The sequence below is a fragment of the Gordonia sp. (in: high G+C Gram-positive bacteria) genome, from assembly GCF_049647785.1.
Classification (GTDB): domain Bacteria; phylum Actinomycetota; class Actinomycetes; order Mycobacteriales; family Mycobacteriaceae; genus Gordonia.
The window spans coordinates 1-56,926 of sequence record NZ_JBARYI010000082.1; the positions used below are offsets into that span (position 1 = coordinate 1).

Annotated in this window: 52 protein-coding genes (1 of these 52 cut by a window edge); 32 read left to right on the plus strand and 20 right to left on the minus strand. The window is 63.9% G+C overall.

Annotated elements, in window-relative coordinates:
- Positions 1–69 precede the first annotated feature (69 nt).
- Positions 70–1,518 carry an NADP-dependent phosphogluconate dehydrogenase gene (gndA, locus tag WBA38_RS13995; RefSeq protein ID WP_424295899.1) on the minus strand — a complete coding sequence of 483 codons (1,449 nt, stop codon included), beginning with the start codon at positions 1,516–1,518 and terminating at the stop codon, positions 70–72.
- A 157-nt stretch (positions 1,519–1,675) separates the two neighbouring features.
- On the minus strand, positions 1,676–3,847 hold the full coding sequence (locus WBA38_RS14000; RefSeq protein WP_424295901.1) for an MMPL family transporter: 2,172 nt from the start codon (positions 3,845–3,847) through the stop codon (positions 1,676–1,678).
- A gap of 112 nt (positions 3,848–3,959) precedes the next feature.
- Here WBA38_RS14000 and WBA38_RS14005 point away from each other — a divergent pair, with 112 nt between their 5' ends.
- The gene (locus WBA38_RS14005) at positions 3,960–4,220 is read left to right on the plus strand and encodes a metal-sensitive transcriptional regulator (protein WP_424295903.1); all 261 of its coding nucleotides are present in this window, start codon (positions 3,960–3,962) and stop codon (positions 4,218–4,220) included.
- A gap of 78 nt (positions 4,221–4,298) precedes the next feature.
- Here the strand turns inward: WBA38_RS14005 and WBA38_RS14010 are convergent, their stop codons facing one another.
- Positions 4,299–5,600, minus strand: coding sequence for a TrpB-like pyridoxal phosphate-dependent enzyme (locus WBA38_RS14010; protein WP_424295905.1), 1,302 nt, complete (start codon positions 5,598–5,600; stop codon positions 4,299–4,301).
- A 78-nt stretch (positions 5,601–5,678) separates the two neighbouring features.
- On the opposite strand from WBA38_RS14010, the gene WBA38_RS14015 reads away from it, so the two are divergent.
- Complete coding sequence (locus WBA38_RS14015) at positions 5,679–6,632, plus strand: quinone oxidoreductase family protein (RefSeq protein ID WP_424295907.1); 954 nt, start codon at positions 5,679–5,681, stop codon at positions 6,630–6,632.
- 16 nt (positions 6,633–6,648) lie between these two features.
- Here WBA38_RS14015 and WBA38_RS14020 read toward each other — a convergent pair whose 3' ends face one another.
- Positions 6,649–7,557 carry a diacylglycerol/lipid kinase family protein gene (locus tag WBA38_RS14020; protein WP_424295909.1) on the minus strand — a complete coding sequence of 303 codons (909 nt, stop codon included), beginning with the start codon at positions 7,555–7,557 and terminating at the stop codon, positions 6,649–6,651.
- Entirely contained in the window at positions 7,554–9,152 is a 1,599-nt protein-coding gene (locus WBA38_RS14025; RefSeq protein ID WP_424295911.1) for an FAD-binding oxidoreductase, read from the minus strand. The genes WBA38_RS14020 and WBA38_RS14025 overlap by 4 nt, the downstream gene beginning before the upstream one ends.
- Before the next feature lie 40 nt (positions 9,153–9,192).
- Here WBA38_RS14025 and WBA38_RS14030 point away from each other — a divergent pair, with 40 nt between their 5' ends.
- Together WBA38_RS14030 and WBA38_RS14035 are read left to right on the plus strand one after the other, a co-directional pair.
- Positions 9,193–9,807: a TetR/AcrR family transcriptional regulator gene (locus WBA38_RS14030; protein ID WP_424322957.1), complete on the plus strand. Its 615-nt coding sequence runs from the start codon at positions 9,193–9,195 to the stop codon at positions 9,805–9,807.
- Positions 9,804–11,396, plus strand: coding sequence for a glycerol-3-phosphate dehydrogenase/oxidase (locus WBA38_RS14035; RefSeq protein ID WP_424322958.1), 1,593 nt, complete (start codon positions 9,804–9,806; stop codon positions 11,394–11,396). The genes WBA38_RS14030 and WBA38_RS14035 overlap by 4 nt, the downstream gene beginning before the upstream one ends.
- A 6-nt stretch (positions 11,397–11,402) precedes the next feature.
- Here WBA38_RS14035 and dinB read toward each other — a convergent pair whose 3' ends face one another.
- Positions 11,403–12,614, minus strand: coding sequence for a DNA polymerase IV (gene dinB, locus WBA38_RS14040; protein WP_424322959.1), 1,212 nt, complete (start codon positions 12,612–12,614; stop codon positions 11,403–11,405).
- 283 nt (positions 12,615–12,897) lie between these two features.
- On the opposite strand from dinB, the gene WBA38_RS14045 reads away from it, so the two are divergent.
- Genes WBA38_RS14045 through WBA38_RS14060 form a run of 4 tightly spaced genes read left to right on the plus strand, consistent with a single transcriptional unit; the run spans position 12,898 to position 16,380 of the window.
- Positions 12,898–13,836, plus strand: coding sequence for an ABC transporter ATP-binding protein (locus WBA38_RS14045; protein WP_424322960.1), 939 nt, complete (start codon positions 12,898–12,900; stop codon positions 13,834–13,836).
- On the plus strand, positions 13,833–14,636 hold the full coding sequence (locus WBA38_RS14050) for an ABC transporter permease (RefSeq protein WP_424322961.1): 804 nt from the start codon (positions 13,833–13,835) through the stop codon (positions 14,634–14,636). The genes WBA38_RS14045 and WBA38_RS14050 overlap by 4 nt, the downstream gene beginning before the upstream one ends.
- Positions 14,576–15,763 (plus strand): sensor histidine kinase, encoded by a 1,188-nt coding sequence (locus WBA38_RS14055; protein ID WP_424295921.1) that lies wholly within the window; start codon positions 14,576–14,578, stop codon positions 15,761–15,763. The genes WBA38_RS14050 and WBA38_RS14055 overlap by 61 nt, the downstream gene beginning before the upstream one ends.
- Positions 15,760–16,380 carry a response regulator gene (locus tag WBA38_RS14060; protein ID WP_424295923.1) on the plus strand — a complete coding sequence of 207 codons (621 nt, stop codon included), beginning with the start codon at positions 15,760–15,762 and terminating at the stop codon, positions 16,378–16,380. Before WBA38_RS14055 ends, WBA38_RS14060 begins: the two co-directional genes overlap by 4 nt.
- 24 nt (positions 16,381–16,404) lie before the next feature.
- Here WBA38_RS14060 and WBA38_RS14065 read toward each other — a convergent pair whose 3' ends face one another.
- Positions 16,405–17,031, minus strand: a complete 627-nt coding sequence (locus WBA38_RS14065; RefSeq protein WP_424295925.1) for a class I SAM-dependent methyltransferase — start codon at positions 17,029–17,031, stop codon at positions 16,405–16,407.
- Between the two features lie 77 nt (positions 17,032–17,108).
- Between WBA38_RS14065 and WBA38_RS14070 the strand changes: the two genes are divergently transcribed.
- Both WBA38_RS14070 and WBA38_RS14075 read left to right on the plus strand, forming a co-directional pair.
- Positions 17,109–17,903, plus strand: coding sequence for an LLM class F420-dependent oxidoreductase (locus tag WBA38_RS14070; RefSeq protein WP_424322962.1), 795 nt, complete (start codon positions 17,109–17,111; stop codon positions 17,901–17,903).
- A gap of 52 nt (positions 17,904–17,955) precedes the next feature.
- Complete coding sequence (locus WBA38_RS14075; protein WP_424322963.1) at positions 17,956–19,575, plus strand: hypothetical protein; 1,620 nt, start codon at positions 17,956–17,958, stop codon at positions 19,573–19,575.
- Here the strand turns inward: WBA38_RS14075 and WBA38_RS14080 are convergent.
- On the minus strand, positions 19,565–20,980 hold the full coding sequence (locus tag WBA38_RS14080) for a phytoene desaturase family protein (protein ID WP_424295931.1): 1,416 nt from the start codon (positions 20,978–20,980) through the stop codon (positions 19,565–19,567). The two genes, WBA38_RS14075 and WBA38_RS14080, sit on opposite strands and share 11 nt — an antisense overlap.
- A 53-nt stretch (positions 20,981–21,033) precedes the next feature.
- On the opposite strand from WBA38_RS14080, the gene WBA38_RS14085 reads away from it, so the two are divergent.
- From WBA38_RS14085 to WBA38_RS14105, 5 genes are all read left to right on the plus strand, one after another.
- On the plus strand, positions 21,034–23,121 hold the full coding sequence (locus tag WBA38_RS14085; RefSeq protein ID WP_424322964.1) for a TPM domain-containing protein: 2,088 nt from the start codon (positions 21,034–21,036) through the stop codon (positions 23,119–23,121).
- A 106-nt stretch (positions 23,122–23,227) separates the two neighbouring features.
- Positions 23,228–23,668, plus strand: a complete 441-nt coding sequence (locus WBA38_RS14090; protein ID WP_424295935.1) for a MarR family winged helix-turn-helix transcriptional regulator — start codon at positions 23,228–23,230, stop codon at positions 23,666–23,668.
- Positions 23,665–24,906, plus strand: coding sequence for an MFS transporter (locus WBA38_RS14095; RefSeq protein WP_424322965.1), 1,242 nt, complete (start codon positions 23,665–23,667; stop codon positions 24,904–24,906). The genes WBA38_RS14090 and WBA38_RS14095 overlap by 4 nt, the downstream gene beginning before the upstream one ends.
- A 118-nt stretch (positions 24,907–25,024) precedes the next feature.
- A complete protein-coding gene (locus tag WBA38_RS14100) occupies positions 25,025–26,170 on the plus strand; it encodes a serine hydrolase domain-containing protein (protein WP_424322966.1) in 1,146 nt (381 codons plus the stop codon).
- Between the two features lie 22 nt (positions 26,171–26,192).
- Positions 26,193–26,879, plus strand: a complete 687-nt coding sequence (locus tag WBA38_RS14105) for an SDR family oxidoreductase (protein ID WP_424297181.1) — start codon at positions 26,193–26,195, stop codon at positions 26,877–26,879.
- 19 nt (positions 26,880–26,898) lie between these two features.
- On the opposite strand, the gene WBA38_RS14110 is transcribed toward WBA38_RS14105, so the two are convergent.
- Positions 26,899–27,294 carry a nuclear transport factor 2 family protein gene (locus WBA38_RS14110; RefSeq protein WP_424297183.1) on the minus strand — a complete coding sequence of 132 codons (396 nt, stop codon included), beginning with the start codon at positions 27,292–27,294 and terminating at the stop codon, positions 26,899–26,901.
- Between the two features lie 102 nt (positions 27,295–27,396).
- Between WBA38_RS14110 and WBA38_RS14115 the strand changes: the two genes are divergently transcribed.
- A complete protein-coding gene (locus tag WBA38_RS14115; protein ID WP_424297187.1) occupies positions 27,397–27,738 on the plus strand; it encodes a YnfA family protein in 342 nt (113 codons plus the stop codon).
- Positions 27,739–27,760: 22 nt separating this feature from the next.
- On the opposite strand, the gene WBA38_RS14120 is transcribed toward WBA38_RS14115, so the two are convergent.
- Entirely contained in the window at positions 27,761–28,951 is a 1,191-nt protein-coding gene (locus tag WBA38_RS14120) for an acyl-CoA dehydrogenase family protein (RefSeq protein WP_424322967.1), read from the minus strand.
- 104 nt (positions 28,952–29,055) lie between these two features.
- Here WBA38_RS14120 and WBA38_RS14125 point away from each other — a divergent pair, with 104 nt between their 5' ends.
- Positions 29,056–30,135 (plus strand): DUF2804 family protein, encoded by a 1,080-nt coding sequence (locus WBA38_RS14125; protein ID WP_424297404.1) that lies wholly within the window; start codon positions 29,056–29,058, stop codon positions 30,133–30,135.
- A gap of 245 nt (positions 30,136–30,380) precedes the next feature.
- Here the strand turns inward: WBA38_RS14125 and WBA38_RS14130 are convergent, their stop codons facing one another.
- Positions 30,381–30,965 (minus strand): hypothetical protein, encoded by a 585-nt coding sequence (locus WBA38_RS14130; protein ID WP_424322968.1) that lies wholly within the window; start codon positions 30,963–30,965, stop codon positions 30,381–30,383.
- A 181-nt stretch (positions 30,966–31,146) separates the two neighbouring features.
- On the opposite strand from WBA38_RS14130, the gene WBA38_RS14135 reads away from it, so the two are divergent.
- Together WBA38_RS14135 and WBA38_RS14140 are read left to right on the plus strand one after the other, a co-directional pair.
- Positions 31,147–31,395 (plus strand): hypothetical protein, encoded by a 249-nt coding sequence (locus WBA38_RS14135; RefSeq protein WP_424322969.1) that lies wholly within the window; start codon positions 31,147–31,149, stop codon positions 31,393–31,395.
- Positions 31,396–31,545: 150 nt separating this feature from the next.
- Positions 31,546–32,169 carry a hypothetical protein gene (locus tag WBA38_RS14140; protein WP_424322970.1) on the plus strand — a complete coding sequence of 208 codons (624 nt, stop codon included), beginning with the start codon at positions 31,546–31,548 and terminating at the stop codon, positions 32,167–32,169.
- Positions 32,170–32,411: 242 nt separating this feature from the next.
- Here the strand turns inward: WBA38_RS14140 and leuS are convergent, their stop codons facing one another.
- Positions 32,412–35,309: a leucine--tRNA ligase gene (gene leuS / locus WBA38_RS14145; protein WP_424322971.1), complete on the minus strand. Its 2,898-nt coding sequence runs from the start codon at positions 35,307–35,309 to the stop codon at positions 32,412–32,414.
- Between the two features lie 96 nt (positions 35,310–35,405).
- On the opposite strand from leuS, the gene WBA38_RS14150 reads away from it, so the two are divergent.
- From WBA38_RS14150 to WBA38_RS14160, 3 genes are all read left to right on the plus strand, one after another.
- Positions 35,406–35,933 carry an SdpI family protein gene (locus WBA38_RS14150; protein ID WP_424322972.1) on the plus strand — a complete coding sequence of 176 codons (528 nt, stop codon included), beginning with the start codon at positions 35,406–35,408 and terminating at the stop codon, positions 35,931–35,933.
- An 8-nt stretch (positions 35,934–35,941) separates the two neighbouring features.
- Complete coding sequence (locus WBA38_RS14155; protein WP_424293814.1) at positions 35,942–36,928, plus strand: bile acid:sodium symporter family protein; 987 nt, start codon at positions 35,942–35,944, stop codon at positions 36,926–36,928.
- Between the two features lie 78 nt (positions 36,929–37,006).
- The gene (locus WBA38_RS14160) at positions 37,007–37,432 is read left to right on the plus strand and encodes a hypothetical protein (protein ID WP_424293815.1); all 426 of its coding nucleotides are present in this window, start codon (positions 37,007–37,009) and stop codon (positions 37,430–37,432) included.
- On the opposite strand, the gene WBA38_RS14165 is transcribed toward WBA38_RS14160, so the two are convergent.
- On the minus strand, positions 37,405–38,706 hold the full coding sequence (locus WBA38_RS14165) for an MFS transporter (RefSeq protein WP_424293816.1): 1,302 nt from the start codon (positions 38,704–38,706) through the stop codon (positions 37,405–37,407). The genes WBA38_RS14160 and WBA38_RS14165 overlap by 28 nt on opposite strands.
- A 69-nt stretch (positions 38,707–38,775) precedes the next feature.
- Between WBA38_RS14165 and WBA38_RS14170 the strand changes: the two genes are divergently transcribed.
- Positions 38,776–39,366, plus strand: coding sequence for a YqgE/AlgH family protein (locus WBA38_RS14170; RefSeq protein WP_424293817.1), 591 nt, complete (start codon positions 38,776–38,778; stop codon positions 39,364–39,366).
- Here WBA38_RS14170 and WBA38_RS14175 read toward each other — a convergent pair.
- The 3 genes from WBA38_RS14175 to WBA38_RS14185 are packed head-to-tail and all read right to left on the minus strand — an operon-like array spanning position 39,363 to position 42,614.
- Entirely contained in the window at positions 39,363–39,980 is a 618-nt protein-coding gene (locus WBA38_RS14175) for a DedA family protein (RefSeq protein ID WP_424293818.1), read from the minus strand. The genes WBA38_RS14170 and WBA38_RS14175 overlap by 4 nt on opposite strands.
- Positions 39,981–40,010: 30 nt before the next feature.
- Entirely contained in the window at positions 40,011–41,102 is a 1,092-nt protein-coding gene (locus WBA38_RS14180) for an aminotransferase class V-fold PLP-dependent enzyme (RefSeq protein WP_424322973.1), read from the minus strand.
- 9 nt (positions 41,103–41,111) lie between these two features.
- Positions 41,112–42,614 (minus strand): CCA tRNA nucleotidyltransferase, encoded by a 1,503-nt coding sequence (locus WBA38_RS14185; protein ID WP_424322974.1) that lies wholly within the window; start codon positions 42,612–42,614, stop codon positions 41,112–41,114.
- A 77-nt stretch (positions 42,615–42,691) separates the two neighbouring features.
- On the opposite strand from WBA38_RS14185, the gene WBA38_RS14190 reads away from it, so the two are divergent.
- The 3 genes from WBA38_RS14190 to murJ all read left to right on the plus strand — a co-directional run bounded on the left by WBA38_RS14190 (position 42,692) and on the right by murJ (position 50,041).
- Positions 42,692–43,939: an NUDIX hydrolase gene (locus tag WBA38_RS14190; RefSeq protein ID WP_424322975.1), complete on the plus strand. Its 1,248-nt coding sequence runs from the start codon at positions 42,692–42,694 to the stop codon at positions 43,937–43,939.
- Positions 43,830–46,493 (plus strand): hypothetical protein, encoded by a 2,664-nt coding sequence (locus WBA38_RS14195; protein WP_424322976.1) that lies wholly within the window; start codon positions 43,830–43,832, stop codon positions 46,491–46,493. The genes WBA38_RS14190 and WBA38_RS14195 overlap by 110 nt, the downstream gene beginning before the upstream one ends.
- A gap of 68 nt (positions 46,494–46,561) precedes the next feature.
- The gene (gene murJ / locus WBA38_RS14200; RefSeq protein WP_424294183.1) at positions 46,562–50,041 is read left to right on the plus strand and encodes a murein biosynthesis integral membrane protein MurJ; all 3,480 of its coding nucleotides are present in this window, start codon (positions 46,562–46,564) and stop codon (positions 50,039–50,041) included.
- Between the two features lie 3 nt (positions 50,042–50,044).
- Here murJ and WBA38_RS14205 read toward each other — a convergent pair whose 3' ends face one another.
- On the minus strand, positions 50,045–50,998 hold the full coding sequence (locus WBA38_RS14205; RefSeq protein ID WP_424294181.1) for a sterol desaturase family protein: 954 nt from the start codon (positions 50,996–50,998) through the stop codon (positions 50,045–50,047).
- A gap of 114 nt (positions 50,999–51,112) precedes the next feature.
- Here WBA38_RS14205 and WBA38_RS14210 point away from each other — a divergent pair, with 114 nt between their 5' ends.
- The gene (locus WBA38_RS14210; RefSeq protein WP_424294180.1) at positions 51,113–51,805 is read left to right on the plus strand and encodes a TetR/AcrR family transcriptional regulator; all 693 of its coding nucleotides are present in this window, start codon (positions 51,113–51,115) and stop codon (positions 51,803–51,805) included.
- 3 nt (positions 51,806–51,808) lie between these two features.
- Here the strand turns inward: WBA38_RS14210 and WBA38_RS14215 are convergent, their stop codons facing one another.
- Positions 51,809–52,129, minus strand: a complete 321-nt coding sequence (locus tag WBA38_RS14215) for a hypothetical protein (protein ID WP_424294179.1) — start codon at positions 52,127–52,129, stop codon at positions 51,809–51,811.
- Between the two features lie 218 nt (positions 52,130–52,347).
- Between WBA38_RS14215 and sigM the strand changes: the two genes are divergently transcribed.
- The 5 genes from sigM (at position 52,348) to WBA38_RS14240 (ending at position 56,060) form a co-directional block, all read left to right on the plus strand.
- Positions 52,348–52,908, plus strand: a complete 561-nt coding sequence (gene sigM / locus WBA38_RS14220; RefSeq protein WP_424294178.1) for an RNA polymerase sigma factor SigM — start codon at positions 52,348–52,350, stop codon at positions 52,906–52,908.
- Positions 52,909–52,995: 87 nt separating this feature from the next.
- The gene (locus tag WBA38_RS14225) at positions 52,996–53,280 is read left to right on the plus strand and encodes a hypothetical protein (RefSeq protein WP_424294177.1); all 285 of its coding nucleotides are present in this window, start codon (positions 52,996–52,998) and stop codon (positions 53,278–53,280) included.
- A gap of 103 nt (positions 53,281–53,383) precedes the next feature.
- The gene (gene trxB / locus WBA38_RS14230) at positions 53,384–54,322 is read left to right on the plus strand and encodes a thioredoxin-disulfide reductase (RefSeq protein WP_424294176.1); all 939 of its coding nucleotides are present in this window, start codon (positions 53,384–53,386) and stop codon (positions 54,320–54,322) included.
- A gap of 45 nt (positions 54,323–54,367) precedes the next feature.
- Positions 54,368–54,703 (plus strand): thioredoxin, encoded by a 336-nt coding sequence (gene trxA / locus WBA38_RS14235; protein ID WP_424294175.1) that lies wholly within the window; start codon positions 54,368–54,370, stop codon positions 54,701–54,703.
- 208 nt (positions 54,704–54,911) lie between these two features.
- Positions 54,912–56,060 carry a peptidoglycan-binding protein gene (locus WBA38_RS14240; protein WP_424294174.1) on the plus strand — a complete coding sequence of 383 codons (1,149 nt, stop codon included), beginning with the start codon at positions 54,912–54,914 and terminating at the stop codon, positions 56,058–56,060.
- A 19-nt stretch (positions 56,061–56,079) separates the two neighbouring features.
- Here the strand turns inward: WBA38_RS14240 and WBA38_RS14245 are convergent, their stop codons facing one another.
- Together WBA38_RS14245 and WBA38_RS14250 are read right to left on the minus strand one after the other, a co-directional pair.
- Complete coding sequence (locus WBA38_RS14245; RefSeq protein WP_424294173.1) at positions 56,080–56,814, minus strand: hypothetical protein; 735 nt, start codon at positions 56,812–56,814, stop codon at positions 56,080–56,082.
- A 111-nt stretch (positions 56,815–56,925) separates the two neighbouring features.
- A protein-coding gene (locus WBA38_RS14250) for a ParB/RepB/Spo0J family partition protein (RefSeq protein ID WP_424294172.1) crosses the window boundary here: on the minus strand, position 56,926 shows a 1-nt sliver of it. The gene runs 1,049 nt beyond the window's last position; only 1 of the gene's 1,050 nt is visible here; the start codon falls outside the window, past its right edge — the gene reads right to left on this strand; only part of the stop codon is in view: it crosses the right edge, with 1 base visible at position 56,926.

Here is a 56,926-nt window from a genome sequence, read left to right on the forward strand (position 1 = left end):
GTCGATTCCCGCACTATGTCAGACGTAGTGCGGGAATCGACGCATCATGCGGGAAGGGAAAACCGGGCGCTAGGCTTCGACCTCGCGGCGGTCGTCGCTCCAGAGGGTGTGGAAGGAGCCGGGCTTGTCGATGCGACGGTAGGTGTGGGCGCCGAAGTAGTCGCGCAAGCCCTGGGTCAGGGCTGCCGGGAGACGCTCGGCGCGCAGCGCGTCGTAGTACGACAGCGACGACGCGAACGCCGGGACGGGCACACCCATGCCGGTGGCGGTGATGATGACCCGACGCCAGCTCTCGACCGAATCCTCAACGGCGTCACGGAAATACGGCGCCAACAGCAGGGCAGGCAGTTCCGGGTTCTCGGCGTAAGCCTCGCGGATGCGGTCGAGGAACTTGGCGCGAATAATGCAGCCGCCGCGCCAAATGGTGGCGAGCTTGCCCGGATCCACATTCCAGCCGTACTCGGCGCTACCCGCGGCGATCTGGTCGAAGCCCTGCGAGTAGGCCACGACCTTCGACGCATAGAGCGCCTTGCGGATGTCTTCGACGAAGGCGGCCTTGTCGGCGGGCGCGGGCAGGTCCGCGGTTCCCGCGGCCAGTCCCTGCGCGTTCTTGCGCTGCTCGGTGGCGCTCGACAGGGCACGCGCGAACACGGCTTCGGCGATACCGGTGGTCGGGATACCAAGGTCGAGTGCCGACTTCACCGTCCACCGGCCGGTGCCCTTTTGGCCTGCGGCGTCGACGATGACGTCGACGAGCGGCTTGCCGGTTTCGGCGTCGACCTGCGACAGCACCTCGGCGGTAATTTCGACCAGGTAGCTGTCGAGGACGCCGGTGTTCCACTCGCGGAACACGTCGGCGATCTCGGCGACCTCCATGCCGAGCACGCCGCGCATGAGGTCGTAGGCCTCACCGATGAGCTGCATGTCGGCGTACTCGATGCCGTTGTGGACCATCTTGACGAAGTGACCGGAGCCGTCGGGACCAATGTGCGTGCAGCACGGGACGCCGTCGACCTGCGCGGAAATCGATTCCAGCAGCGGACCGAGCGACTCATACGACTCGGCGGGGCCGCCGGGCATGATCGACGGACCGTTGAGCGCGCCCTCTTCACCACCGGAGATGCCAGCGCCGACGAAGTTGAGCCCGCGAGCAGCCATGGCGGCCTCGCGGCGGATCGTGTCGGTGTACAGCGAGTTGCCGCCGTCGATGATGATGTCGCCAGGCTCCATCAGGTTGGCGAGGTCCTCGATGACGGAGTCGGTGGCGGCACCAGCCTGCACCATGATCAGGACGCGACGCGGCCGCTCCAGCGCCGCGACGAACTCCTCCATCGTCTCGGTGCGAATGAAATCGCCTTCGCTGCCGTGTTCGGCGATGAGTGCGTCCGTTTTCGCGATGCTGCGATTGTGCAGTGCGACGGTGTGCCCGTGATTGGCGAAGTTGCGGGCAATGTTTGAGCCCATCACCGCAAGTCCGGTGACGCCAATCTGCGCCAACCGCTGTCCTGTCTCGACCATCAAATTTCCTTCGCTGTCGTCAGGCCGCGCATTGGTCCGGCCCGCATACCCACAATCTTTAGTACTACCGTACGGGCTCGCACCCCGTTCGTTCTGCGCGCTGCCCAACAGTAGGGACTACGTAGAACGAACGGGGTGCGAGTACCCGAACTGCTGTTTAGTTGTGCGAGAAGCTGATCTTCGGCAGCACCTTCTGCAACCAAGCCGGCGTGTACCAGGCGGCCTTGCCCGTCAGGCGCAGCAAGACCGGCAGCAGGACCAAGCGCACCAGGAACGCGTCCAGCAGGACGGCAACACCCAAGATGATGCCCATTTCCTTCGGTGGCAGCGGCCCGGACAGCGCGAAGGTGAAGAACACCGCCACCATGACGCCGCCCGCGGCGAAGATGACGCGGCCCGTATGTGCCACGGCACCAACCATGGCCGCCTTCGGATCGCCTTCGGTTTCCCAGTGCTCCTTAGCTGAGGACAGCAGGAACACCGTGTAGTCCATCGCGATGGCGAAGATCATCGCGAAGAAGAACACCGGGGCCCAGGCATCGAGGAATCCCTGCGATTCGAAGCCGAACAGCGACGCGCCGATGCCTTCCTGGAAGATCAGTCGGGCCACACCGAATGCCGCCGCCGTCGACAGCAAACTGACCAGCGTGCCGAGCAACGAAATCAACGGCGCTTGCAAGGCAACCAGCAGCAGCAAGAAGCCCAGCAGCAAGATGACAGCCATGACGATCGGCGTCGAGGAGTCCAACTGCGCCTTCAGGTCCAGGTTCTCCACGGCTGCACCGCCGACGAGAGCATCGGAAGGCAAGTCGGCCCGCAACCGGTCGACGGTATCGCTCAGTGCCGGATCGGATGGGTCGACGGTCGGCAAGGCCTGGATCAGGCGCAGGTCAGCGCCATCGGCCGGAGTCATCGCGGGCATCGCAGCGACAATGCCCGGATCAGCGGTGAGCGCCTTTTCGGTCGCGGCGACGTCGTCGGTGGGGACGATGATCGACAGCATGCCGGGAGCGCCTTCGCCGAGTGCCTGCTGAACGTGGTCGTAGCCAACGCGGGCACTGGAGTCCGACGGCAGAACCTTGATCGACGGCATCGCGGTCTTCAAGCCGAACACCGGAACTGCCAGGGCCACCAGGATCAGCATCGCCGCTCCACCCCAACGCCACGGGTGACGCCAGAGTCGCTCGGCCCAGCTCTCGAACTTGGGCGAACGGTGTTCACCGCTCTTCGACCACGGCAGTGCGAGCTTGTTGATCCGACCGTCGAGTTTCGCCAAGACCAATGGCAGCAGTGTCAGGGTCGCGGCGAGAACGAACAGGACCGAGATCATGATTCCGCCGGCCATCGACCGGAAGGACGGGGACGGAACCAGCATGACGGCCGATAGGGAAATGATGACCGTCGCACCGGATAGCAGGACGGCTTTACCTGCGGTGTCCATGGTTTGCGCTATGGACGCTCGCATCGACAGTTTCTGCCCCATCCGGGCGGCGCGGAAGCGGACAACCAGGAACAGCGCGTAGTCGATACCGAGCGCCAGGGAGAACATCATCGCGAAGTTCATCGCCCAGATCGACACGGGGACAATCTCGTTGACGATCACCAGGACGCCAGCCGAGGCAATCAGCCCGGCCATGGTCAGCAGGAGCGGCAGTCCGGCGGCGACCAGCGCGCCGAATGCGAGCACCAGGATACCGAGGGTGACCGGCCAGGAGATCATCTCCGACTTCAGCATGGCGCTGAGGTTGGCTTTGTTGAAGTCCGACCACAGGACCGAGGCACCGGTGGGTGCCACGGCGACTTCAGCCGTCGACAGGTCCTTCAGTTTTGGTGTGAGATCGGTGGCCGCACGCACCATGTCATTGGTGTCGGCACCTGCCCCAGCGAGGACGATTGCCGTTTTACCGTCGGGCGAGAGGGTGGCACCCGGCATGGGTGCGACGACCTGATTGATCCGCGAATCGGCATTGAGTTCGTCGGTGACTTCCGCGATCACTCGCGGGCCGTCCCCTTCGGTGAGGGGCTGGTCGCCAACGATGACCACCTGAATGGCCGATGAGGCGTTGCCACCAAAATGCTCTACCGCAAGTTCGCGGACGGCGACGGAATCGGAACCGTCGGCCTGCCAGCCAGCTCCGGAGAGGTTCTTTTCGACGAAGGGCGCAAAGATGCCCAGGCCGATGACCAGCAGGATCCACACGGCGGTAACGATCTTGCCGTGCGCTGCCGCCCAGAGACCCAAACGGCCGAGTGGTCCCGGCCGATGACTTTCTGGTTCTTCAATAATCGCCGGCGACGCTGCGTCGTCGGTCTGAACGGACTCGCTCATTACACTCCTTCCATATCCCCCCAGGGGGTTATGAGAAGTGACGGTAGCATCCCCCCGGGGGGTTATGCAATAGTGGTGTTAGCCCGTTCCCGAACCACAGAAGGAAATCGCCATGCAGCTACCAGAGGAAGACCTCAAGCCCATACTCACTCGGCTGCGTCGCGCGAACGGGCACCTGGCCTCGGTTATTCGCATGCTCGAGGAGGGTTCCGAGTGCGAAGACGCGCTCACCCAACTCGCCGCCGTCAACAAGGCCATCGGACGTAGCGGCTACGCCCTCGTCTCCACCGGCCTCCGTCGCTGCATGATCGAAGAAGGCCCCGACAACGTCGATCAAGAACGCTTGGAAAAGCTGTTTCTCGCCTTGGCTTAACGGCCACGCGGTCCACAACAAAACGCACCCTTCCCGATGAACGGAAAGGGTGCGTTACTTTTGCCTGAATTGAACCGGCTAGAAGCCGCCGTCCAGGAACTCCGCGTAGGCGGGAAGGTCCAGCTGACCGTGACCGGACAGGCCGATCACGACGACCTCCTCCTTGTCGCTGTTGGCGACGTGCGCGGCACAAGCGGCAATCGCGTGCGTCGATTCCGGCGCGGGAACGATGCCCTGTGTGCGCGCGAACGTGATGCCAGCGGTGAAGGCATCGTGCTGGTCGATGGCGATGCCTTCGACGAGTCCGAGTTCAACGGTGTGGCTCAGCGCGGGCGCCATACCGTGGTAGCGCAGGCCACCGGCGTGAATCGGGTCCGGAACAAAGTCCATGCCAAGCGTATGCATCTTGAGCAGCGGCGTGAGGCCAGCGACGTCACCGTGGTCGTAGCGGTATTCGCCCTGGGTAATCGACGGGCAGGCTGTCGGCTCGGCGGCCACGATGCGCGGGTTGGAACGTCCGGCTAGCTTCTCGCGGATGAACGGGAACGACAGTCCGGCGAGGTTGGAACCGCCACCGGCGCAACCGAACACGACATCCGCGCCACCCGGTTCGACGGCGTAGAGCTGATCGACGGCTTCCTGGCCGATGACGCTCTGGTGCAGGACGACGTGGTTGAGCACGCTGCCGAGGGCGTAGCGGGTGTCGTCGTTCTTGGCGGCGACCTCGACGGCCTCCGAGACGGCCATGCCGAGGCTGCCGGTGGTATTCGGATCCTTGGCGAGCATCGCGCGACCGGACTCGGTGAGGTCGGAGGGGCTCGGATGCAGGGTGCCGCCGTAGGTGCGAATCAGGTAGCCGCGGTAGGGCTTGGAGTCGTACGACGCGCGGACCTGCCACACCTCGACGTCGATCCCGAACTGCGCGCCAGCGAACGACAGCGCACTGCCCCACTGACCGGCGCCGGTCTCGGTGGTGAGCTTCTTTACGCCGTCGATGCTGTTGTAATACGCCTGCGCGACAGCCGAATTGGTCTTGTGGCTACCGACGGGGCTCACGCCCTCGTACTTCACGTAGATGTGCGCCTTGGTGTTCAGCGCTTCCTCGAAACGGCGGGCGCGGAACAGCGGCGACGGCCGCCACATCTTGTAAATCTCGCGGACGGGTTCCGGGATCTCGATGTATGCCTCGGTGGAGACTTCCTGGGCAATCAGGCCAGCCGGGAACAGTGCGGCGAGGTCTTCCGGGCCAACCGGCTCCTTGGTGCCGGGGTGCAGGTGCGGCGGAATCGGCGTGTCGAGTTCGGCGGCGAGGTTGTACCAATGGGTCGGTACATCCACCGTCACCAGATCAGGGTTGGACGCATCAACAGTGCTTGTCATGCAGGTCACATTAGGGCATGTCCCGAAGCGCGCTGCACGAGGTCAGTACTGCGCGGTTGGAACGGTAGGCTCGCGGCCATGACTGGCATCAGGTGGGTCGCAGACGGATTCAATGGTTTGGCCGACTTCACGACCCTGCCGTGCGAGCCTAAAGCACCCGCGCACGGTGAAGTTACCGTCGCCATCCGCGCTGCGGGCGTGAACCCGGCTGACTTGAAACATGTTGCGCGCGAATCCGATCCGGCACTCCTGCCGATGCCGATCGGCTACGAGATAGCTGGCGTGGTGACCGCGGTGGGACCCGACACCGAGATCGCATCCGGACCGGTGGCGGTCGGCGACCGTGTCGCCGCGTTCCGCGTGCACGGTGGCTATGCGACTGCGATGACGATCCCCGCCGACAAGGCGTTGGCACTGGCCGATTCGGCGGACGACGCGCAGGCGGCCGGACTGCTACTCGCCGGATGCACCGCTGCCGAGATGCTCGACCGCTCCCAGGCCAAGTCGGGCGACGTCGTGCTGCTGCACGGCGCTTCCGGTGCCGTTGGTGCCACCTTCTTGCAATTGGCCCGCCGAGCGGGAATCACGGTGATCGGGACAGCGGGACTCGCGCAGTTCGATTCCGTTTCGCGGTTCGGCGGCATCCCCGTCGCCTACGGTCCCGGCCTTGTCCGCCGCATCCGAGAAGCAACAGAAGCTGCGACTGCTGGCGGTCCGATCGTGGCCGCGCTCGACGCTGCCGGCGGTGCATCGGCAACCAAGGCATCGCTGGAGTTGGTCGCAGATCGCAGCCGCATCATCACCGTCGTCGACCGCAAAGCGGCAGCTGAACACGGGTTTGCCGCCCTATCGGGTGGCGCTCCCGAGAGCGCCGCTTACCGCGACGGGGTCCGCGGACACCTGCTTGACCTGCTTGCCGCCGGCGAGCTGACGGTGCCGATTTCGCGGACCTTCCCCCTCGCGCAGGCGGTCGATGCACTGCGTCTCGTCACGTCGGGGCACGCGCACGGGAAAGTGATCCTCGCGGTTTAACCCCAGATTGCCCAGGTTACGGAACCAGAATCGGGAGCGCCTGCTGGCTCACCTCGACGGTCACCGGTGAGGTGCCGAGGAAATCGCCGTCGGAGTGCACCGGGAGAGGGCGGTCGATCGTGAGTTCCACTCGCTGACCAGTCAAGATCTCCACATCGTCACGATCGCCGTGCGCCCCGCTCTTCGCCTCGGCCATCAACTGGGCGAGCCGCAACTTGGAAGTCTTGCCATCGACGATGAAGACATCGAGATGTCCACTGTCGACCGCAGCGGTCGGCACCATCCGCAGTCCGTGCCCGTAGTCACCCGAGTTCGCGATCACCACGAAATGTGCTGATAGATCCCGTGATTGGCCGTCAACCGACAATGTCAGGCGCATCGGCTTCCACCGGATTGCCGTCAGCACCGGTGCCACCCGATATGCGAGCGGCCCCATCCAGCGGAGCTTGTTAATCAGTTCGGTGGCGACGGAGTCCAGCCCCACGTACACGTTGCCGACGGCGAGTGCGATGGAGCCATCCGCGCGCTTGACATTGAGAATGTCGATGCGCCGTTCTTGGCCGCCGACCAGCATGCGGGCGATGTCCACTGGATCTGAGGGCAGGCCCAGATGTCTGACGAGGTCGTTGCCGCGACCGGCTGCCGCGATACCCAGGCGAGCACCGTCGACGGTGAGGACCCCCTTGGCGACATCGCGCACATGGCCGTCACCGCCAACGGCGACGGTGATCGCGCCACTCGCAGCCGATTCCGCGGCCACCTGCGTTGCATGCTCGGACGACTGCGACTCGATGACGGTGACATTGTGGACGCCAAGGCGGTCCAGCTCGGCCGCGACAGCAGGCCACTGCTGGTGGGAGGCACCGCCACCGGAGATCGGGTTCACTACCGCCACAAACGACGGCGCGTCGGGAAGGTTTGTCACGGCAGCAAAATCCCTGGATTCAGCAGCCCCTTCGGGTCGAGGGCATCCTTGACCGCGCGCAGAGCGGCAGTTTGGACGTCGCCGATTTCCTCCAGGTACGTCCCTCGATGATCGGTGCCGACCGCGTGATGATGCGTGATGGACGCCCCTGCCGCGCGGATCGCAGCATTCGCGGCGCGCTTGGCCTGCATCCACTGTTCAAGGGGATTCTCCAGCGCCTTGGCAATCACCGTGAAGTACAGCGAAGCACCGGTCGGGTAGACGTGCGAGATGTGGCACATCACGACCGCCGGGGTGCCCTGATCGCCGAGTGCGCCGGTGACCGCGGCGGTGACATCGGCCTTGAGCTTGTCGAGATTCGACCAGAAGGTCACGGTCTCGAGGGTCTCCACGAGGGCGCCAGCGTCGAGCAACGGATCGCGCAGGTAGGGGCCGCGGAACCGGCCCTCACGCCAGTGCTCTCCGGGCTCGATGCCGAGTGCCGTGCCGCCAAGCTTCTCAAGCTGAGCGGTGACATAGGCGTCCCGGCAGGCGACATCGTCCTCGTCGCCTTCGAAGCCAACCACCATGAGGCAGCCGCCGGCCGGGCCGGCCGAAGCCTTGCCCGCGCTGGACGGATTGGCCAGGTTGAGGCCGGTTTCGGCTTCGTCCGACAGCCGCAAGACTGTCGGCTTCACATTGCTCTGCGCGAGCGTGCGCATGGCGGTGGCACCAGCAGCGAAATCGGGGAAGTGCCAGCCGTAGAACCGACGGACCGCCGGTACCGGGTGCACTCGAACGCGAACCGTGGTGACGACACCGAAAGCCCCTTCGCTGCCCAGCATCAGTTGGCGCAGATCAGGGCCCGCAGCCGACTTGGGCGCGGTGCCGATTTCAGCGAGGCCGATCGGGGTCGCGATCGTCAGTCCGACCACCATGTCGTCGAAGCGGCCGTAACCGATCGACGACTGACCGGCCGAGCGGGTGACGGCGCAACCACCGACGGTCGCACCTTCGTACGACTGCGGAAAGTGACCCAACTCGAAGCCACGCTCGCCCAGGAGACGTTCGGCGTCGGGGAGGCGCGTGCCTGCGGCGAAGGTCGCGATCTGGGAGATTTCGTCGAGTTCCACCAGGCCGGTGAGCTGACGGAGGTCGAGGCTGATGACCGGGCGTTCGCGGCCGGGCATCATGCCGCCGGTCACCGAGGTGCCGCCGGAGAATGGGTTGAGGCTGAGGTCGTGCTGGTCGGCGACGGCGAGAACCGCGGCCACTTGAGCCTGGCTGGTCGGTGCGACGACGGCATCGGGGGCGTCACTGCCGTCTCCAACACGGAACTTCAGCAGATCGGGAGTGGAGAAGCCACGCATCCGTGCGCGCCGGGTGGCAGCGTCGACGGCGACGTCGGCACCGGTCGTTTCGAGGGCGGCCAGCGCAGTCTCGGTGATTCGGCTGTCGCCAATCACGACGTCGACCGCTGCCGGTGCGGGCTCGTTAATTCCGAGCATGGTCAACGCACCAATCACCGAGTCGGACAGGTGCATCGGGTCGGCGGGATTGCCCCAGCGCCCGGGCTCGAAGTCGACGACGTCGACGGTGGTCTCGCTCTGAGTCATCTCTAGCCTTCCCATAGAACTTGCTGTTACAGTTTGACACATGGTGTCGCAGCAAATCAACGACGTGCCCGGACAGTCGCCCCGCCGCACAGCGGCGAATGCAATTCCGGAAGACGTCATCCTCGACGCTGCCACAGCCTTGATGACGAAAGTCGGAATCCGGCGCACCACCATGGCCGATATCGCTCGCGCGGCCGATGTCTCGCGCGCCACGCTCTATCGCCGGTTCCCCAACGTCGAGGCAATCGCCGCGCAGGTCACGACCCGGGAATTCGAGCGCGTGGTCGCGACCGCACCCCTTGCCGACGGCCCCACAGGGCGCGAATCACTCGTCGCCACCGTGGTGCACGTGGTCCGTGCGGCCCGCGCTCACCCACTCCTGCAGCGCATCATCGACCTCGACCCCGAATTCTTGATGCCCTATCTGCTGCATCGGTCCGGCCGAACCTCACGCGGACAGTTGGCCGTGATCGTCGGATTTCTTACCGCCGGGCAGGCCACCGGTGAGATCCGCGACGGCGACCCCGAACGCCTCGCAACCACCGTGCTCCAGATGGCGTGGTCGTTCGCTCTCACCGGACCGGTGTTTGTCGAGGCCCCCGAAACTCTCGATTCCGAACTCTCCGACCTGCTGGAAAGGTACTTGCGCCCATGACCTCAAATCCCCAAAACCCGAGCTACGCCGACATCATCGCCGCGCACCCCAGCGTTGCTGCCTCCTCGCTGCTGTCCGCAGCGCGTCGGGCCAATGATCTGCAGAACCTGGCCGCCTCCCCCTCCGTTGACCTGGTAGTCATCGGCGGCGGCGTCACCGGTGCCGGCGTGGCCCTCGATGCCACCTCCCGGGGCCTGCGGACGGTCTTGATCGAGCGCCGCGACCTCGGCTTCGGCACCAGCCGATGGTCGTCGAAGTTGGTGCACGGCGGCCTCCGCTACCTGGCATCCGGCGCGGTCGGCATCGCTTACGAGAGTGCCGTGGAGCGCGACGCCCTGATCTGCCGCATCGCACCCCACCTGGTACGACCGCTGCCGCAGGTGGTGCCGCTGCTCCCCGGCGTCAAGGCTGCCGACACCGCACTCACCCGCGTCGGCTTCCTTGCAGGCGACGCGCTGCGGATGGCCGCACGCACGCCGGCATCCACGCTGCATCGGTCGCGACGCATCGGTGCCGCCGAGGTCGCGGCCCTGGCACCAACAGTGGCGCGCGACGGCCTGCGCGGCGGTCTCCTCAACTGGGATGGCCAACTCAACGACGACGCGCGTCTCGTTGTCGACATTGCCCGCACCGCAGCGGGTCTCGGTGCCACCGTGCTGACTCACGCAAGTGCGACCAACGTGACGGGCACGTCGCTACGCGTCACCGACGAGCTCACCGGCGAAAGTTTTGACCTGTCAGCGAAGGCCGTCGTGAACGCCACCGGCGTGTGGGCCGCCGAGGTTGATTCCGACATCAGCCTGCGCCCCAGCCGCGGTACCCACCTGGTGATGAGTCAGGAAAGCTTCGGCGGATTGCGCGCCGGACTCACCGTCGCCGTTCCCGGGCACTTTGGCCGCTACGTTTTCGCGCTGCCGCAGCCCGACGGCCGGGTGTACGTGGGCCTCACCGACGAGGAAGCTTCGGGTGAGATCCCGGACGTCCCCCAGGCCGACGAGAGTGAGATCGACTTCCTCCTCGACACCATCAACCTGGCACTTGGCACGCCGCTGACGCGCGACGACGTCATCAGCACCTTCTCCGGTTTGCGCCCGCTGTTGAACTCCGGGGCAGGCGAAACCTCCGACGTCTCCCGCAAGCACGCGGTGCTGACGCGCGACGACGGTTTGGTGACCGTGGTTGGCGGCAAGCTGACCACGTACCGGCGGATGGCGGAGGATGCCGTCGACGCCGCGTTGGCCACCTCGGGCCAAACTGCCGGACCGTGCCAGACACGAACGTTGCCCCTGGTGGGAGCGCCGTCGGGTAAGAATCCGGCGGCTGCACTGACGCGGGTGGCCGCCCCCGATCGCCTTGTCGCGAAGTACGGTACCGAAGCTCCGGCCGTGGTGGCTCTGAGCGAAGCCGATCCGTCGTTGGCCGAGCCGATTGCCGAAGGAACCGAGATCACCGGTGCGGAATTGGTGTTCGGTGCGCTCGCCGAAGGTGCGGTCGACGTCGCCGATCTTCTTGAGCGTCGCACGCGATTGTCGTTGACGCCGCTGGTGGCCGAGGCAGCACGGCCGTTCGCCGATCGCGTCCTCGCGTAGCGCACGTCAGTCGGGAAGCATCGGAGTATCGGGCAGGGCGCGCCGCCCAACCAAGACTCCGCGCGTGACTGCGCCCTTTCCGTAGCGGTTGCGCAGCGAGTCGATCGCGACGTCGAGTTCGCCCGCGTGGTCGTCGCCGCCGAACGGAATGGCCAACTGCACGGCGCCGTGGTCGGACAGGTTGGTCAGCGACAGCCCGATCAGGGTGCAGCCACGATCCCGAATCAGCGGCATTGCTTCGTCGAGCAGGCCGCGCGCTACGGCGAGGATGGTTTCGGTCCCGTCGGTCGGTTCGAGCAGCGAGCGCGACCCCGTGACGCGCTCGAAGTCGTGAAAACGTAAGCGCAGCACCATGGTTCGCGTCAGGCGGTCGGCACCCCTCAGTCGTCGTCCCAAGGAGTCGACGATCCCGACGAGGGTGGCTTCAATGTCGGCTTCTGACTTGATCCGCCGCCCCAGGGCGCGTTGGGCACCGATGGAGGTGCGGCGGCGTCCGGTGCTGACTCGGCGTGGGTCGTGGGCCATGGCCAGCGAGTACAGGTGACGGCCCGTACCCGGTCCGAGCAGCGAGGCGAGGTGAGCTTCTCCCAGCGAGGCCATTTGGCCGACCGTTTCGATTCCGGCATCGTGTAGTCGCTGTTCGGTTTTGGCGCCGACGCCCCACAGGCGCCGGACGGGTAGTGGGTGGAGAAATTCGAGTTCAGCACCCGCGGGGATGTGCAGCAGGCCGTCGGGTTTACCCGCTGCGCTGGCGACTTTGGCAACGAATTTGCTCGTCGCGACGCCAACGGTGATCGGCAAACCGACGTCTTCGCGCACTCGGCGCCGCAGTTGTTCGGCGATCGCGACCGGCGTTCCGCTGATCTTGGCCAGCCCACCGACATCGAGGAAGGCTTCGTCGACCGAGATGCCCTCCACGAGCGGGGTGGTGCCGTTGAAGATCGCGAACACCGCGCGGCTGGCTTCGGTGTAGGCCTCAAAGCGGGGCCGCACCATCACCGCGCGCGGACACAGGGCTCGGGCCTCATGTCCGGGCATCGGGCAGCGCACGCCGAGAGCTTTGGCCTCGTAGCTCGCGGCAACCACTACCCCGCCCCCGACCAGCACCGGACGCCCGCGCAACGAAGGATCGTCGCGCTGCTCCACCGACGCGTAGAACGAGTCGAGATCGGCATGCAGGATAGACGCCTCGGCCCGGTTACCCGCCTCCACTCGCATGCCTGACCTCCACACCATTGCCATCGCTGGCCATCTCGAACTTACGTTCGATTCTAGTTCAGGGGTCTGACAATTTGCGAGGGTCAGCGGTGCCTTATTGACGAGTCGGAACAATCCGGCAATGACATCTGTCATGCGAGATCCGTGCAGAACCCACGTGAACTGATGATTGCGCGCACTACTGTGCGCCGCCCAACGCGACCAGAGTTGAGGGCATGAGAACCGCTGATCACTGCCCCGATACTCACTGGGTGGTCGGGACCCGCACCAAGTGGGCCACCCGATGAGCCCGGTCATCGCCGCCCGCGGACTGCATCGCTGGTACGGCCACGGCGACGACACGTACCACGCGGTGCGCGGGGTCGACCTCGAAGTCGAGCAGGGCGAGGTCTTCGCTCTCCTGGGCACCAACGGTGCGGGAAAGACCTCAACCCTCGACCTCCTAGAGGGCCTCGCCGCACCGGACGACGGTACCGTCCAGGTGTTCGGCATGGACCCGCTGCGCGACCGTCGGCAAGTGCGCCCGGAGGTCGGCATCATGCTGCAGTCGGGAGGTCTGCCCGCCGAGCTCACAGTCACCGAAACCCTCAAGATGTGGCAAGGCACGTGCACACATCCGACCACCGTCGATGAGGTCCTCGCCCAGGTACACCTGACGGATCGAGCCGATGTCCGCGTCGGCGCATTGTCGGGCGGCGAGAAGCGGCGAGTCGATCTGGCCTGCGCGCTGCTCGGCCAACCGCGCCTACTGTTCCTCGACGAGCCGACCACCGGCCTCGACCCGGAGAATCGGCGGGCCACCTGGCGATTGCTGTCGGAGTTGAAGCAATCGGGGGTGACGATAGTGCTTACCACCCATTACCTCGATGAGGCCGAAGCCCTCGCCGACCGCATCGCGATCATGCACGCCGGTCGCATCCATCGAAGCGGGACGCTGCGCGAAATAGTGTCCGACCACCCGGCGACCATCGCCTTCGACCATCCCGGCATCACCCTTCCGCAGATCTCGGCCACTCGGATCGACGCGGGCAGCCGAGTGGAGATCGAGACCCGCCACCTGCAGGATCATCTGCTCGAACTCCTGTCGTGGGCGCAGGCCAACCGCCTTCAGCTCATCGGCCTCACCGCCCGCGCCGCCTCTCTCGAGTCCGTTTTCCTCGACGTCGCCGATCGAGACACAACCGAGGACCCGCTCGACGCACCGATTGGAGCCCTCACGTGACCACCACCGGAACCACCACCCGTCGCCGTCCACTGGCCGCGTTGTCGGCGGCCGAGTTCACCCAGTTCCGTCGCAACAAGACGCTCGTCTTCACCGCGCTGGTGTTTCCGGTCGCAATGCCGCTGGGCGTGTTCCTGCTGGCCTCGCGCGAAGGGACCACCGCTGCGGTGGCCGGCGCAACCTTCGACATGTACGCGCTGTTCGCGCTGATGTTCGTGCAGTTCTACACCATGCTGTCGTTGGTGACGACCCGCCGGGGCGAAGGCGTTCTCAAACGCCTGCGCACCGGGGAAGCCGACGACTGGCAGATCCTCACGGCCCCGGCGATTCCGGGCATCGCCATCACCGTCGCGACGGCGACGGTGGTCGCCGCGGTCGTCTACGGCTTCGGTGCCCCCGCGCCGGTGAACCCGCTGTTGATGGTCCTGGGCCTCGCCGCAGGCTCCGTCCTGTTCGCCCTCCTCGCGCTCGCGACGAGCACCTTCACCAAGAACGCCGAAGCCGCCCAGATCACCTCGCTTCCGGTGATCGCCATGGCCATGATTGGGGCCGGGAACATCCGGGCCGCCTTGCCCGAACGGGCCGCCGAACTGCTCGGCTACACCCCGTTCGCCGCGGTCAGCGACCTGATCAATCTCGGTGCCGCGGGGAAAACTGCGGTTGCCGGGGCCGACACACCCGCAGCGAGTTTCGCCGGGTCGTTTAGCGAGATCGGGCAACCACTTGCCACACTGGCGGTATGGACCGTCGCCGCGATCGCACTCGTCTACAAGTGCTTCCGCTGGGACGATCGCGGGTGAACCTGGCACCGCGCCGGTGGCGACGACTGTCGGACCCGGCCAAATACCGGCTGTACACGAGGGTCACACTGCAGGCCGTGCTGCTGGCACTGGGCGTCGTCGGGGTTGTCCAAACCGGCGACGTTGCGGCCGGAGTTCTCAGCTTCCTCGCTTTGTTCGCTGGCGTCGCGTTTCTCCAGGTCCGCCCCGAACTCACCGGAATCGAGAGGCCAGTACACGGCAGGCGCATCCAGGTTGCCTGCGCGGCAGCGGTCGCGGTCGCCTGGGTGGGAGGTCTCATTCTCATCCGCGCTGGCGACCATCGGATGGTCGGCACCGTCGGGATGATCACGGTCGTCACCCTGGCGCTCGCGATGCTGCCGTTCTTCCGATACCACTGGATCGCTCTCCTCGCGATCTCGGTGGCCACCATCGTCGGGTACGGCTACGACCGCAATCCGCTCCTTGGGATCGCGATCTTAACCGCAATCGGCGCCTTCATGGTCGTCACCACCCGCGCCTCCCTGTGGACGCTCCGCATCGTCGATGACCTCGACAATGCGCGGCGCACAGAGGCTCAGCTGAAAGTCGCCGAGGAACGACTCCGGTTCGCACGCGACCTCCACGACGTCGTCGGTCGCTCGTTCTCGGCAATTGCGGTCAAAAGCGAACTGGCCTCGCGTTTAGCCCGCACGCCCGGCAATGCCGACCGCGCCGCCGTCGAGATGGATCAGGTGAAGACGCTCGCAGTGGAGTCGATGGAAGAGATGCGGTCGCTGGTGCGAAGCTACCGGAGCATCGACCTGCCCGTCGAGGTGGCCGGGGCAAAGTCGCTGCTTGAAGCTGCGGGCTGTCACCTCACGATCGAAGGCAGTCCCGAAGCGGTGCCCGCCCAATTCCACGAAGCCGCCGCGTGGGTGGTTCGCGAAGGGACCACCAACATCGTGCGACACTCGTCGGGCACCACGGCGGCCCTTACTCTCGGCGTCACCGGGCTCACCTTGAGCAATAACGGCGCGGCCGCGTCAGCTGGCGATCGATCCGGTCTCGCTGGCCTGGCCGAACGCCTGCGCGCCGTCGGTGGCACCCTCGACGCCGACTCCACCGGCGGCGTATTCACTCTCCGAGTCCGCTGGGAGGACGCATGATTCCGATCTTGATGGCCGACGATGAGACGCTGATCCGCTCGGCGCTCGCCACCATGCTGTCGCTGGAAGACGACCTCGAAGTGATCGCGGATGTCGGGACCGGCGAGGAACTCCTCGCGATCTGGGCGGAGCGAACCGCTGCTGGCGTACCCGTCGCCGTGGCCGTGCTCGACCTCCAGATGCCGGGTATCGACGGCATCGAAACTGCGGTGCGTCTGTTGAAACTCTCCCCGGAGGCTGGCGTCCTCCTCGTCACCAGCCACGGTCGGCCCGGCTATCTCAAACGCGCGCTCGCGAGCGGTGTGCGCGGGTTTCTGCCGAAGACGGCGTCATCGAGCACCTTGGCGACCGTCATCCGTACCGTGCACGCCGGTGGTCGATACGTGGATCCCGAGCTCGCCGCGGAAGCCATCAGCACCGGCGACTCGGCGCTCACCGCCCGTGAAGCGGACGTTCTGGAGTTCGCCCTCGACGGCGCGTCCGTGGACGAGATCGCCGCGCGGGCACATCTCTCCCCCGGCACCACCAGGAACTACCTGTCGGCCGCGATGTCGAAACTCGGCGTCGGGAACCGCTATGAGGCAGCGGTCAAAGCCCGCGATCTGGGATGGATCTAGCCGCGCCCAACCTTCACGCGACGGCTAGTTCCGCACCATCCGCAGCACCACGTCGTTCACGTGATGACCGCCGCCAGCCGGGATGCCTCGCTCACGGTTGTCGTTGGTGACGACCGTCCAACCGTCGCCGAGCATCCGGACCATGTCGTCGGCCCAAATGAAGCCCTCCGGATCGCGGCCGTGCGCGCGCATCCCTTCGGGATCGTGCATCACCACTAGAAGAGTTCCGCCCGGGGCCACCGCATCGGCGAGCTTGTGGAACGTCGCCTCGTCGTCACTGGCGATATGGAAATAGCTGGCCGTAACCAGGTCGTACTGACGGTCGAACGAGTCAGCCGTGACGTCGAACGCAGTCCAAGCGATTGTTCCACGTGAATCAATCGCCCGAGCTCGATCGAGGGCCACCTCAGAGATATCGGCACCGACTACCGACCAGCCTTGCGCGGCCAGCCAGCGCGCGTCGGCACCCTCGCCACAACCGAGGTCGAACGCCGAACCCGGTGTCACACCGGTAATTTCGGCGATAATGGCCGGGTTTACGTTATCGGTCCAGAGGCGGTCGGCGGTGCTGTAGAGCTCGTCCCATTCGCTCGCGGTAACGGGATGCGCGGGGGCTTGCTGATCGTCGTGGTTGTGGTGGTGTTCGCTCATGCCTTTGACGCTGCCACAGTTCTATCCCCTATGTCATTGCCGGGCACGGCGACGTAATCACCGGCACACTGGGAGTCATGACTTTTCCCGTTCGCGTCGGTGTCCAACTTCAACCTCAGCACGCCCCGGACTACGGGCTGATCCGCGATGCGGTTCGACGCGCGGAGGACGCCGGGGTCGACATCGTCTTCAATTGGGACCACTTCTTTCCGCTGTACGGCGAGCCCGACGGCGCACATTTTGAGTGCTGGACCATGCTGGGCGCGTGGGCCGAGCAAACTTCGAACGTCGAGATCGGTGCCCTCGTCACCTGCAACGCCTACCGCAACCCCGAGTTGCTTGCCGACATGGCGCGGACCGTCGATCAAATCAGCGGCGGTCGACTGATCCTCGGCCTCGGCAGCGGCTGGTTTCAGCGTGACTTCGACGAGTACGGCTACGACTTCGGTACCAAGGGCAGCCGGCTCGACAATCTCGGCGAGTCACTCCCCCGCATTGCGAACCGACTGTCGCAGCTCAATCCGCAACCGCTGCGCGAGATTCCACTGCTCATCGGCGGTAGCGGGGAAAGAAAGACGCTCCGCCATATCGCTACCCACGGCAATATTTGGCATGCCTTCGTGGGCGTTGACTCCTACCGCCACAAATCGGCCGTGCTCGCCCAGCACTGCGCCGATGTCGGCCGCGACCCGGCAGAGATCGAACGCTCGGCCGAGATCCGGTTCGACGGCGACGTTGCCGCGATGTTGAAGTTCGCCGATGACATCACCGCTGAAGGCGTGACCCTGCTGACCGTGGCGACGGGCGGACCGGACTACGACCTGACTGCCGTCGAGGCTCTCATCAAGTGGCGGGACGCCCGCGCGGGCTGACGCCGTCAGTTCCGCTGAGGCAGCGTCGCGGGTGCCGATATAGTCCGATTTCATGACTACCCGCAGGTTCCTCACCCGCACGGCCGCTGCCACCCTTGCCGCGGTTACCTCCCTCAGTCTGCTGGCTGCACCTGCCGCCCAGGCCGGACCGGCGTCGTGCGTACCGTTCGGGACCGCGCAGATCCCGCCGGGCATTCCGTCATCGGGCAACCAAACCGGCCTGAGTAACTTCGGTAGGTACAGCGGTAAGCAGGCACCAAAGCGCGTAGACCTGCGCACCGAGAAGACCCAGTTCAACAAGTACTGGGAGTTCGCACTGGTGTCGGGTCAGCTGATCACGCGGCCACGGCACAGCACCTCGTGGCGCGTGGTGCCGCTGCCGTCGTGCTTGACGGGCAAGCTGGTCGCCATTTCGCTCGACGACGACGAACTCGTCGGCGTCGATCGCGCAGGCTGGATCTACACGATGGACAACGTGAATCAGTCACCGCTGCTGTGGAATTGGACCTCCAGATGGGGCTCCATGCTGTGGATGGGACCGGGCCGCACCCTGCCCGACAATCGCACCGGGGGCTGGGCACTAAGCGTCACGTCCCCGTGGGACAACCGCGTGTACGCCGACGGTGCGGGCCGGATCCACCCGTCCGGGCAGGCCAAGATGACGATGATCCCAGCGCTAACCGGCGACGGCAGTCGGATCACGTACGCCGACCCGTGGCTCCCCAACGACGACAGTTACGAAATCGGCAGCCCGCTCGGCGGCCGGTTCCAGTCGGTCGCGTTGTCCGCGGCGGCGTCGACCACCTTTGTGATGAACCGCTACGGCGATATGTTCACGCGCACCTTCGACTTCGACTCGTCGGGCTCAGATTCGGTCTTTTTCCGGTACAGCTGGGAAAGTCAGGCCGGTAAGCCCAGCGCCACCAACCTGTCGCAGGAAATGGTCGACCGCAACACGGCGGCCGTGCGGCTCCCCGCACCCGACTGGACCAGGCAGCCCAAGATTCCAGGCGAGGTGACCTCGGCGATCACGGTGGTTTCCACCGGACCGGGTGTCGAGAAACGCGAGCTCCGCGTGGAAGGTCGCCGCGACGGCCAGAATGGTTTCTGGCACAAGGATATTCACGCCAAGAACTGGGCATTCACCGCCACCGGGTCGCCGTTGCAGCGCAAGCTGCTGGAGAACTCTGCCGCCGACCGTTCCAGCGAAACCATAGCGCCGCCGAAGCCGTGGAATCTCTACACGACTCTGCCGTCCCGGAGCGCATCGGTCGACGGTCAAACGCTGATCGATATCGGCTTGCCGTACAGCGTCATCGATCCCCGACTGCTCGCCCAAGTTGGCCTCACCGCGGAGCCGTCGTCGTACCGCATCTCGGTCGACAACTTCGATCCTGCGGTCACCACTCGTCAGGCGACGGTAACCACGCGCGACGGCACCAAGATCCCGGTACTCCTGCATACCGCAGACGGCATGCGCATGAGCCCCGGTCACGTTGGCCTCACCAAGACGCCCCGCCATCTCATTGGTGCCATTGAGATCCCGGCGAGCGCCTACCGCGACCGCAACAGCAATCCCGCGCTCAAGGAGTTTGTGAGGACGTGGATGCGGGGGAAGTCGATCGCCGCCATCACCCTGAGCGCCACCAACCACGACCTGGTTATCCGCTGACGTCGGCCAGCGCGGCCTGGGCCGCCCGATACCCGCTCATGCCGTGGACCCCACCGCCCGGCGCGGTGGCCGCCGAGCACAGGTACACGCCGGGGACCGGGGTCGTGTGCGGCCGCAGTGACGGCACGGGCCGCGCCAGCAGTTGGCGCAGACTCGCGGCACCGCAGTTGATGTCGCCACCCACATTGTTTGGGTTGTACGCCGCGAAGTCGACGGCGGTAGCAACCCGCTGATCGACGATAAGGTCGCTGAATCCCGGTGCGCACCTTTCGATTTCGCTGACGATGCGATCGGAGACGTCTACCTCGCAGTTCGCTGGAACATGGCAGTACGCCCACGCCAGATGAACGCCGGCCGGTGCCCGAGACGGATCGAGCCGCGTCGGTTCACCGCCGAGGACCCACGGCCGCTCCGGTAGTTTCCCGGCGGCAACAGCCGCCTCAGTCGCTCGGATCTGAGCCCGGTCGGAGGCAATGTGGAAGGTTCCGGTGGTGCTCAGCGCCGCTGCGGCACGACCGGTCCACGGGATCGGCTCGCGAAGCAGGAAGTCGACTTTGCACACGCCACCGCCGTATCGGAACCGTTCCAGCCGACCGGCATAACGGCGCGGTAGCCGCTCTCCCATGATCGTGGCCAAGGCTCGTGGCGAAACGTCGAACAGCACCTGCCGCGCGGTCGGCAGTTCGCCGAACTCTTTGACATGCCAGTCGGTTTCGAGGCGCCCACCGTGTTCGACGATGATTGCTGCCAGACCATCGGATATCGCCCGTGAGCCCCCGGCCACGACGGGCCATCCCGATTCGATGAGCAGTCCCAGCAAGAGACCGGGCGCGCTCGACCCCGCCGACGTGGTCGGTCGCCCGGCGTGCGCGGCAATCGCCGAGAATGCGGTCCGAGTCCGTTCGTCACGAAACACCGTCCGCACCAGGGCGTCGACCGGAGCCAGTGCCGCCGCACCGAAGCGGGCCATAGTAATTGGATCGGTGGGCCACCCCGGCATCGCCAAGACGTCAGCCGCGACATCGGCCCCGAGACCAACCGTCCGCAGCCAGGCCTTCCCATCAGCGCCGAGTTCGGTCGCCAGTCGGCTTCGATCACGGTGCAGCCCCAGGCCGTCAGCTGCCGAGAAGGCATGTGCGACAGAAACTTCCGGCACCAGCCACGTCAGGCGGTCGGTGAGCCCCAAATCTGTGAAGGCCGCTGACACGTAACCAGTGGGATGCACGGCCGAACAGACATCACGGGCAATCCCCGGCCCGAAGGCGTGATCAGTCCGGGTACCGCCGCCGATCACCGGTGCCGCTTCCACCACCAGCACCGATCGGCCCGCCCGTGCCAACGTCGCGGCGGCAGTGAGTCCGTTGGGACCCGCGCCAACAACGATCGCGTCCCATTCGTTACCCACCGGTCCCCGATCGTCGGCCCAATACTGTCCCGGCCTCAGGCTAAGTTAGGTCCATGATCTTTGCGAGCCTCCGCCGTGGGCTGCCGGCCCGATTCCTCGTTAGTACCGTGGCCGCGTTCGGGATGTTCATCGCCGTCATTTTGGCCGGGGGCGGCTCAGCTCAAGCCCAGGCACCGCTGCGCATGCCCGATCAAGTCGTCGACACCGCGGGCGTTTTTAGCTCCACCGATCACGACAACATCGTGGCTGCCGTCGACAGCCTCTACGACTCCCGCACCGCCCAGATGTGGGTGGTGTACGTCGATTCCTTCGACGGCATGTCCGCCGAGGACTGGACCCTCAAGACCGAGCAACTGAGCGGCCTCGGTAACGGCGACATCATCTTGGCAGTGGCAACCAAAGACCGCGCCTACCAGTTAACCAGCGCCAAGCCGATCGACGGCCTCACCCAGGCCGAACTGGAGGAAATCGGTACCAACACCTTGGAACCGAAGCTGATCAAGGGGCAGTGGGCGGCATCGGCGGTCGACACCGTCCGTGCCATCGAAGCGGCCGCCGGACCGGAGTCCTCGCAGACTGGCGCGATTGTGGCCGGTGCCGTCGGTGGCGTCGCCGTCATCGGTGGCGGCGCTTACCTCGTCAGCCGACGCCGCAAGCGCAAGGCCGAGTCCGCACATCTGGATGCACTCCGGGAAAGTAGCGATTCCCTCAGCGTCGACCAACTGTCCGAACAGCCCCTCGATGTCTTGCACGCGTGGTCGCGAGAGATCCTCACCGACACCGACAATGCCATCAAGACCAGCGCCGACGAGTTGACCCTCGCCATCGACGAGTTCGGTGAGGCCGAGGCCGCCCCATTCACGTCCGCGATGAACACTGCCCAGCAGGCGCTGTCTGAGTCGTTCGCGCTTCGGCAGCGCCTCGACGATGCGATTCCGGAAACTCCCGACGAACAGCGTTCCATGCTGGTGCAGATCATTACCTCGTGCACGGATGCCGATTCGCTCCTCGACGAGCAGGTCGAAGCGTTCGACACGCTGCGCGATCTGCTGATCAACGCCGACGGTCGGCTCAGCGAGCTCACGCGCCGGGTTGTCGAGATCACCTCGCGGCTCCCCCAGTCCGAAGCGCAGCTCAGCGCCCTTACCGACAAGCACGGCGGGGCGGTTATCGCCTCCATCTCGGGAAACCTCGAATTGGCGCGCGAGCAGATCCACTTCGCCGAGGCCAGCATTGATCAGGGTCGCGAGGCAATCGCCCTCCCCGCCGGTCAGCAGGGACCCGTCGTCGCCGACATCCGGTCGGCCGAGGCGGCGCTGGAGGCTGCGGCCAAACTGCTCGACGCCATCGACTCCGCCGACGCGACCATCTCGCGAGCCCGCGGAGGGCTGGCATCCCTGATCAACGAAGTGACCGCAGAAATCACCGAGGCACTCTCGCTCGGAGATCAAGAACTCAACCACCCGGTCCTCGATGTGGCGACCGTGATCGAGAAGGCGAAGGCCGCGGTGGCAGCCGCGACCGCCGATGGCGAGACCGATCCGCTGAGCACCTTCGCGAAGCTGTCGGACTCCGATGCCGAGCTCGATCAGATCCTCGACTTGGCCCGGAAGGCCAGCGAGGAACGTTCCCGCAAGGCCCAGCTCGTCACCAATGCGTTGGAGACTGCCGAGGCAAAGACCCAAGCGGCAGCGGACTTCATCGACACGCGGCGTGGCGGGATCGGCGCGGAGGCCCGCACGCGCCTCGCGCGGGCCCAGCAGCTGGGTTCGGAGGCCGTCGAACTCGCCGACACCAATCCCGATCAGGCCCTCGAAAAGGCCCGCCTTGCGGCCAAGCACGCCGACGAAGCGCTGATGGCTGCGCAGTCTGACGTGGTGAACTGGCAGGCACAGCAGCAGCGCACCAACTCCAACTTCGGTACGTCCATGGGTAACCCCAATGCGGCCATCCTGACCGGCGTTCTGGTCGACAGCGTGTTGCGCGGTGGTATGCGGGGCGGCAGCTTTGGCGGCGGGGGCTTTGGCGGCGGGGGTCTTGGCAGCGGCCGCGGTCGCGGCTACAGCACCGGCGGTCGGAGCCCCGGATCGTTCGGTGGATCGTCGAGTTCCGGTCGTATCGGGACCGGTGGACGCTTCTAACCGACGTGATCCGCGTCATGTTTTAGCGCTAAATTGCCTGTTCGATAGGCCGTGTCCCATTCATCCCCTTTTTATTTAGGTTATCGAAGTATTAGCGTTACGAACTGTGACCGATGACCTTAACGCCGACCTGGTTTCGGGGCTGCGCCATACCGTGACGCGGCTGTACCTGACACTGCGACGGAACGCCCCCGTCAACACACTCAGTGCCGCCCAGTCCTCCGCGCTCGCCGTCCTGATTGATCACGGACCAATGCGGATGGGCGAACTCGCCGAACGTGAATCCATTCGGATGCCGACCGCCACCGCTCTCGTTGACGGCCTACTTCGCGAAGGTTTGGTGTCCCGCGAACCCGATCCGGCCGACCGCCGGGCGGTGGTCGTCAGTCCCTCCGCCAAAGCCGCCCGGATCGTCGACGAAATTCGCTCCAGCCGCGACGACGTCGTTACCCAGGCCATGGCATCGCTCTCCCCCGACCACCGCGCCGCGCTCGCTGCCGCATTGCCCGCGCTACGCGAACTTCAAACTCGAATGGAACTGTCATGAGCACTGAAAACCACTCCCTGATTGGGGTGTTTAAAGGACAACCTCGGACCGTGTGGGTCACCGCGTTCGCGGCTGTCATCGCCTTCATGGGCATCGGCCTGGTTGACCCAATTCTCAACACCATCCGCATCGCCCTCGGCGCTCCCGAAACCAAGCTGACGCAACTGTTCGGTGTTTACATGGGCGTGCAGGTCTTCGCCATGTTGCTCACCGGGTGGGCCGCCTACAAGTTTGGCCCCAAGCGCACCCTGACCACCGGCCTCGTCTGCATCGTCGTAGCGGCGGGAGTCTCGGCGTTCGCCACCAACATCGACCAGCTGATCGCGCTGCGCGTGATCTGGGGTCTGGGTAACGCCCTCTTCATCGCGACCGCGTTGGCGTTCATCGTCGGACAAGCCACCGGCGGTCAGCAAGGCGCAATCTTGCTGTACGAGGCCGCACTGGGTGTGGGCTTGGCCGTCGGCCCCCTGTTGGGTGCCGTCCTTGGTGAATGGACTTGGCGAGCACCGTTCGCGGGCACCGCTCTCCTGATGCTGGCTGGTGCAATCCTTTGTGCCGCAATGCTTCCCGCTGATGGTCCGCGTTCCGAACGGAAGCCGGTGAAACTTCTCGATCCCATCAAGGCCCTCAAGAACCGCGTCCTGCTCATCAACTCGATCGGCGCGGCCTTCTACACCGGTGCGCTGTTTACCGTCATCGCGTGGTCACCGCTCGCCATGGGCTTGCGGCCAATCTATGCGGGCATCATTTTCTTCGGCTGGGGTCTGCTGACTGCCCTGTCGGGTGTGTTCGTCGGGCCACGACTGGCCGAAGCCATCGGCGAACGCTCCGGCGTGATCGTGGCAATTCTCGCCTACCTGGTCACGATGGCTGTCGCCGCCATCGGAGTGATGGACGATCAGGTCTGGATGATCGGTTTGGCCGTCGTTATTTCGGGCATCCCGTCCGGCGTCCTCAATACCCTGTTCACCGGAGTCGCCATGTCTGCGGCCGACGAGTCCACTCCCCGGTCGGTGGCCAGCGCTGGCTACAGCTTTCTTCGCTGGATGGGTGCCGCAGCGTCGGCCATCATGGTCGCCTACATCGCGCAATGGTTTGGCATGGCCGCCCCCTTCTGGTTCGCTGCGGGCTACTGCGCCATCGCTGTCAGCGCCCTGATCCTCGCTGGCAACGGACCCAAGCTCAACGAGCACGAGGTGCCGGCTGAGGCCGCTCTCGTCGGTGCCGAAGAGTTCTAAAGAATCACCCGCGGCGGCACCTGATTCTTAGGCCCAGATTGTCGATTCAAACCCGCCACCGACCCGCTTCGACTTACCCTCGCCCCAAAGGTAAGCGAGCGTTTAGTCGGGAGTGCTGATGAGTGTCAACGGGACCATTGAGCCAAGGTTCGCCCGGCTACGGGAAGCCTTCGAAGAGGAGCTTTCCACCGGGAATGAACTCGGCGGCGCGATCGCGGTCGATGTCGACGGAGACCTGGTCGTCGACCTGTGGGGCGGGTATCGGGACGCAACCAAGCGCCTCCCGTGGGAGCGGGACACCATCGTCAACGTGTGGTCGACCACGAAAGAAGTCACCGCCCTCGCGGTACTGCTGCTGGTAGATCGCGGATTGATCGACCTCGACGCTCCCGTGGCCCACTATTGGCCCGAGTTCGCCGAGAACGGCAAGGACGCCGTCCTGGTGCGGCACCTGATGTCGCACACCTCCGGAGTGAGCGGTTGGGACCGCCCGTGGGAAGTCGAGGACATGTACGACTGGGACAAGTCCATCGCGCAGTTAGCTCGACAAGCCCCGTGGTGGGAGCCCGGAACCGCGTCCGGCTACCACGCCAACAACCAAGGCCATTTGCTTGGCGAGGTGGTCCGGCGCGTTTCGGGCATGCCGTTGAAGGTGTTTGTTGCCGCGGAGATCGCCGGACCGCTGGGGATTGACCTGCAGATCGGTGCCACCGAGGCCGACGATCACCGCATCGCCGAGATCGTCTTTAAGCCGACTCGGCCCATCGACCCCGACAAGGTCGACATGACATCGATAACCATGCGCACCTTCACCGGACCGATTGCCGACGCCGGCTCGGCCAACACCGCGGCCTGGCGGCGCGCCGACATGGGTGCCCTCAACGGACACACCACGGCCCGGGCCCTCGCCCGGGCACTCTCGGTCATCTCTCGGGGGTCCGTTGATGGAGTGTCGTTGTCCCCCAACACCATTGACCGGATCTTCGAGGAGCAGGCAAGCGGCGTCGATCTGGTGCTCGGGGCCCCGCTGCGCTGGGGTATCGGCTATGGCCTGCCCGAACCCGCGACAATCCCCTACCTGCCGACCGACGAGCGCGTGTGTTTCTGGGGTGGCTGGGGCGGATCGCTCACGGCGATGTTCCCCGATCGCGGAGTCACCATCTCCTACGTGATGAACCGAATGGGTCGCGGCGTCATTGGGTCAGATCGGTCGGAACGCTACTACCGCGCAATCCTTGAAGGTCTTGAAAGCCTCAACCGATAGCGTCCCGGCATAGACTCACAGCATGCCTACCGCGTTAATTACTGGAGCCAGTCGTGGCGTGGGTGCGCAGATCGCACGCGCGCTCGCGCCCACCCACGACCTTCTGCTCGGCGGCCGGGGTTCCGTCGAACTGGATGAACTAGCAATGGAATTGGACGGCGCGGTGACCTTCCCGGTCGACCTCACCGACTACGACGCCGTCGAAGCGGCGATGGAAACCATCGGCCCACTCGACGTCCTGGTGCACAGCGCAGGCGTCGCCAGTAGCTTGGAGGCCGTCGCCGATACCCCCGTCGAGGAGTGGCGGTACCTGATGGATATCAACGTGATTGCCGCGGCCGAACTGACGCGGCTTTTGCTGCCGGGTTTGCGTGCCGCGGGCGGGCACGTCGTCTTTCTCAACTCCGGTGCCGGCATGAATGTCCGCCCCAACTGGACGCCTTACGCGGCAAGTAAGTTCGCGCTGCGAGCGCTCGCTGACGGACTCCGTGCCGAGGAACCCGAACTGCGGGTCACCTCGATTTTCCCCGGCCGCATCGACACCGACATGCAACGGGACATCGTGGCACGCGAAGGGACGCAGTACAACCCGGCGAATTACCTGCGGTCGGAGACTGTCGCGGCCGCTGTTGCCACCGCAGTCAATACTCCAGCCGACGCTCATCCCACCGAGATCGTTCTGCGTCCCCGCGTGTCGCGCAATACCTAGCCGTCGGGCGTCGGAACTACTAGACCTGCTTGAGGTCGGTGGGTGCCCAGACGGCGCGCATGCTCTTGATCTTGCCTTCTTCATTGAAGACCATGATGTCGACGGGCGTGATCTCGAACTTCATGCCGCCGGTGCCGGTGACCAGGGAGAACTCGAAGACGGCGGTATCGCCAGCGATCTTGGTCCACTTAAGGTCCGCGTCGCGGCTGTCGAGATTGGTGATGATGCCGTAGAACTCGATCAGCTCTTCGCGGGTGCCGCGGATCGGTGCGCCGATCGGGTCTTCGACGGTCGCGCCTTCGGCGAACAGATTGGCCATATCCTCGGCTGTTCCGCCGTTGAGGCCATCGATGTACGCCTGGACGGTGGCGGCAATCTTGTCCGACAAACCGGTTTCCTGCTGCTCAGCAGTCATTTCTACTCCCTTAATTGGAACACGTTCTAGGCGTGAGAGTAGCAGCCGTCACACCGACGCGCGATGGCGTGGCACGAAGGCGCAGGTGGCAAGATCGACACCATGTCGATTACCCGGTCGCTCCTGTTGTTCGTGCTTGCCGCGTTCGCCGAGATTGGCGGCGCATGGCTCATCTGGCAGGGAGTACGCGAGCATCGCGGGTGGTTGTGGATCGGTGCCGGCGTTGCCGCGCTCGGCATCTACGGCTTCGTCGCCACCCTGCAGCCGGACGCCAACTTTGCGCGCATCCTGGCAGCGTACGGCGGGATATTTATCGCCGGATCGCTGCTCTGGGGAATGGTGGCCGACGGCTACCGCCCCGACAAGTGGGACGTGACGGGCGCCTTGATCAGCCTCGTTGGAGTGGCCGTCATCATGTACATGCCGCGGGCACTGGACGCCTGACGAGAAATAGGCGAGAAGGGGACTACTTCAGTTCTGCGCTGCTCTTCCCCAGTACGCGACGAGCAATAATCAGCTGCTGAATCTGTTGGGTGCCCTCAAAAATGTCGAGGATCTTGGAGTCGCGTGCCCACTTCTCTAGCAGTTCGGTCTCCGAGAACGCCGCCGTTGCACCGATCTCAACGGTTTTGTTGGTCAATTCGTTCACCATGCGTCCGGCCTTGGCCTTCGACATCGACGCCTCGGCCGAGTTCGGCTCCCGGTTGTCGGCCATCCACGCAGCGCGCAGGGTCAGCAGCCACGACGACTCCCAGTCCGATTCCAATCGGATGAACTCCGATACGGCGGCGTGCTGGGCGGCTGCGGGCTTGTCGTAGTCGACCTCGTGGCCAGCGGCCTCCAGCATGCTGCGGAACTCTTCGAGAGCGGCGCGACCAAGGCCCACAGCCATCGCTGCAACCACGGGACGGGTGTTGTCGAAGGTCTGCATGACCCCGCCAAAACCCTTCTTGACCTCGATATCCGGGGTACCCAACAGGTTTTCTGCAGGTACACGGGCGTTCTCGAACAGCACCACTGCGGTGTCCGACGACTTGAGGCCGAGCTTCTCTTCGAGGCGAGCGACGGTGACGCCCTTGGTGTTCATCGGGACCACAAAACTCTTGATTGCGGCGCGACCGATGTTCTTGTCGAGCGTGGCCCACACGACGACGTGGTCGGCACGACTACCGGCGGTCACGAAGATCTTTTCACCGCTGATGACGTACTCGTCGCCGTCGAGGGTGGCGGTGGTGGTGACCGCAGCCGAGTCGGAACCGAAGCTCGGCTCGGTGATCGCCATAGCAGCCCAAACATCGGCGAAGCGCTCGAGCTGCTCGTCGTTGGCGACGGCGGCGATCGCTGCATTGCCCAAACCCTGGAAGGGGATCGACAGCATGAGGCCGACGTCGCCCCAGCTCAGCTCGCGTGCGTTGAGCACCGAGCGCAGGTTGGCTCCGTTGACGGTGTCTTCCCCGCTTGCGGCTCTCTTGTCGGTATCGCGGTCGCCCTTGCGGGATTCCTTGGCAATCTTGCCGAGCTCGTCGAGCTCGGTGGGGTATTCGTGCTCGGCTTTGTCGTACTTGCGGGAGATGGGTCGGAAGATGTGTTCGGCAGCCAGGTGGGCGCGCTCGACCGTGGAATCCAACTTCTCCGGGAGCTCAAGGTTGATAGCCATGTCGGCCACCTTACTACTGAGTAAGTTAAGTTGCCAAGCTCCAGTTTCTACGGTTCACAGCTTTGCTTCGAGGCCATTCGCACGCTCGACTATGGTCGATGGCGATGAATACCCCGGCATCCTCCCGCGCCCCGATCTTCCCTCCGGCCTCCACCGAGCCGCCCAGATCACTCGTTTCGAATGGCCGCTACAACTTCGGCACCTACAACCGGTCCATACCCGAGATCAATTCGCTCGACGCCGCCGGTTCCGGACCGCTGGCCTTCGCCCGCCGCGCAGCCCGCAACACCGCGCTCAAGGAGTGGGAAGCCTTCCAACTCGGCGACGACAACTGGTTCGTTCTCGGTGCGGTCTATAACGCGAAAAGCCTTGGGCTGCTTCAGGTTCTCGCCGTCAACAAGCACGACGCGACCATCACCCGATGGGAGAGCAAGCTGCCGTCGCCGATGCTCAGCGTCGCGCGGGGACTCGACGACACGGTCTCGCACGGCGAGTTCGGCGGCGTCAAGATCGAGATCGGCAACAACCTGCCCGACGGCGTCTTGACCGTCGACGCCGAGGCCCGCGGCACGGCACGCCGCCCGGAAATGGGTTTGCACGTGACCGGCGACTGCTCCGCCGACAACGCTGGCCACCTGGTCGTGGTGCACCCGTTTGCCAAGAACAAGGCGCTGTACTCGCACAAAGCGATGATGCCCGCGTCGGGTTCGCTCATCATCGACGACAATCGAGTTGGCCTCACCGACGACCGCGGCTACCTCATCCTCGATGACCACCACGGCGACTACCCGCGCCCCATGAAATACGACTGGGTCACCGGAATCCGCCGCAACGATGCCGGTCAGGTCGAAGGTTTCAACCTGACCCACAACCAGATGCTCGATCCTGGCGTCTACAACGAGAACGCCATCTGGATCGGCAACCGGGTGCACCGCTTGCCGGAAATCACGGTGACGCGGCCCGACGGCCCATGGGGCAAGTGGTTTATCCGTGACACGGCCGGTGCCGTCGATGTCACCTTCACGCCGACCGTGCAGTCGACAATGCACGTCGGCCCGCGCAAGGTGCTCGCCGAGTACTACGCGCCTTACGGCTGGTACGAAGGCAACATCCACGCCGAAGACGCGACGTTAAACGTCGACGGCTTCTTCGGCGTGGGGGAGCAGAAGCGGATCACGGTGTAGATCGCGGCGCCCCGACCTGCCGCTCTGCCCTGCTGTCCCGCCCGCCCGCGCATCGAGGAGCCCGTCATCGACCGGGGCATTGTGGCTACAGACGAATAGAAGGCGACCCCGGTCGTTGAGGGCGATTAACAACGTCCGGGGTCCTTCAACTACCAAACACCGACACTAAGAGCCGTGTGAACCCTAGTCTCGGGCGGCTAAGGAACAACACCACAGCGCGCAGCACATTGCGCTCTCCTTAATGCCTATCGGAGCGATGGCGGACGAACACTAATCCACGGCGTAAGTTGCCCTAACGTCGCGGCATCACATTTGTGCGCCGCCATATATCGATAGGAAACTTGTACACGATCGCTTATTAGCGATTTTCGATCTTCACTGCTCAAATCTGATGGATCCGCTACCGCAAGAGTGAGGAAGTTGCGGCCAGCTAATTCCATCCTGCTGCAATATCCAACCACGATCATTCTGCCGACTGGAGGCGTTCCCGCAGACGCCTGGTCAACAATAACTTTGAGGCCGCCCTCGTTCTCGGGAGCTAGCGTGTTGTCCACTGCGGGAGTTCCAAGAGTTCGCTTCGCCTCATCAATCGAACGCCCGATCAGGTCAACAAGATTGACGAGTTCCCATCCCTCGTATTTATCCCCGATTCGCGTCCCAGTCTGCGACTCTTCGCTTGTACTGTGGGAAATAATTCCCATGAGTCTACCAAACACTGTGATCAGTAGAATATATACGAATACCAGCGCAACCACAGTCAGTCCAATCACCCGGACTCGCCTAGTTAGCCGAGAAACATTTGATTGTTGGCTACGTGTGTCGTCAGTCATTCTCATCCCCTCCATTCCAAGTTTGACCCGACTGGTCCGCGGACGGGAATTACGCTGGCAGTAGGAACCCACTGATATGCGGCGTATCTCGAATAGTTTCCCTCACGTTCGGAGACCACATCATAGGTCCACAATTCCCAAACCTGGTAATATGGGAGGATATTCGAGTCTGGAGTACAACATGCTGCTCGGCAAGGTCTCTTCGGATGAAGGCGAGCTGAACAAGCTTCGCCACAATGAAGAATACAAAGCGCTCTTCAAAAAGGGCAGTGATGGAAATTGGACATTGAAGCCCTATGAGGACCTTTCTCCCGCGGCCAAGAAGACTTTGCCGAATAAGGTTCGAAACTTGTATCCCGATAACTACCTGGCAGACATTGAGGCGAAGAGCCGAAAGGGTAAGATCCCAAATTGGGATGACAATCAATAGAATTGGACGCTGATGATACCAGTGCGATACTTGAAAATTATCCTGAGTACCCTATCTGCCCTTCTGGTATCGGTGATGTTGGCGTCATGTGGGAATCAGACGCCAGTTGGTCCTGGTCAGTCGGCCGCCGGTGGAAATCATACAAGGGCGATGAGCTTTGTGTGGGATGATTCGTCAATTCTTCCACTTGGATCTGCAGAGTCAACGTTTACCAGAGCGTTCTTCGAGTCGTCATCTCGAATTATGTTTCCCGTGTCACAGGAGGTGGCGACTTATCCGGGATTTGAGGCGGCCACTGATAACTCGTTCTCATCGGATAGATCGCAGAATGGTCCCCGGATTATGTTGCGGCCAGTCTCCGATACGGGCTTCTCTGGGACGATCTACTTCAAGGTCATCTCTTATGTATCGGAGCAGACGTCGGGACGTGTTGGTGTTTGCCTGCTCGCACAAGGGCTGGGGCAACGCAAGAATGACGCGTTCGCCCGCAACTTTGAACGTGGTGGCGTCCCGTATGAGTTGACTTTTAACCGGGAAGGCCAGACGCCTCAGGTGGATGTAACTGGTGTTGAGAATAGTCCGCTGCGAAACTTCTTTGGAGGATGGCGAGCGATCGACCTTAGAATGAGCGTTTCAAATTCTCACGAGGGAGAGCGCTGTGAATCTGAATACATCGCTCCAGGAATCGACCCGATGGCCGATGATTCTGGCGTGACCTATCAAACTGCTGCCCCGAAAGTTGTGATGCCGTTTCCGGGTTGGCCTCGGGTTTGAACTTGGGTGAATAATTCGGATTAGAACCCCGGGGTCCCCGAGGGCCACCTCGAGACGTGCCGCGATCCTGTTGATTATCGACCCACCAGGACATCGAACTCAGTGAACTCAACTGCGGTCCAACCCAACTCTGTGAACAACAGCGAGCAGCCTGAGAGAGCCACCCATCCGGTTGCACGGCACCCAGGCGCCGCAGCAATTCCTTGCGAGATTAGGGACGGGTAAATCTAACAGCCGCTCCCCTACGGGACGACGTTGACCATTTTGCCGGGGACGAAGATGACCTTCCGGGGCTCGCCGTCGAGTAGGGCGGCGACCTTCTCCTCGGCCAAGGCCGCAGCTACGACCGTCGCCTCGTCGGCGTCGGCAGCAACGGTCAGGCGAGCGCGAACCTTACCCTTGACCTGCACCGGAATCTCGATCGTGTCCTCGACCAGCCAACGCTCGTCGACCTCCGGGAACGGCCCGTGCGCCAGGGAACCCTCGCCGCCGAGACGGCTCCACAGTTCCTCCGCGATGTGCGGGGCCAGGGGAGCGAGCATCAGAATCAACTGCCGTACCGTCTCGCGGGGAGCGCCCTGCGGGTAATTCTTCGTCAGGAAGTTGGTCAGCTCAATGAGCTTGGTACCTGCGGTGTTGGTCCGGAGATTCGCCAGATCGTCGCGGACGCCAGCGATGGCCTTGTGCAGGGCCTTGTTCGCGGCGTCGGACGGTGCCTCATCGGTGACTCGGACGCCGCCGGTCTCTTCGTCGACCACCAAACGCCAGACGCGCTGCAAAAAGCGTTGCGCACCGACGACATCCTTCGTCGCCCACGGGCGTGACTGATCCAGCGGGCCCATCGACATTTCGTAAACACGCAGCGTATCGGCACCGTAGTCCCGGCAAATGTCGTCGGGAGCGACGGAATTCTTGAGCGACTTGCCCATCTTTCCGTACTCCTGCGACACCTCCTGGTCCTGGTACCAGAACTTGCCATCACGCTCGACGACCTCTTCGGCAGGCACGTAGACGCCGCGCGAATCGGTGTAAGCGTAGGCCTGGATCATGCCCTGGTTAAACAGGCGACGGTACGGTTCGCTGCTGGTGACATAGCCGAGGTCAAACAGGACCTTGTGCCAGAAACGCGAGTACAGCAGGTGCAACACGGCGTGCTCGACGCCGCCGATGTACAGGTCGAGGCCGCCGGGGTCGTTCGCGCCGTGAAGCTCGGGGCGCGGTCCCATCCAGTACGCCTCGTTTTCCTTGGCGCACAGGGTTTCTTCGTTCGTCGGATCGATGTAGCGAAGCTGGTACCAGGAGCTACCTGCCCACTGCGGCATCACGTTGGTGTCGCGGGTATAGGTCTGCAGACCGTTGCCCAGGTCGAGCTCGACGTTCACCCAGTCCGTTGCCTTCGCCAGCGGGGGAGAAGGCTCACTGTCGGCGTCGTCCGGGTCGAAGGCGACGGGCTGGTAGTCGGCGACCTCGGGGAGGGCGACGGGCAGCATCGACTCGGGCAGCGCGTGCGGCGCACCGGAGGCGTCGTACACGATCGGGAACGGCTCGCCCCAGTACCGCTGACGGGCGAAGAGCCAGTCGCGGAGCTTGAACTGCACCGTTCCGGTACCGCTGCCGTCCGCCTCGAGGCGTTCGATCATCGCGGCCTTGGCCTCTTCGACGGCGAGGCCGTTGAGGAAGTCGGAGTTGATCAGCGGGCCGTCGCCGGTGAAAGCGGCTTCGGCGATGCCCTCGTCGGAGCCGATGACCTCGATGAGCGGCAGGCCGAACGAGGTGGCGAACTCGTAGTCGCGGGTGTCGTGGGCGGGCACGGCCATGATGGCACCGGTGCCGTAGCCGATGAGCACGTAGTCGGCAATGAACACCGGGACGGGCTGGCCGTTCACCGGGTTGGTCGCGTAGGCACCGGTGAAGACACCGGTCTTTTCCTTATTTTCCTGGCGTTCCAGGTCGCTCTTGGCGGCAATCCCGGCGCGGTAGGCGGCGACGGCTTCCACCGGCGTGGCGGCTCCGCCGGTCCAGCGCTCATCGACGCCTTCGGGCCAGGCCGCGGCGACGATCTCATCAACCAGATCGTGCTCGGGAGCCAGGACCATGTAGCTGGCACCAAACAGGGTGTCGGGTCGGGTGGTGAAGACCTCAATCGGGTCGCTGGCCATACCGCCGTCGACGCCGGGAACCGGGAACTTCACCTGCGCACCGCGCGAGCGCCCAATCCAGTTGCGCTGCATGGTCTTGACCTTCTCGGGCCAATCCAGCAGTTCCAGATCGTCAAGCAGACGGTCTGAGTAGGCGGTAATCCGCATCATCCACTGCCGCAGGTTCTTACGGAACACGGGGAAGTTGCCGCGCTCGCTACGACCATCGGCCGTAACTTCCTCATTGGCCAGCACGGTGCCCAGACCGGGGCACCAGTTGACGAGTGAATTGCTCAGGTACACGAGGCGGTAGTCGTCGAGCACGCCGCGGCGCTCGGCAGCGCTCAGCGCCACCCAGTCACGACCGTCTTCGAGTTCGCGCGTGCCCGCTTCCAACTCTTCAATCAACTCGTCGATCGGGCGGGCCTTGCCCTGCTCGACGTCGAACCACGAGTTGTAGATCTGCAGGAAGATCCACTGCGTCCACCGGTAGAACTCGATATCCGTGGTCGCCACGCGGCGACGTTCGTCGTGTCCCAAACCAAGTCGCCGGATCTGCTCCAGGTAGCGCTCAATGTTGGCTTCGGTGGTGGTCCGGGGATGGGTGCCCGTCTGGACGGCGTACTGCTCGGCGGGCAGGCCGAACGAGTCGAACCCCATCGTGTGCAGGACGTTCTTGCCGATCATCCGCTGATAGCGGGCAAACACGTCGCTCGCGATAAAGCCGAGCGGGTGCCCAACATGGAGACCGGCACCCGACGGGTACGGGAACATGTCCTGCACAAACAACTTGTCTTCTGCGTCTGCCTGCGGACCCGAGAAACCGGTAAAGTCGCCAGCGAGGGGACCGACCGGATTCGGCGCGGAGAACGTTTCATTCTGCGTCCAGAACTCCTGCCAGCGCGCCTCAAGCTCGCCAGCGGTCGCCGCGGTGTAGCGATGGGCAGCCGGATCGGATCCAGAAGGATCGGTCCCGGCGTTCGTCGAATCAACAGAAGTCACTCAACCAGCGTAAATCGTTTACTCGTACCACCCAAAAACCGACCGGGGCCAGAAACCGTTTCGACCTACCGCAATGGGCGTCGTACCATGGCTTTCATGTCTATCGTCTCGGCCGTCGTTGCAGTTCTCACACTCGTGCTCGCCGCGGTGTGGCTCGGTGTCGGAGTTGCCGGTCTGGCCGGGGCGTTGCGTCGCAACCGCTGGGTCGGCGTTCGTTCTGCCGAGACCCTGCGATCGGAAGAGACCTTCGCAGTGGCCAACAAGGTCGCCGCCCCCGGCTTCCTCGGTGCCGCCGCCATCCTCGCCGTCACCGGCGGTATTGCGCTGGCCATCGGGTCGTGGGGAGTGCTGGTCGCGGTGTTCGGCGTCGTCGTCGCCGTCGGCGTGGTGTCGGTCGTAGGCGGAATGGCCTTGCAGGCAGCCAAGGCGGTGCCCGAACCAGCAGGTTGCGGCACCGACGGTGGCTGCTGCTCGCCGGCACCCGCCGGGGATGCGGCCGGCCACGACGAAGCCGCCGCCGCTGCCGACTGCGGCGAGTCCAGCTGCGGCTCGTGCGCCCTGAGCGGCATGTGCCTGTCGTCCGACGACGAGCCGGGCCACGCACCCGCGCAGCACGCGTCTTAGTCGCCGCCATGCGCAAAATTCTCGATCGGTCACCGATCGACGGCTTCGTGCTGTCGATCCTGCTGGCGGTCGTCGTGGCGGCTATCTTCCCTGCCAAAGGCTCCTTTGCCGACATTATGGACTGGGTCGTCGTCGGCCTGATCGCCCTGCTCTTCTTCCTGTACGGTGCCCGTCTGCACCCGCGCGAAGCCCTCGAAGGACTCACGCACTGGCGGCTGCATCTGACGATCTTGGCGTTCACATTTATCGCTTTCCCGCTGGTCGGGCTGGTTTTGAAGCCCGCATTGACGCCCATCATTGGCGAACAGTTGGCTGCGGGCATGCTGTATCTGACGCTGGTTCCATCGACGGTCCAGTCGTCGATCGCCTTCACCTCGATAGCCCGCGGCAACGTGCCGGGCGCCATTGTCAGCGCCTCCGCGTCCAACCTGATCGGGGTTTTCCTCACGCCGGTGCTGGTGGTTTTGCTGATGGGGTCGGAGGCCGGGGTGCACATCACCGGATCGTCGGTCCTGAAGATTGTGCTCGAGATTTTGGTGCCGTTCATCGTCGGACAGTTGTGCCGCCCGCTGATCTCCGGATTCCTGTCGAAGTACGCCGCCCCAACAAAGTACGTGGACCGCAGTTCTATCGTAGTGGTCGTCTACGTCGCGTTCAGTGCAGGCGTGGTCTCCGGGATGTGGTCCATCGTCAGCGCGTGGGATGTAGTGCTGGTCGGGGTGATCTCCACGGCAGTCGTCATCGGCATGCTGGCGTTGACTCAGTGGGTACCGCAGCGGTGGGGATTCAATCGTGCCGACGTGATCGCCATTCAGTTCTGCGGTAGTAAGAAGTCCCTCGCGACCGGGCTTCCGCTCGCATCGGTGATGTTTGCTGCCTCCACGGTGGGCTTCATTGTGCTGCCGCTGATGATCTTCCATCAGATCCAATTGATCCTGTGCTCCATGCTCGCCAGCCGTTACGAGAAGCGGGCCATCGCCGACGGCATCACCTAAGGCCGGACCGAGCCGCCTGATTCTCCGGCCGCTCGGCGTGTTGTGGAACCAGTTCGGGCGGCGCTGCGTCCTAAAGGTATGGATCCCGTCATTGCTTATGTGTTCGGCACCGGCGACGGTGCGCTGTCCCACTGGACCTCACCGGCCGACCTCGACCTGAATGGCGACGGTATCCCCGATGCCGTCGCCCTCGACTTCGACGGCGACGGCCTCCTCGACGACGCCATGTGGGATTCCGACGGCAACGGGACCGCCGACCTGGCCCTCCTCGACCTCGACGACGACGGTCACCGGGAAGCGCAGTTCCGCGACGGTGGCCGCGGGCTGTGGGAAGTCGAGGACCCTGCCGAACACCGTCCGTCCGACCACCGCCGACCGGGCAGCGGGCCGTTCCGGGAGACCTCGCTCGATACCGACGGCGACGGAGTCGACGATCTTGTTCTCGTCGATGCCGATGGAGACGGGTATGCCGACTCTTACCGGGAGAGCACTTCGATGGGATGAAGTTCGGGTTGGGCCGGGCCTTCCACGTGCTCGCCCGATCCCCAGATAGCCCACCCGGCCAGAGCGTAGAGCGCCGATCCCACGATGATGAGCGGCACGCTGAAGCCGGTCGGCGGAATCACGGTCGCAGCGAGGAAGATCGCGGCCACAAAGACGGTGTTGAAAACGGCGTCTTGCACCGCGAACACTTGGCCGCGGAACGAATCGTCAATGTCGCATTGCATCGCGACGTCACCGCAGAGCTTCACTGTCTGCCCGGCGATCCCGATTAGTACGGCGGCAATCAAAACGGGGGCGGCTTTGTTTGTCAGCAGCATGAACTCGGCAACCGCACCCAGCGCCAGCGCCGACGTGATGGTCCCACGACGACCGGCCATCCGGACGAGCACCGGCGTGGTGCCCGCAGCGACGAAGGCACCGATCGCGACCGATGTCCCGATGAGGGTGATGGCGCGAACGTCGGCACCGAGCGAGTCGCCGAGTTCGGTATGGCGGACCAGCAGCAAAAACATCAGGGTGTTGAAGCCGAAGATGAGGCGGTGCGTACCAAGCGCCCCGAGCACAATCGCCACGCTGGGAACGTTCGCAACGGCGCGGACGCCGTGCGCCAACCCCCGGACCACCGCGTATCCGATGGTGTGGCCTTCGCCATCGGGCCGGTCGGGACCAAGTTCTCGGGTGCGGAAACTCGCCGCGATCAGCGCCGCGCCAACGGCGAATACGGCACCGGCCAGCAGCGTTGCCCCCGATCCGCCGTTGTCGGCACCAAAAATCACCCGCAAGACCGCCGACACTCCCGCACCCACTGCGAGCATTCCGGCACCGACCGTGGTGAAGACCGAGTTGATCTCCACGATCAATCGGGGCGGCGCCACGTGGGGAAGACTTGCCGATAGCCCAGACGCCACCAGACGGCTGCACCCGGTAACCAGCAAGGCGCAAAGCAACACCACAAAGTCCGGGCTGTTGGTGCCCATCGCTACCGCCACCAGAATCACCGCCACGGCCCGCAGCAGGTTGACCCACAGCAGCACCCGTCGGCGGTCCCAGTGGTCCAGCAATGCGCCGGCGAACGGGCCTAGCAGCGAATAGGGGAGCAGCAGAACCGCGAAGCCGCCGGCTATCGCCATCGGATCGGTATGTCGATCGGGGTTGAACAAGATCGAGAAGGCCAATGCGGCTTGAAACGCGCCGTCGCTCATCTGGCTCAGCAACCGTACGGACAGCAATCGCATCAGCCCGGGGGCGTGCATCACCGACCGCAAACTGTTCACTCATCGAGTTTACGGCTCATCGAGACTCGGGTGAGGGCGACCGAGCCTCACAGGTGACATGATTAAGGGGTGTCCGGTCCCGATTTTGTGACGAATCAACCTCCCGTGCGTGCGGGCGCGCTGCTCATTGCGTCCACCGCCATGTCGGGCCCGACGTTTGCACGCACCGTGATCTACATAATCGAGCACGACGAGCAAGGCACCCTCGGGGTGGTCTTGAACCGCATGTCCGACGCCGCCGTCTACAACGTGCTCCCCGCGTGGGCGGGATTGGCGGCCAGCCCGCCCGCAGTCTTTGTCGGCGGCCCGGTGTCCACCTCGTCGGCCCTGTGCCTTGGAGTCGCGAAGACCGGGGTCGACATGAGCCAGCAGCCGAAACTGCACCAGGTAGTCGGACCGGTCGCGATGGTCGACCTCGATGCCGATCCCGACGAAATGGCTCACGTGCTCAATGGCATCCGCATTTTTGCCGGCTATGCCGGATGGGATGCGGGGCAACTGGACGATGAGATCGCCGAGGGCAGTTGGATTGTGGCCCCGGGTCTACCTTCGGACCTGCTGTCGGCGCCGGCGGTCGACGTCTGGCAACGAGTGTTGCGTCGACAACCGTGGCCCCTGCCCTTGCTCTCGACCTATCCGCTGCACCCGGAAGAGAACTAGCTGCTCGCGCGTCGCTCCCGTACGCGGCGGAACACCAAAAAGCCGAAGGCGACCGCTCCCACGCTGATCCCGACGATCAGCGCCACGTTGGCCCCCAGGGTGGCGCCAACACCGTAGGAAATCAGCAGGATGGTCGCCGTCCAACTGATACCGCCGATCGCTGTCGCACAAAGAAAGCGGGTGAACGGCATCCGCCGGGCGCCCGCCAGGAGGGGAGTCACGCTGCGAACGTAGGCGACCCAACGAGCTGAAGCGATCGCCGCGATGGCCGCGCCCGGCGGTGGCGGTTGGTAGCCCGACCGTACGGCGCGTCGAGCCATCCGCCGACCAAATTGGGTACGGGAAAGCCGCGGTCCCGCCAAGCGACCGAATGCGTAACCGGTAGTGTCGCCCGCAACCGCCGCCACCGCGCAGCCAAGAACCAGTACCACAATGGACGGCTTTCCGACCGCGGCAACCACCCCTGCCGCGATCAGCACGGCTTCGCTCGGCACCACCAAACCGACGAGCACCATCGCGGTCTCGAAGTAGACGATGCTGAAAGCCACCAGGTACACGGCCCACGCCGGTGCTGAGCCGACCAACTCGGTCAGCCGATCTGACAATGAACCCATGTGCCGTCAACTCAGCGGGTTTGTCCGCTGTCAGTAACCCATCGTTCGGATCGCCTTGGCCAGTTCATCGAGTTGCTCGGTGCGCGCATCCAAATGCGGACTGATGCGCAGCAACGAGGTGTCGCCAGCCAGGGGAGCGCGCCACGAATCGGCGGCAGTCACCAGGAGACCCAGTTCGCGGAGTCGGTCGCGGGCCGCCACCACATCCGCGGGCCCCCAACCGGGCGGCGGAGCCAGGGTGACCAGCGCCGACCGCTCATCAAGTGGTTCAACCACTTCCCAGCTACCAATCCCGTGGAGTCGTTCACGAGCGATGCGGCCAATCGCGGCCAATTCGTCGAACACCTTCTGCTCGCCGAGGTCAACCAATTCGGCCACCGCCTGCGACAGCGCCAACTGTCCGGCGATGAACGCATCCGAGGGCAGCAGTTCAACGTCGATGACCGAATCCGAACGCACAGCCACGAAGCCGACGCCACGCGGACCGGTCAACCATTTCCGAGAGGTGCCGTATACGACGTCGGCACCGGTCACGGTCGCCACATGGCCCACGGACTGCGCCATATCGACGACCACGGCGACGCCCGCATTGTGCGCGACCTCAACGATCTGCGCGACCGGCTGGACGATACCGCTCGTCGAGCCGATGTGGCAGACGTGAATAAAGTCTGGCTGCTCAAACTGCAGCATGTTCTCCAGCGAATCCACATCGACGCGCCCAAACACGTCGATCGTCGGCATGGTGCGGACGACGAAATCGCGCCGCTCAAATTCGGCGAGGTTGGGGCCGAACTCGTTGGTCGCCACCCACACCGTCGCCGAAAGGGGAAGCTTCATGCCATTGAGAACACTGCTCAGTGCCGCGCGTGCACTGTCACGGTACGACAGTTCGTCGGCGGCGTGGCCAAGCAGCGAGCCGAGTGTCTGTCGGCCAGCGTCCAACATGTCAGCCTGCGCATCGGCGGCGATATATGAGCCGTCCCTCGCCTCACGGATGAGATGTTGATGCAGGGTGTCGATGACGGCGTTCGACGAACGCCCGGCCGAAGCCGCATCCAGATGCCCAATTGAGGGCTCGACCCTTGCTGCACGCCACTGTTCACCGAGATCGCTGCAGTACATGTCTCAAATCTACCCTTGATCCTGTTGCTGCTGACGCCACCACTCGTGCAGAGCCGACTCGGCCTCCTCGGGCGACATCGGCCCGGACTCAAGGCGCAACTCTTTCAGATAGCGCCACGCCTGCCCAACCATGGGACCGGGAGGAAGGCCAAGCAGTTCCATGATGGCGTTTCCGTCCAGGTCTGGGCGGACGCGATCGAGGTCTTCGGCCTCCCGGAGCACGACAATCCGTTGCTCGAGCGAATCATAGGTTTCTTGAAGTTTGCGGGCGCGGCGGCGGTTACGAGTGGTGCAGTCGGCGCGCACCAATTTGTGTAGCCGCTCCAACAGCGGACCAGCGTCGTTGACGTACCGTCGGACCGCGGAATCGGTCCACTGGCCGTCGCCGTAACCGTGAAACCGCAGGTGCAGGAACACCAACTGGGCAACATCTTCGACGATGGCTTTCGGGTATTTCAGCGCTCGCATCCGCTTTCGCACCATCTTGGCGCCGACCACTTCGTGGTGATGGAAGCTCACGCCGCCGCCCTCCTCGTGCCGTCGAGTGGGTGGCTTGCCGATGTCGTGGAGCAGCGCGGCCCACCGCAACACCAGGTCGGGGTCGCCCGTTTCCAGGTCAATCGCCTGCTGCAGCACCGTCAGGGAATGCTGGTAAACATCCTTGTGCTGGTGGTGTTCGTCGATCGTGAGCTTCATGCCGGGGATCTCCGGGATGATCAGTTCGGCCAATCCCGTCTCGACCAGCAGATCTACCGCCTCGATGGGGTGCTCACCGCAAATCATCTTGTCGAGTTCCACCCGCACGCGTTCGACGGTGATCCGTTCGATCTGACCGGCCATCTCCGTCGTCGCGAGGAGCACTCGGTCGGCGAGGGCAAATCCCAACTGCGACACAAACCGCACGCCGCGCAGCATTCGCAGCGGATCGTCGTTGAACGAGAGTTCCGGTGCCGCCGGGGTATCGATGATGCCCGCCAGCAGATCACTCATCCCGTCGAGGGGGTCGACGAACTCCTGCTTGCCGTCCGCAAGCAGTTTCACGGCCATCGCGTTGATCCGAAAATCGCGGCGAACCAGATCGTCTTCCAACGTGTCGCCGAAAGTGACGACCGGATTGCGGCTTTGCTGGTCGTAGAGGTCGGACCGGAACGTGGTGATCTCGACCATTGTGGCCTCAGCACCGTCGGGGTCCCGTTTTGCAGCACTCACCGTCCCGAACTCGATACCGGTATCCCAGACGGCGTCGCCCCAGTTGCCCAAGATCTCGGCAATCACGTCGGGGCGGGCGTCGGTCGTGAAGTCGAGATCCCCGGCTAAGCGACCCAGCACGGCATCGCGGACAGACCCGCCCACCAGGTACAACTCGTGTCCGCGGGCAGCAAATTCGTTGGCGAGGGGAGTGAGCACGTCGCCCAGCGACGCAAGCGTTATCGCCGCCGACGCTAGGAGGCGAGTGCGGCGCTGCGAGCGTGCATCTTCGCTCGCCTGTCCCCGTGGCGCAGTGTCGGTCATGTGAAGAAACCCTACCGACTGCCGACCCACTCAACCTGTTCGGCTAACGGAGGGTTACAAGCGGCTAGCATCGGGGTGTGTCCGCTGAACCCTCGCTGCAGCGCCCGACCGCCGATTCCGGCGTGTCGGGAACCGATGCTGCGCCGGGTAAAAGCAGTGGCGGCAACACCCCGGCCGGAAGTGAGACCGGACGGACACGTCAGGGCCGACGCGGGCGCCGACGGCGGGGACGTCGCTCCGGGCGCGGCGGCCAGGCTCAACAGCAACAGCCATCGGCGACGCAGACAACGACGACCGACGCGCCTAGCACCTCGAATACGCCGCCGAAAAGCGCACCGAAACCCGGCAGCCACCGCCCGAACAGCCAAAAACCCGGCGGGCCGAAACCCCATGGCCAAAAACCCGGCAGCACGAAGTCCAATGGGGCTAAGTCGAGCGGGGCTAAATCCAATGGGGCCAAATCCAGCGGCCAAAAATCAGGTGGCCCCAAGCCGGGACCGAACAAGCCCGGCGGACAGAAGCCCGGAACGTCTCGCAAGGGCGGCGGGCAACGCGGATCCGGTGGCAAGGCCAACGGCAACCAGAAGCAGGTCGTCGGCACGACCGTCGAGCTCACCGCACCCGATGTCCAAGAAGCCAACTCACCGGCGTCCATGCCGCGCACCCGGCGCCGCACTACCCGTCGGTCAGAGGCTCCCGAAACCACCCCGCGACTGCACACGGTCCGCGAAACCTCAGCGGGCGGACTCGTGCTGTCGGACATCGATGCCCCGTTTTCGGAGCTCTCTGCGGCGCTAATTGGCCGGATCGACCGCCGCGGGCGAATGATGTGGTCGCTCCCCAAGGGACACATTGAGACCGGAGAGACGGCCGAACAGACCGCCATGCGCGAGGTCGCCGAGGAAACCGGTATTGAGGGCACCATCGTCGCGCCGCTCGGCAAAATCGACTACTGGTTCGTCAGCGAGGGTCGGCGCATCCACAAGACCGTCCACCACTACCTCTTGCGGTACACCGGCGGTGAACTGTCAGACGCCGACTACGAGGTAAGCGCCGTCGCGTGGGTCCCGTTGACTGAGTTGCCCCGCCGCCTCACGTATTCTGACGAACGGCGTCTGGCGCGGATGGCCGAATCAGTAATTGCCGACCTACAGAGCGACCCGGACCGGTTGGCGAAATCTGAAGCGAGCTGCCTCCGCACCGAGCCAAACGACTATGAGAAAGCCGCAGCCGCACGCAATCAGCGTCGAAACGAACCGCCGCCCGCGCCGAAACCCCGTCGACGCCGGCGGCGCCCGCGTCGCGCCGCATCCGGTGAAAGCTGACTCCACCGCGCGACGACGGTCGCTGCAGTTGCTGGTCGTGGCAACCGTGGCTTTCCTGCTGACCTTGACAGTCGGTGGAGTCCCGGACGCGCGCGCAGACCCAGCCACCCGTGCCTACGCCACCCTGGGCCTGTCGGATGTGACGCCGACGACCGTCACCGGCTCGACGGGCGACACGGTCACGGTCTCCGGACGGATCGTCAATACCGACAATCGGCCCATCAGTGACATAGGCGTGCGCCTGCAACGCGGCAATGCCATCACCGCGTCCTCGGAACTGCGTAGCTCACTCACGTTGCCCGCCAATAGTTTCGGGATCTCTAGCGGGCAGGCAAAGGTCATCAGAAGCCTGGCGCCCGGCAAATCGGTTGATTTCACGCTCACCGTCCCGATCACCGGATACGGCGGTCTGAACCTGATGCGGGCCGGTGTGTACCCGCTTCTGGTGAACGTGCTCGGTACACCAGCGGACGGCGGTGCCGTTTCCATCGCCGACTCGCGAACCCTTCTGCCGGTCCTGTCACTGCCACCAAACAGCGAACGCGCCCGGGAATACGTGGATCCCGCGGCCGGGGCAGCCAGCAATCCGCTACTGGGCCGAGACGGATCCATCGCGGCCAATTCGACGAATCCGTCCGCGTTCACCATGATTTGGCCGTTGGCGGCCCCGCCGCAGACCGCCGCCGGGACGCTCGGCGGCGAGACCGCCGAATTGCGACTGACCAGTGATGCGATGGCGAGTTCCCTGCAGGCAGACGGTCGCCTCGGCCTGTCCCTCGCGGCCCTGGAGGAACTGGCGGGCATTGGCGCGGCTCCCACCCCGGGCACCGACGACGAGCAGCCAGCACCGCCCGACGAGCACAATCCCGTCCGCGACTCCATCTGTCTGGCTGTTGACCCCGACCTCCTAACCACGGTCTCGGAGATGGCCAGGGGTTACGCCATCACCATCGATCCGGCGAACCCCGATGCCGCCACCTATCCCGGCCAGGGTGCCAAAGCCGCCGCGAACTGGTTGGCTCGCCTTAAGGCAGTCGCTTCCCGAATGTGCGTGACCGCGCTGCCGTTCGCGCAGGCCGGACTCGACTCGCTGTACACCATCAACGACGCCAACCTCAGTAAGAGCGCTGTTCTTGACCCCTACACCGTTGTTGACGAGATGCTGGGAGTGCAGACCGTTCGTGGCCTCACCCTGCCTGCTACCGGCACTTTGACGGACAACGGGCAAAAGTTGCTTTCCACCCTGGGGGTCGAGGCGGCAGCGATCGCTTCCACCTCGATGTCGCCGATCGGTGCCGACACAGCTCCCACCGCCGGCACCCCCTCGGGTCGCTACAAGCACGGCGAGCTTTCGCTGCAGACCTACGACGCTGCGATCACCGCGGCTCTGGGCGGTGCCGGGATCACCCCCGTTGTACCGGCGATCACCCCCAACTGGCAGCAGCCGACGCTGTCGCATGAGTCTGCGGCGAGCCGTAGGCAGTCAGCTGCGGCAGCATTGACCTTCCCGATGCTGAGCGGTCCCATCGCGCAAACCGACGATCAGCCCGCACCAGACCTTCCAGCGACCGGTCGGTCGGCCTTCATCATGCCGCCGACCTACTGGTCACCGACCCTGCAAGACGCCCGAACCTTCCGCGACACCGCGGCGCTAATGCTCTCGTCGGGTACCGCTCGTCCGGTGCCGCTGGCCACCCTTCTCGACGAGATGCCTGCGGTGAATGCCCGGGCTCGCCTCGAGGTTCCCGGCGATATTGAGCCAGATGCGGCCGCTGGCTACCCGATCACCCAGCACGATGCCGAAACCGTCCGACAACGGCTCGGCGCAATCGACCGCATGCAGTCGTCGCTCGTGGGCAACAACGACACGGTCACAACCCCCGTCGACTACATGCAACCCTTGCGCGACGACCTGATCCGGTCGGTGTCGAGCGCATCAACAACCGACTCCGCAGCCATCCGCGAGCGCCGCGATCAGCGGTTGACCGCGGTCGGCAAGTCACTCAACAGCATGCAGCAGGCCGTTTCACTCCTGGACCCCAGCGGCCGATACACGCTGGCATCCGAACGCAGCCCACTGTTGTTGGTGGTACGCAACGACCTGGCCCTCCCGATTAAGGTGCGGCTCGACGTCGACGCGCCGCCCACCTTGGAAATTGCCGACCTTGGCACGTTTGAGATTCCGGCGGCGGGCACCCGCCAATTGCAGATCCCAACGCACGCCTCAAGCTCCGAGCCGGCCACGGTTCACATTGGGCTCATCACGTCGAGCGACATTCCGCTCAGCACACCAATCGAGCTTTCCGTTTACGCAAACGCCTACGGCAAAGCACTCTTCTGGATCACCATCGGCGCGGCGATCATCCTCATCGCGCTGACCGCACGTCGACTGTGGCACCGTTTCAAGGGTGAACCAGACCCCGCCGATGAGGACCGGCCCGAACCGGACGCGGAAGACCTGGAACAAGCAACGCTGGGCTACCAGCGTCGCCTCGACCTGCAGGAAGCACCGGATGGGGACTCCGGACCGAGAGACACCGGGGGAGTCTCGTGAGCAAACGTGAGCGCGATCGCAACGCCGAACCCGTGGCCGTGAAACCCGACGACTCCGATGCCGGAATCATGCGGACCGGCGGTTCCATTGCCATCGCCACCCTGATCAGTCGCATCACCGGCTTTATCCGAACCGTCCTGGTCTTGGCGATGCTGGGCGGTGCCATCGCATCCGCTTTCCAAGCCGCCTACGTGTTGCCGAGCATGATCGCCGAAGTGGTCCTCGGTGCCGTCCTGACCGCCATCGTGATCCCCGTTTTGGTGCGAGCCGAGAAGGAAGACGAAGACGGCGGCGTCGGCTTCATCAACCGCATCTTCACGATCACCGTGATGCTGCTCGGCGTTACCAGCGTCATCGCGGTCATCGCCGCACCGCTGCTCACGATGCTCAACGTCGGCGACGGCCAGGTGAACCGTCCACTGACCACTGCGCTCGCCTATCTGCTGCTGCCAGAAATTCTCTTCTACGGCCTGTCCGCCCTGTTCATCGCCATCCTGAACATGAAAGGCCTGTTCAAGCCCGGTGCCTGGGCGCCCGTTCTCAACAACGTCGTTCAAATCACCACCTTGGTCCTGTTCTGGGCGATGCCGGGAGACCTCACGCTGAACCCGGTAAAGATGTCGGACCCGAAGATCCTGGTCCTTGGCATCGGAACCACACTCGGCGTCGTCATGCAGATGGCCATCTTGGTGCCATACCTCCGCAAGGTCGGCGTCCACCTCAGGCTCGAGTGGGGCATCGACGCACGCCTGCGTCAGTTCGGCGGCATGGCCGTCGCGATCGTCGCCTACGTCCTCGTGCTGCAGGTCGGCCTGGTGATCACCTACCGCATCGCGGCGCACGCAACCGCCGACGGCATCTCGATCTACAACACCCACTGGCAGCTGCTGCAACTTCCCTACGGCGTCCTCGGCGTCACCATCCTGACGGCGATCATGCCGCGACTATCGCGCAATGCCGCCGACGACAACACTGACGCCGTCATCGACGACATGTCCCTGGCCACCCGCCTCACGATGATCGCCCTGGTCCCGACGGTCGCGTTCATGACCTTTTTCGGGCCGGCGATCGCCATCGCCATTTTCAACTTCGGCAAGTTTGACGCCGACACCGCCTCCCAACTCGGCTCCGTCTTGTCGTGGGGTGCGTTCACCCTGATCCCGTACGCCATGACGCTCGTCCAGCTACGTGTCTTCTATGCACGCGAAGACGCGTGGACACCGACGCTGATGGTCGTGGGCATTACCGCCGTCAAGGTAGCGTCGTCGTACCTCGGACCCGTCATGTTCGACGATCCCAATATGGTCATTCGCTGGCTGTCGCTGTCGAACGGTCTCGGCTATCTCGTCGGCGCGATTGTCGGACAGATGCTGCTGCACAAACGGCTCGGAGTCAGCCGAATGCACGGGGTCATGCGGACGACCGTCATCACGATTGCCGTCTCGGTGGTCGCGGCGGCCGCCGTGTGGCTGGTCGCCGACCTGACCGGGCTGTCGAACATGGCGACGGAGGCGGGCAAGATTGGCTCGATCGTCTACCTCGGCTTCACCGCGATTGTCGTTCTTGGCATCGTGTACCTGCTGTTGACCGCGCTGGAAATCCCCGAGATGGTCACCATTTCCGGGACCGTGATGCGTCTGCTCGGTCGATTCATTCCGGCCCTCGCACCCGCGCCGGAGCCAGGCGACGAACACCGCGATGCGCGCACCATGACAGTCCAGATTCCGCGCGTCACGTTCGAGGATTCTGTCCCGTACGCTGGTCAAGTAGATGTGCGTCGCCGGTTCGACAGGGGTACCGCGACGTGGCAGGAGTACTCGGTGCTGTCCGGCGGCGCGGTGGGCGACACCATGTTGATCCCGGTTGTTGGCCGTCCGATTCCCCCGCCCAGGCCACACCGACCACCACCACCCCAGCGAGGAGTTCCGCCGATGGACCGCAAGGGTGCCACCCCGACCGGCCCGTCCGACGAAAGGACCCGCATCATGGGCCCGCCTCGAGGACCCCGATTGGTACCGGGTGCCGGAATCGCGGGCGGCCGCTACCGACTCCTCGAAAAGGAGGGCGGCACCCGCGGTATCGAGTTCTGGCGCGCGCGGGATACCGGGCTGGACCGCGAAGTCGGCCTCACCTTTGTTGATCCCGAGCAAAAAGCACCGCCGTTCAACCCCGGAGAACGACCGGCCGACGACGGCCCGCAAGCCATCTTGAACCGCACCCGTCGCCTCGGCCAGCTCCATTCAGCGGGTGTCGCCACAGTCCTTGACGTAGTGCGCAGCGCTTCCGGCGGCGTCATTGTCACCGAGTGGGTGGCCGGCTCGTCCCTGAAGGACGTTGCGGCGACATCACCATCGGCGATGGGTGCCGCCCGTGCCGTGCGTGCCCTGGCAGCTGGTGCCGAAGCTGCACACCGTGCCGGTGCCACGCTCTCTATTGACCATCCCGATCGCATCCGAGTCAGCACGGACGGCGACGCCGTGCTCGCATTCCCGGCAGTGATGCCGGGCGATGATCGTTCCGGCGATGTCCGCGGTCTCGGCGCCGTCTTGTACGCACTGCTGTTGAACCGGTGGGCCCTCGATGCCGAGACCGGCTCACGCCTGGTTACCACCGCTTCGACCACCGAACCGATCGGCGGCATGGCGCCGGCGGACCCCGATCCCGAACACCCGGATCAGCCCATTCCGCCGCGCATCGTCAAACCGGACACACCCTTTGAGATCTCCGCGGTCGCCACTCGCGCCATGGAGGGCAACAGCGGCATCCGTACGGCGGCGACCGTTCAACACGTGCTCGACCAAGCAACGGTCGTCGACCTGAAGACCGACATGCTTCCGCGAGTCGAATCTCGACAGGCTCCCGTATCCGTTGCGCCACTGTCGCGGACACGCAAGGAACGCCTCATGGGCGAGGGAGAAAAGGGCAAACGCAATGTTGCGCTCCTCGCCGGTGGTGGCCTGTTCATCGTGTTCTTAGCGATCGCGCTGGTCGTGGCGTTGACCAATGTGTTCGGTGGGTCGTCCACCGACTCGGACATCGACTCGATTCTGCCGTCGGATTCAACGGCGTCCTCGGCTGAGTCATCGCCAGGCTCACCGTCGGCCGCCGGTCCGGTGGCCTTGCGATCGGTGACTTTGCTCGACGTCTCCGGTGACCCGACGGAGTCCTCGCCCAATATTGCCAACGTGATTTCGGGTGCGAGCCCGCCTTGGCGGACGGATGCCTACCGAGGGAATCCAGAGTTCGGCGGGCTCAAGTCGGGGCTGGGTCTCATCTTCACCGTCGACGGCAGCAAGACGGTCAGTTCGGTGAAGATTGAGACCTCAACGCCGGGGTTCGAGGTGCAATTGCGGACCTCTGAGCAGCGTCGACCCACTTCGTTGGATGCAACGACTCTCGTAGGGACCGGGTCGGTGAACTCAGCTTCGACCGTCCTCACCATCGACAAGACGTCTGCCGCACCGTATTTCATCGTGTGGCTCACCACGCTCCCGGTGGGCCCCACCGGTGACTACCAGGCCGTGATTTCGCGGATCAGCGTGAGCTAGCCGTTACGCACTTTGCGAAGCCTTGTCTGCGGGCGCAGGCACCGTCCCTGGCTCGGGAGTCCATCCGGGCGGACCAAAAATGTAGCCGAGTTTTGCCCGCAACGTTGGCGCCCGACGTACGTCATGTCCGATGGCCGCATACTCGAAGGTCTGCAGCTTCCAAATGTTGTACGTATCAACGGGTTTCGTGAGGCCATACCTCGGTCGCTGTACCTCTTTCTGGAACGACGAGAACATGCGATCCCAGATGATGAAGACCCCGCCGTAGTTGCGATCCAGGTATTCGGCGTCGCTTCCGTGATGCACGCGATGGTGCGACGGTGTATTCATCACGAATTCGAACGGCTTCCACATGGTCCCGATGTGTTCGGTGTGGATCCAGAATTGGTAAATCAGATTGAGCGAGTACACCGCAAACACGACCGCTGGCGGGACCCCCAACACGACGAGAGGTGCAAACATCACCATCGCCATACTGTTGTTCCACTTCTGCCGAAGTGCGGTCGCAAAGTTGAAGTATTCGCTCGAATGGTGAGCCTGGTGCGTCGCCCAGACAAGGCGTACGCGGTGCGAGATCCGATGGTCCCAATAAAAGAGGAAGTCGAGTACGACGAACCCGATGGCCCACGTGTACCACTGGTTGGCTGGCAGCTGCCACGGTGCCACGTACGCAAATAGGGCGACGTAGACAAAGAGCGCCAGGAACTTCCAAACAGCCGAGGTGCCGATCGAGACCAAGCCCATGTAGATGGAAGCCCGAGCATCGCGCCCCTCGTAGGCGCCGACAGAATGTGGTGCCGCAGGGTCAACTCCGTCAGGGTCGATGCCACCACTGGCCATTCCAGCGCCGCGTTCACTGCGTACCGCAGCAAAGATCTCGAGAAGCATCATCGTGACGAAGAACGGAATAGCGAGGACCGTTGGGTCTCGCATTGGCTCCGGCAGAAAGTCCAACATATCCGACTTCTTTCGCAATCGCGGTAGCTGTAACCCGCGTTAACTGACATATTAACGTGTCAGAGTCCTGATGCAAGGCCTCAGCCATTTTCGTCACGCGTAGAATAACGCCTAATGACTAGAGAAATGGGTGGGCGTACCTACGGGGGTGTCACTGCTGCAGATCGCCAGAAGCAACGACGATCTGCGCTGGTGGACGCCGGTTTAGAGCTGTTCGGCACCGAGGGATACCTCAACGTGTCAGTCAAGAAAATCTGCGACGAAGCTGGACTCACCCAGCGCTATTTCTATGAGTCGTTCCCGGATCGGGTAAACCTGCTCGCTGCCGTCTATGAGCACTGCGTTGACCTTGCGCGTGCCCAGGTTCTCGCGTCCATTACCGAGCTACTTCAACAAGCAGGAGTAGGCGAGGGCCCCATCCCCGGGGAGCTAATTCCGGAGATTGCCCGCCAGGGCCTCGGTGGTTTCATCGATTCGCTCGTCGACGATCCGCGACGGGCCCGCGTCATTCTCATTGAGGTCGTCGGGGTTTCTCCCGAGATCGAGAAGCTTCGGCTGGGCGCCATCCACGACTGGGCCGACCTCATCGTCGGATTTGCGGTGGCTGGCGATCAAGTCACCACCAGACAGAAGCTGGGCGCGATCGCACTCGTCGGTGCCATCACGCAGCTGCTGGTGGACTGGCAGATGGCAATCAGCGATCCCATCAGCGATCACGCCGGCCCGGAGATGTTCCAGGTCGAAACCATCCACGAGGTGGTTTCGGAAATGTACGCGGCCACCTATACCAGCTTGTTTGCTGGCTAGTCGCTACTTGCCGACTGCGAGGCGACTGCTGATCTGCTCGGTGGCGTCAGCCAATTCGGGCATCACGAACAACCATTCGGAGCCATCCCCGAGCGTGATGCACAAGCGTTCCCGCTTGCCGCCGGACAGGAACTTCCCGGTGCCCGGAGCCCTTCCGACAGCTGCCACAAATGTCAGCGCCACGGAGAAACGGGCTCCTGCCGCGCGCGCCGACTTCGGCTCGAATACGACGTGCGTCTTCGTCAACTGCAACTGGCCCGGGACCGCCAGCTTGCCCATCGATCGGCCAGCCTGCCACGTCGCCAGCGGCTTGTCGTCACTCATGCCGCCATCGTAGTAGCGGGGTAGGCGACGGTTACCACCCCACCCGCGCGCGACGCCAACGGGCAGCGCCTTCCGTTCGCAGATATTCGCGACCTCTGCCTACTGGATTGTGCAGGTTAGGGGGACGCCTACCGTCGTTATCCACAGGTCTGACAAATCAATCCACAAACTGGACGGAAACGCTAAAACGGACACCATTTGCCCCTAATCTCATCGACATGACTCGGGGGATTATCAGCCAAACAGCCGACACGGAACTCCTGCGCGCACATCTCGCAGGCGACCGAGAGGCCTTCCGCGAACTCTACGAACGGCATCGCAACCACCTGTGGGCCATCGCCCTGCGCACCACAGGAAATCCAGACGATGCCGCCGACGCCATCCAAGATGCTTGGGTGTCGATTCACACGTCGGCGACGTCGTACCGAGCAGATGCATCGGTCGCGAGCTGGCTTCACAAAATTGTCGTGAACTCATGCTTGGACCGCATACGACGCTGCCGCAGCCATGACACCGTCCCACTCTTCGAATTCGCAACCATGATCGCCGATGACCACGACTACACCGAGGACATCGACGTGTCACTGTCCATCGGACGTGCATTGGACGTGCTCACACCAGACCAGCGAGCAGCCATCATTTTGGTCGATCTGAACGGGTACTCGATCAGCGATGCGGCGGCCGCCCTACAAGTGCCGTTTGGAACTGTTAAGAGCCGCTGTTCGCGCGGCCGCGAAAAGCTGGCGCTAGTGTTGAACTACTTGCGAGAAGAAATCTGATGGCCATCGTTCAATCCGCCGATACACCGACGCCATCTCAGTAGTGTTGGGTGGCACCAACACCAGACGGGCGGTCTTCGAAACATCATGGGTCCTTCAGATGCGCGAGGCTCGGAGTTTTCGCTGCCCAAGTCCCCGTTGCCAGAACCCCCGTTTTCTACTCGGCTGCTTGCCGACTTCCATGCTGATGCCCTCGACCCAGCCACCGATGCACATGTTCGCGCCCGCCTCGCCGCAGATCCGAATGCACCAAGGGTTCTGGATGCTCTCAATCGCGTGCAGTCCGACCTCCGCGCCTACGGACAAACTGCGCCACCGATGCCCAACGACGTCGCCGCCCGCATCGACAAAGTCATCGACGATCTCACCTGATCGCGACTTCGGGAACATTGGGCCATATTCTGTTGTTGACTAATGCGTCTGCGCCCACAGCGACAACGAAGTGCTGGGCAGACTTCGCGACAACGGAGGATTGATGACCGACACCGATAACCAGATCCACGACCTCATCATCGTCGGATCGGGTCCTGCCGGTTATACGGCGGCTATCTACGCTGCCCGCGCTGAACTCTCACCCCTCGTATTCGAAGGCATGTCTTTCGGTGGCGCGCTCATGACCACCACCGAAGTAGAGAACTTCCCCGGCTTTCAGAAGGGCATCCAAGGTCCCGACCTGATGGACGAGATGCGCGAGCAAGCCCTCCGATTCGGCGCGGACCTGCGCATGGAAGACGTCGATGCCATCCGCCTCGATGGTGACATCAAAGAAGTTGAGGTCGCGGGGGAGGTGCACCGCGCCCGCGCCGTGATCCTCGCGATGGGTGCCGCCGCTCGGTACCTGAATGTCCCCGGCGAGCAGGAACTCCTCGGCCGCGGCGTCTCCGCCTGCGCCACCTGCGACGGCTTCTTCTTCAAGGAGCAGGACATCGTCGTTGTCGGCGGTGGCGACTCGGCCATGGAAGAAGCGATCTTCCTGACCAAGTTCGCTCGCAAGGTCAGCCTCATCCACCGTCGCGAAGAGTTCCGCGCGTCCAAGATCATGCTTGAACGCGCCCGTGACAACGACAAGATCGAATTCATCCTCAACGCCACCGTGTCCGCGGTTAAGGGAGAGAACTCGGTCACCGAACTTGAGCTCACCGACACCATCACCGGCGAAACACGTCCGCTCGAAGCAACCGGCATGTTCGTCGCCATTGGCCACGATCCGCGCAGCGACCTCGTCAAGGGCCAGGTGCAGCTCGACAGCGACGGCTACGTCGAGGTCGAGGGCCGCACCACGTACACCAACATCCCCGGCGTCTTTGCGTGCGGCGACCTCGTCGACCACACGTACCGCCAGGCCATTACCGCCGCAGGTAGCGGCTGTTCGGCAGCAATCGACGCCGAACGCTGGCTTGCCGACCAGGCATAACCAACCTCAGTTGAGTTGATCTCAACTGAACCACCAGGAGGAACCATGTCCGAGCACACCACCGCCGCAACCGATGCCACCTTCGCCGACGACGTCATCATGGGGTCGGCAGACAAGCCCGTCCTCGTCGACTTCTGGGCCACGTGGTGCGGACCGTGCAAAATGGTCGCTCCCGTGCTCGAGGAAATCGCCCGCGACAACGCCGACAAGCTTGCCGTCGTGAAGGTCGACATCGACGCCAACCCGAACGTGGCGCGCGATTACCAAATCATGAGCATCCCCACCATGATGCTGTTCTCCGGTGGCAAGCCCGTCAAGACCATCATGGGCGCCAAGCCAAAAGCCGCGCTGCTGCGCGAATTGTCCGACGTCCTCAAGTAGTCCGTCGTACCGCTGACTCCGCACCCGCTGTATCACCATCGACCATAGGCTCATCCCAAATTCAACGGGGGTGGGTCTATGGTCACAGATGGGGGACATCGGTTTGTCGGTGCACGTCTCGCCTGAGAGAATAAACCAGAACTATGTCCGGCAGAGCAAGGCCTGTTCTGCTGCGCGGGTAGTCGCGCCGAGAAAGTGGGATTTACGTATGCAGGTGTTGCGTCTGGGAGACCACGGATCCGCTGTCGCGGAGATCCGGGCCATTTTGGCCAATCGTGGTCTGCTGCCGGCATCCCTGCCTAGCCCCGCCACCACCGGCACACCTTGGTCGCCACCCGAAGCCGTTTTTGACGAAACCTGTGACCGTGCAGTCCGCGCGTTCCAACAGGAACGCGGTCTCATCGTCGACGGCCTCGTTGGTCGTGCCACGTACACCGCACTCCGCGAAGCGTCCTACCAACTGGGTGCCCGCGTTCTGCTTTACCGCCTGTCCGCACCAATGAGCGGCGACGACGTAGCAACGCTGCAGTCTCGGCTCCAGAACCTCGGTTACTACCACGGGCTCGTCGACGGCGTGTTCGGCGAAGTAACTCACAATGCCGTTGGCCTGTACCAAACCGAGTACGGTCTTTCTGCCGATGGCATCTGCGGCCCCTCGACACTCCGCTCGCTCGAACGACTCGGAACCCGCGTTACCGGCGGCTCACCCCACGCGATCCGCGAAGAAGAGCATGTCCGTAAGTCCGGTCCGCAATTGACCGGAAAGCGGATCCTGATCGATCCGGGCTCGGACGAACCCATCGGAGACGAGAATGTCCTCCTCTGGGATCTCGCCTCCCGACTCGACGGTCGGATGTCTGCCGCAGGAATGGAAACGTTCCTCTCACACGAGGCCAAGGCTGCGACGTCCGACGACGAGCGGATCCGGGTTGCCAACCTCGCCGACGTCGATCTCATGATCTCGTTGCGCACCGGGCATTACCACAATCCCAAGGCCAACGGTGTCTCCAGTTTCTATTTCGGTAACTCGCACGGCTCGTACTCCACGATTGGCCGCAGTCTCGCTGGCTACATCCAGCGTGAAATCGCCGCTCGCACAGAGTTTTTGGATTGTCGGACGCATGCGCGCACGTGGAACATTCTCCGCTCCACGCGGATGCCGATCGTGCTAATCGAAGCTGGCTACATCACCAACGAACACGACGCCGCCTGCCTGGCCCGCCCCGAAGTACGCGACACCGTCGCCGAGGCGATCCTCGTGGCCGTCAAGCGCCTTTATCTGCTTGGCGAGAATGATCGGCCCACCGGCACCTACACCTTTGCGGAATTACTTGCCGCAGAACGGGTTACGGGCTAACCAGCCGTCCGCTCCCGAGTTATAGGGGCACTCTTTCCGCTTCTGCACTCGACAGCGCAGGCAGGTGGATCGGCTCGACAAGCTTTTTCAATGCCCGCTCCACCTGACTCTTCCATCCCAAGCCCTCGTTGAGCTCAAGACGTAGTCGGGGCAGATACGGGTCGTCGGCTACCACTTCGAACCCAAAATCAAGCAGCGCCTCGGTCGAGAGAATGCAGCGCTGACAGACATCGCCAGCGAATCCGCTTCCGAGCAAAAGTGTCACCAGGTCCATCGCAAGCGATTCGTCGTCTCCACTAAATCCGAAAGCTTCGATGGCGCGCACGCCGCGACGGATCAGATCGGCGACCACCGCGTCGAGGACGACCGCGGCGTCACTTTCAAATCCCGGTTCCATCCGGATGCTCGTCAACAAAATTGCGTCGACACCCACCGGGGCAGTGGGGAAGTGCTGTGCCCGCGGCACCCGACCCGGTGGCGAGTAGAACGCCGCGCCGACCACACGTTCGGTGGTCGGCTCGATTGCCACCTGACAGCACACACCCCATTCCAGGAGGAGTCCTGACAACCACGCCTCTTTGTCGAACTCGCTTTCCGGACCGGCCGTCTCGCCCGGGGCGGTCGTTGTTGCCATCATCGAATCGACCGCTGACGATTCTCCAGACCGATCCACTTCCCAGAACACGCAGCGGCGGGAATGAAGCGGAAGGGTCTCGAAGTCGCTGAGATCCAGCGGTACTACGGCGATGGCCATTGCCGTCCCTCTTCTCCTTCTTATCGCTTCGATTCGACTCGAAATTGCCTCCGACACAACCTGTCACAGTGACAAAACGGCTGCGTCTACGCGTATGGCCGATTTACATCGC

Excerpts from the sequence above, each read along its gene's own strand:
- WBA38_RS14160 (WP_424293815.1), top strand. The coding sequence starts at position 37,007 with ATGGATCCCGTCATTGCTTATGTGTTCGGCACCGGCGACGGTGCGCTG.
- WBA38_RS14245 (WP_424294173.1), bottom strand. The coding sequence starts at position 56,814 with ATGGCCATCGCCGTAGTACCGCTGGATCTCAGCGACTTCGAGACCCTT.
- murJ (WP_424294183.1), top strand. The coding sequence starts at position 46,562 with ATGCGGACCGGCGGTTCCATTGCCATCGCCACCCTGATCAGTCGCATC.
- gndA (WP_424295899.1), bottom strand. The coding sequence starts at position 1,518 with ATGGTCGAGACAGGACAGCGGTTGGCGCAGATTGGCGTCACCGGACTT.
- WBA38_RS14005 (WP_424295903.1), top strand. The coding sequence starts at position 3,960 with ATGCAGCTACCAGAGGAAGACCTCAAGCCCATACTCACTCGGCTGCGT.
- WBA38_RS14060 (WP_424295923.1), top strand. The coding sequence starts at position 15,760 with ATGATTCCGATCTTGATGGCCGACGATGAGACGCTGATCCGCTCGGCG.
- WBA38_RS14015 (WP_424295907.1), top strand. The coding sequence starts at position 5,679 with ATGACTGGCATCAGGTGGGTCGCAGACGGATTCAATGGTTTGGCCGAC.
- sigM (WP_424294178.1), top strand. The coding sequence starts at position 52,348 with ATGACTCGGGGGATTATCAGCCAAACAGCCGACACGGAACTCCTGCGC.
- WBA38_RS14135 (WP_424322969.1), top strand. The coding sequence starts at position 31,147 with ATGCTGCTCGGCAAGGTCTCTTCGGATGAAGGCGAGCTGAACAAGCTT.
- WBA38_RS14240 (WP_424294174.1), top strand. The coding sequence starts at position 54,912 with ATGCAGGTGTTGCGTCTGGGAGACCACGGATCCGCTGTCGCGGAGATC.
- WBA38_RS14010 (WP_424295905.1), bottom strand. The coding sequence starts at position 5,600 with ATGACAAGCACTGTTGATGCGTCCAACCCTGATCTGGTGACGGTGGAT.
- WBA38_RS14035 (WP_424322958.1), top strand. The coding sequence starts at position 9,804 with ATGACCTCAAATCCCCAAAACCCGAGCTACGCCGACATCATCGCCGCG.
- WBA38_RS14100 (WP_424322966.1), top strand. The coding sequence starts at position 25,025 with ATGAGTGTCAACGGGACCATTGAGCCAAGGTTCGCCCGGCTACGGGAA.
- WBA38_RS14025 (WP_424295911.1), bottom strand. The coding sequence starts at position 9,152 with ATGACTCAGAGCGAGACCACCGTCGACGTCGTCGACTTCGAGCCCGGG.
- dinB (WP_424322959.1), bottom strand. The coding sequence starts at position 12,614 with ATGCGAGTGGAGGCGGGTAACCGGGCCGAGGCGTCTATCCTGCATGCC.
- WBA38_RS14095 (WP_424322965.1), top strand. The coding sequence starts at position 23,665 with ATGAGCACTGAAAACCACTCCCTGATTGGGGTGTTTAAAGGACAACCT.
- trxA (WP_424294175.1), top strand. The coding sequence starts at position 54,368 with ATGTCCGAGCACACCACCGCCGCAACCGATGCCACCTTCGCCGACGAC.
- WBA38_RS14085 (WP_424322964.1), top strand. The coding sequence starts at position 21,034 with ATGATCTTTGCGAGCCTCCGCCGTGGGCTGCCGGCCCGATTCCTCGTT.
- WBA38_RS14110 (WP_424297183.1), bottom strand. The coding sequence starts at position 27,294 with ATGACTGCTGAGCAGCAGGAAACCGGTTTGTCGGACAAGATTGCCGCC.
- WBA38_RS14140 (WP_424322970.1), top strand. The coding sequence starts at position 31,546 with ATGAGCTTTGTGTGGGATGATTCGTCAATTCTTCCACTTGGATCTGCA.
- WBA38_RS14065 (WP_424295925.1), bottom strand. The coding sequence starts at position 17,031 with ATGAGCGAACACCACCACAACCACGACGATCAGCAAGCCCCCGCGCAT.
- WBA38_RS14045 (WP_424322960.1), top strand. The coding sequence starts at position 12,898 with ATGAGCCCGGTCATCGCCGCCCGCGGACTGCATCGCTGGTACGGCCAC.
- WBA38_RS14155 (WP_424293814.1), top strand. The coding sequence starts at position 35,942 with ATGCGCAAAATTCTCGATCGGTCACCGATCGACGGCTTCGTGCTGTCG.
- WBA38_RS14205 (WP_424294181.1), bottom strand. The coding sequence starts at position 50,998 with ATGTTGGACTTTCTGCCGGAGCCAATGCGAGACCCAACGGTCCTCGCT.
- WBA38_RS14180 (WP_424322973.1), bottom strand. The coding sequence starts at position 41,102 with ATGTACTGCAGCGATCTCGGTGAACAGTGGCGTGCAGCAAGGGTCGAG.
- trxB (WP_424294176.1), top strand. The coding sequence starts at position 53,384 with ATGACCGACACCGATAACCAGATCCACGACCTCATCATCGTCGGATCG.
- WBA38_RS14115 (WP_424297187.1), top strand. The coding sequence starts at position 27,397 with ATGTCGATTACCCGGTCGCTCCTGTTGTTCGTGCTTGCCGCGTTCGCC.
- WBA38_RS14105 (WP_424297181.1), top strand. The coding sequence starts at position 26,193 with ATGCCTACCGCGTTAATTACTGGAGCCAGTCGTGGCGTGGGTGCGCAG.
- WBA38_RS14130 (WP_424322968.1), bottom strand. The coding sequence starts at position 30,965 with ATGACTGACGACACACGTAGCCAACAATCAAATGTTTCTCGGCTAACT.
- WBA38_RS14150 (WP_424322972.1), top strand. The coding sequence starts at position 35,406 with ATGTCTATCGTCTCGGCCGTCGTTGCAGTTCTCACACTCGTGCTCGCC.
- WBA38_RS14215 (WP_424294179.1), bottom strand. The coding sequence starts at position 52,129 with ATGAGTGACGACAAGCCGCTGGCGACGTGGCAGGCTGGCCGATCGATG.
- WBA38_RS14000 (WP_424295901.1), bottom strand. The coding sequence starts at position 3,847 with ATGAGCGAGTCCGTTCAGACCGACGACGCAGCGTCGCCGGCGATTATT.
- WBA38_RS14030 (WP_424322957.1), top strand. The coding sequence starts at position 9,193 with ATGGTGTCGCAGCAAATCAACGACGTGCCCGGACAGTCGCCCCGCCGC.
- WBA38_RS14175 (WP_424293818.1), bottom strand. The coding sequence starts at position 39,980 with ATGGGTTCATTGTCAGATCGGCTGACCGAGTTGGTCGGCTCAGCACCG.
- WBA38_RS14185 (WP_424322974.1), bottom strand. The coding sequence starts at position 42,614 with ATGACCGACACTGCGCCACGGGGACAGGCGAGCGAAGATGCACGCTCG.
- WBA38_RS14120 (WP_424322967.1), bottom strand. The coding sequence starts at position 28,951 with ATGGCTATCAACCTTGAGCTCCCGGAGAAGTTGGATTCCACGGTCGAG.
- WBA38_RS14195 (WP_424322976.1), top strand. The coding sequence starts at position 43,830 with ATGAGAAAGCCGCAGCCGCACGCAATCAGCGTCGAAACGAACCGCCGC.
- WBA38_RS14075 (WP_424322963.1), top strand. The coding sequence starts at position 17,956 with ATGACTACCCGCAGGTTCCTCACCCGCACGGCCGCTGCCACCCTTGCC.
- WBA38_RS14210 (WP_424294180.1), top strand. The coding sequence starts at position 51,113 with ATGACTAGAGAAATGGGTGGGCGTACCTACGGGGGTGTCACTGCTGCA.
- WBA38_RS14055 (WP_424295921.1), top strand. The coding sequence starts at position 14,576 with ATGGACCGTCGCCGCGATCGCACTCGTCTACAAGTGCTTCCGCTGGGA.
- WBA38_RS14070 (WP_424322962.1), top strand. The coding sequence starts at position 17,109 with ATGACTTTTCCCGTTCGCGTCGGTGTCCAACTTCAACCTCAGCACGCC.
- WBA38_RS14225 (WP_424294177.1), top strand. The coding sequence starts at position 52,996 with ATGGGTCCTTCAGATGCGCGAGGCTCGGAGTTTTCGCTGCCCAAGTCC.
- WBA38_RS14125 (WP_424297404.1), top strand. The coding sequence starts at position 29,056 with ATGAATACCCCGGCATCCTCCCGCGCCCCGATCTTCCCTCCGGCCTCC.